The organism is Nocardia ignorata NBRC 108230, assembly GCF_001612905.1.
Lineage (GTDB): Bacteria > Actinomycetota > Actinomycetes > Mycobacteriales > Mycobacteriaceae > Nocardia > Nocardia ignorata.
This window is the reverse complement of record NZ_BDBI01000005.1, coordinates 57,672-114,447: the sequence shown is the minus strand read 5'-3', so window position 1 is coordinate 114,447 and position 56,776 is coordinate 57,672. Positions and strand designations below refer to the sequence as shown.

The following is a 56,776-nucleotide window of genomic DNA, read 5'->3' as shown; positions in this document are numbered from 1 at the left end:
CGGCGAACACCGCACCCAGCTGACCGGCCTGCTGCACCTGCTGGATGAACTGCTCCGGCGACATGCCGTAGCGCTGGGCCTGGAACAGGATGCGCTCGGTGAGCTCCTGCTGGCCCACCTGGGTGCCCTCGGCCTCGGCGATGGCATCCAGCAGCAGCTGGGTCTTCACCGACTTCTCGGCGGCTTCCTGAGTGTCCTTGTCGAACTCCTCGCGGGAGGAACCCTGCGCCTCGAGCGCCTCGGCCAGCTTGGCCTCGTCGTGGTCGAAGCCGTGCACGGCGTCGTGCAGCACCGCGTCGACCTCGGCCTTGACGACGGCCTCGGGCAGCGGCACCTCGACGGTCTCGAGCAGGGTGTCGAGCACCTTGTCGCGGATCTGACCGGCCTGCTCGATCTTCTTGGTGCGCTCGACGCGGCCCTTCAGGTCTTCCTTGAGCTCGTCGATGGTGTCGAATTCGCTGGCCAGCTGGGCGAATTCGTCGTCGGCCTCGGGCAGCTCGCGCTCCTTGACCGACTGCACGGTCACGGTGATCACGGCTTCCTTACCGGCGTGCTCGCCGGCGACCAGGGTGGAGGTGAACTCGGCGGACTCGCCGGCCTTCAGGCCGATGACGGCCTCGTCGAGGCCCTCGATGAGCTGACCCGAACCGACCTCGTGCGACAGGCCGGTGGTGGCGGCCTCGGGCACGTCCTCGCCGTCGACGGTGGCCGACAGGTCGATCGAGACGAAGTCGCCGTCCTGCACGGCCCGCTCGACACCGGTCAGGGTGCCGAAGCGCTGACGCAGCGAGGTGAGCTGCTGCTCGATGTCCTCGTCGCCGATGGTGAAGGAATCGACGGTGACCTCGATGCCCGAGTAGTCCGGCAGGGCGATCTCCGGGCGCACGTCGACCTCGGCGGTGAAGGCCAGCTCGTCGCCGTCCTCGATCTTGGTGATCTCGATCTCGGGCTGGCCGATGACCTTCACCTCGCCGGCCTGCACGGCCTCGGCGTACTTGTTCGGCAGCGCGTCGTTGACGACCTGCTCGAGCACGGCGCCACGGCCGACGCGGGTCTCGATCAGCTTGGCCGGGGCCTTGCCGGGACGGAAGCCGGGGATCTTCACCTGCTGGGCCAGCGCCTTGTACGCCTTGTCGAAGTCGGGCTTCAGCTCCTCGAAGGGCACCTCGACGTTGATCCGGACCCGGGTCGGGCTCAGCTGCTCGACGGTGCTCTTCACGGACATGCTCCTTGGTTCGTAGTTCATGGTGGTGGCCCCCGCATGGGGCGTCGCGCCCTGAGTCGGTGCGGACGCACGCATCCCGACCAGGGTAGTTGACCGCACGCGCGGTCGTGCAATCGGCGGTTGGTTGCGGTGGCGGCTAGCTGCCGACCTGCACCGCGTCGGTGACGAAGACCAGTGTCTCGTTGGGCGCGACGCCGTTGCCGCCTTCGCCGTAGCCGAGATCCGGCGGCACGATGAGCAGCCTGCGCGCACCCTGCTGCACACCGAGCAGGCCCTTGTCCCAGCCTTCGATGACCTGGCCCGCGCCGAGCGTCAGGTCGAAGGGCGCACCGCGCTTGAACGAGCTGTCGAGGGTCTGCTTGTCCGACCAGGTGACCAGCGCGTAGTTCATGGTGAGCGGCTGCATGGCCACCGCGCCGGGTCCGGTGCCGGGCACCAGGTCCTTGACGAGCAGCGACTTGGGCGGGGTGCAGTCGTCGGGAATGGTGATCTCCGGCGGGTCACCGAAGCCGCCCGCCACCTTGATGTCCTCGGCGATGCATTCGCGCGTCGGTGCCGCCTTGGATTCGGCCGATCCGCTGTCGGACCCGCATGCCGCGCTGACGAGGGCGACGAGGGCGACCAGTCCGGTCCCGATGATCCTGGGGAGAAAAGCCATGGCCCGCACAGTAGTGGAGCGCGGGTCCGGCGGTGCGAACCGGCACGACCGGTAGGCTCGGCACTGCGTTTCTCCACCGGCGCCGCCGGGTGTCCTCCGGCGCGCCGACCAGTCCGGCGGCGGGCGACGCCGCAGCCCAGGCGAGTACGAGGAGAGTCAGCGATGACCCGGCTCAGCAATAGCGAGGGCGATACCGCCGCCGACAACATCGGTGGCGGAGGCGAGGGCGAATCAATTGCGCCCCAACCCTATTCGCTCACCGAAACTCCTGGCCCGCTGACCAGCGACGAACTGGTCGCCGTCGACACGTGGTGGCGGGCCGCGAACTATCTCGCGGTCGGACAGATCTACCTGATGCGCAACCCGTTGCTGCGCGAGCCGCTGCGTTCCACCGACATCAAGCCGCGCCTGCTCGGCCATTTCGGCACGGTGCCCGGCCTGAATCTGGTGTGGGCGCACGCGAATCGGGTGATTCGCGCACGCGACCTGAACGCCGTCTTCGTCGCGGGCCCCGGCCACGGCGGGCCCGGTCCGAACGCCTGCGCCTGGCTCGAGGGCGCCTACGCCGAGCTCTACCGCGACATCCCCCGCGACGCCGACGGTATGCGCCGACTGTTCCATCAGTTCTCGTTTCCCGGCGGCGTCCCGAGCCATTGCGCCCCCGAGACCCCCGGCTCCTTCCACGAGGGCGGTGAGCTCGGATATTCGCTGCTGCACGCCTACGGCGCCGCGCTGGACAACCCCGATCTCACGGTGTTCTGCGTGATCGGCGACGGCGAGGCCGAGACCGGTCCGCTGGCGGGCAGCTGGCACGCGAACAAATTCCTCAACGCGGCCCGCGACGGCGCGGTGGTGCCGATCCTGGCACTCAACGAGTACAAGATCGCCAATCCGACCATCCTCGCGCGCATTCCCCGTGATGAGCTCATCGAACTGCTGCGCGGCTACGGCTACGAACCGCTGATCGTGTCGGGCAACGATCCGTCGCGGGTGCATCAGGAGATGGCCGCCGCCATGGACGCCTGCCTCGACCGGATCGCCGGGTTCCAGCGGGCCGCGCGCGAGGACGGTGACACCACCCGTCCGCGTTGGCCGATGATCGTGCTGCACACGCCGAAGGGCTGGACCTGTCCCCCGGTGGTCGACGGCGAGCGGGTCGAGGGCACCTTCCGCGCCCACCAGGTCCCGTTGCCCGCGGCGCGCACCGACCCGGAACACCGGCGAGTGCTCGAGGAATGGTTGCGGTCGTATCGGCCCGAGGAACTGTTCGACGAAGCGGGCAGGCCGGTGCCCGCCCTGCTCGACCGGATTCCCGATCGGCCGATGAGCCTCAATCCCGTGGCCAACGGCGGGCTGTTGGTCCGCGATCTCGACCTGCCCGACTGGCGTGACTACGGCGTGCCGGTGGAGCAGCCGGGGGCTAGCAGACACGAACCGACCAGGGTGCTCGGCGGCTGGCTGCGTGACGTCACCGCCCGCAATCCGCACAACTTCCTGACCTTCGCCCCCGACGAACTCGCCAGCAACCGGTTGCAGGACATCCTCGAGGTGACCGGCCGCGACTGGCAGGCCGAGGTCGGGCGCTGGGATGTGGCGCTGTCACCGACCGGGCGCGCGGTCGAAGTGCTGTCCGAACACATGTGCCAGGGGTTGCTCGAGGGCTATCTGCTCACCGGCCGCCACGGCGTGTTCACCTGCTACGAGGCGTTCATCCACATCGTCGACGCCATGTTCAACCAGCACGCCAAGTGGCTCGACGCCAGCCTCGCCGTGCCGTGGCGACGCCGCATCCCGAGCCTGAACTACCTGCTGAGTTCGCACGTGTGGCGCCAGGACCACAACGGCTTCACCCATCAGGACCCGGGCTTCCTCGATGTGGTGGTGAACAAGAGCCCCGAGATCGTCCGGGTGTACCTGCCGCCCGATGCCAACACCCTGCTGTCCACCTACGACCACTGCCTGCGTTCGCTGCACTACGCGAACGTGGTGGTCGCGGGCAAACAGCCCGGGCCGGATTGGCTTTCGGCGCCGGAAGCCGCTGTGCACTGCGCCCGCGGTGTCGGCATCTGGGAGTGGGCCGGGCACAACGACGACCAAGGCACCACCCCGGATGTGGTGCTTGCCTGCGCGGGTGACGTCCCCACGCTGGAAACGCTGGCCGCCGCCGCGATCCTGCGCGACCGCCTGCCCGACCTGCGGGTACGCGTCGTCAATGTCGTGGACCTGATGCGACTGCTGCCGGCCGAGGAGCACCCGCACGGCCTGTCCGACGCCCACTTCGACACCCTGTTCACCACCGACCGGCCGGTGATCTTCGCCTTCCACGGCTACCCGTGGCTGGTGCACCGGCTCACCTACCGCAGGCGCAATCACGCGGGCCTGCACGTGCGCGGATACAAGGAGAAGGGCACGACGACCACCCCGTTCGACATGGTGATGCTCAACGACCTCGACCGCTTCCACCTCGTGCTCGACGTGATCGACCGGGTGCCCGGCCTCCGCACGCGGGCAGCGGGTCTGCGCCAGGAGATGGTCGACGCCCGGCTCGCGGCGCGCAGCTGGACCAGGGAGCACGGCGAGGACATTCCGGCCGTCGCGAACTGGACCTGGCCGGACCCCTCGATCCCCACTGTGACGTAACGCGGTTGCGGCACGGGTCGCGGCTGGCCGACGATGGAGGCGATGACCGAGCAACGCCGTATCGACATACTCCCGCGTGACCGCCGCGACCTCCGCGGTCCCTTCGACGTGATCGGGGATGTGCACGGCTGCCGCGCCGAGCTCGAGGCACTGCTCGGGAAGCTGGGTTACGTCGTCGAGCGCGACGACAAGGGCAGGCCGGTCGCGGCCGCGCATCCCGAGCGTCGCACGGCGGTGTTCGTCGGTGATCTCGTCGACCGTGGCCCCGACACGCCCGGTGTGCTGCGGCTGGTGATGGGCATGGTCGCGGCCCGTACGGCGCTGTGCGTGGCGGGCAATCACGACTACAAACTGGTGCGCGCCCTCGACGGCCGCAATGTGCGCATCGCGCACGGGCTGGAGCATTCCCTGGCCCAGCTGGCCGACGAGGACGACGAATTCCGCGCCGCCGCACAGGCTTTCCTACGCGAGTTGCCCGGCCACTACCTGCTCGACCGGGGCAGGCTGGTCGTCGCCCACGCGGGACTACCGGAAAGCCTGCACGGCAGCACATCCGGGCGGGCTCGCTCGTTCGCGCTCTACGGTGCGCCCACCGGTGAGGTGGACGTGCACGGTCTGCCGATCCGCTACGACTGGGCGCAGGACTATCGGGGAGCGCCGGTGGTCGTCTACGGGCACACACCCGTCACGGCGTTGCAGTGGGTCAACAACACGCTGTGCCTGGACACCGGCGTGGTGTTCGGCGGCACGCTGTCGGCTCTGCGCTACCCCGAGCTGGACACCCCGTCGGTGCCCGCCGAACAGGTCTGGTGTGAACGAGCGGGTATCACACCGGTGCCCGAATAGCGCCTACCATCAGCAGCGGACGACCCGACTCATCGACGAGGAGAGGTTCATGCGCCGTAGTTTGCTCGCACTGTCCGTTCTGGCTCCACTGATGATCGCCGGTGTGGCGAGCGCCGATCCGGCGCCGCCGGGAACCGGGACACTCACCGTTCGCGCGATCACCGGTTCCGAACCGATGCCGGTCAACCGGGCCGATATCGAGGTCCGCGCCTGCGGCGCCGACGACGTCGTCACCACGCTGGTGAGCGGCGCCGACGGCAGCGCGAGCGTCGCGCTGCCGGACGGCTGCTACGAGGCGCGGGTGGCGACGGTGCCGGGCGGCTGCGGCCTCGCCGACACCGAACCGGTGCGGCTCACGGTCACCGCAGGCACCGAGACACGTGCGGACTTCCGTTTCCGCTGCGCGTGAGCGTCAGTCCTTGGGACCGCCTGCCACATAGATGACCTGACCGGACACGAAGCCCGCGCCTTCGCTCACCAGGAACGAGGCGGTGTGGGCGATGTCGTCGGGCGTACCCACCCGGTTCACCGGAATCTGTGCCGCCGCAGCCTGTTTGAAGGCCTCGAAGTCGACGCCGACGCGGGCTGCGGTGGCCGCGGTCATCTCGGTCTCGATGAAACCGGGGGCGATCGCGTTGGCGGTGACACCGAATTTGCCGAGCTCGAACGCGAGGGTCTTGGTGAAGCCCTGCATGCCCGCTTTGGCGGCGGAGTAGTTGGCCTGGCCACGGTTGCCGAGCGCCGAGGTGCTCGACAGGTTGACCACGCGCCCGAACTTCGCCTCCACCATGTACTTCTGCACGGCGCGCGTCATCAGGAAGGCGCCGCGCAGGTGCACGTTCATGACGATGTCCCAGTCCTGCACCGACATCTTGAACAGCAGGTTGTCGCGCAGCACGCCCGCGTTGTTCACCAGCACGGTCGGCGCGCCCAGTTCGCCGGCGATCCGTTCGACGGCTGCGGCGACGGCGTCTTCGTCGGACACATCGGCACCGACGGCCAGCGCGGTTCCCCCGGCGGCTTCGATGGCCGACACAGTGTCGGCGCAGGCGGCTTCGTCGAGGTCGAGAACGGCGACGGCGTGACCGTCGGCGGCGAGCTTCTTCGCGACGGCGGCACCGATTCCGCGTGCGGCACCGGTGACGATCGCGACCCGTGAGGTAGTGGACATGCGCGCCACCCTATCGGGGCGCGTTCGTCGTGATGGTCGGGGTGACAGGATTTGAACCTGCGACCCTCCGCTCCCAAAGCGGATGCGCTACCAAGCTGCGCTACACCCCGATACCCCGGGGCGGTTCACGCCGTCGAGGGAAGTCATGTTTGAGCGGGTGACGGGAATCGAACCCGCACCATCAGCTTGGAAGGCTGAGGTTCTACCATTGAACTACACCCGCAGGCATACGACATCGATGGGATCGCCACGATGTCGTGTGCGCCACGACTGTACCGAATCCCGCGCGCCGAACGCCAATCCGGCCCCGCGAAACGTCTCGACGCTGCGGTGAGTCCCGCTCTTTCCACGCCCGATTAGGGCCCTTAGGCCCTATTGCGGGACCACGGGTACCGGACACGATGGTGGTTGCGTCTCAGGGGACCGACGCCTGCTCCACCCGGGGGAATATAAAGGAGAATTTTCCTCGAAAACCTGGCACGGGGGCGGCGGGTAGGCCACCATAAAAGAGCGCGCGGCGGCCCTACCGGTCGGCGCGACACCTTTGCCAGGAGGGACCATGGCGACAACACGCCCACCGCCCGAAATCGGGCAACACGCTGCACGTTTCGGTGTTTCCAAAGTTTTTTCGCGAAGTGTGTAACGCCCGGGCGGCTGTAGCGATGTCATAGCCGATCGCCATTCGCGAGAGACTGCAACGCGTTCCAGAACGCGGCTTTTGTGTCTCGAGTGGCTTGCTAGGATCCTTTTTGCCGGACGGGGGTATCTGGAAAGGGGGCGGTGAGCGTGTGCCGAACTCGGCGGACCCAACCGCGTAGCAGTGCGAACGATCGAGGTGGCAAGACCGTCGCCACCTTCCACCGGTGATGTCGATGTCCGCACACATCGAGCCACCGGTCGCCGCGATGGCCCGCGCCTGGGCTCGCGCGGTGTGTGCCGAACCGGGATCGTCCGTGGCACCGCATCAGCTGGAGCCTGTGCTCATCGAGATCGTCGAGCGCCTGCTGCACCTGGCGAGGACAGAACCGTTCCCGGTACCGCAGGCGCGCAAGCTCGGCGCACGGCTGGCCGAGGCGCCGTTCGAACGGACGAGAATGCTGGCCCATGCCACCCGCTGGTTGCTCGGCTTCCCCTCGGGGGTGCCGGGTTCCCTGGTGGCGACCCGCTGGCCACTGGTGGCCAGCCAGGCCATCGACAGCTACGCCCAGGCACTACAGGAGCGCGCACTGGCGCAACAGGAACAGAACATCTCGGCGAAGGTGTCGCTGCGCGTGCAGGAGATCGCCGCGCTGCAGCACCGCCTGCGCCACGAGGCCACCCACGACGCCCTGACCGACCTGGCGAACCGCACACTCCTGCAGGAACGGGTGCGCGCCTTCGCCGCCGACCCGACCCGTGGGGTCGGGGTGCTTGTGGTGGACCTGGACCGCTTCAAACAGATCAACGACGGCTACGGACATGCGATCGGTGACGAGGTGCTCGTCGAGCTGGCCAACCGGCTGCGCGAGGTGTGCCCGCCCGACACCGTGATCTGCCGGTACGGTGGCGACGAGTTCGTCGTGGCGGCCAATCCGCGCCGCGACACCCTGAGCGAGCTGGCGCACCGTGTGGTCGCCGCCCTGCGCGACCCGGTGTGGTCGAGCGCGGGCCCGGTGCCGGTGTCGGCCAGCGTGGGCACCGCGTTCTGCCCACCGGGAAAAACGTGCGATTTCACCGACCTGCTGCGTCGCGCCGACCGCGCGATGTATTCGGCGAAATCGGCGGGCGGGCGGCGTTTCGCCCTCGCCGAATCGGGCGACCCCGAACTGGGAACGGCGGTCGCCGGCTGAGTCCGGATCGCGAAGCCTGCACTTCGCGGCCCGGACTCGGTCGAACTTCTCTGCGCACCTCGGCCACGGTTTCGACCGTGGCCGAGGTGTTTTCGTCAGCGGGGCTGACAGACGTTGCACCAGAACAGGTTTCGGGCTTCCATCGTGCCGTGGGAGACGGGGGTGCCACAGACGCGGCACGGCTCTCCCTGGCGGCGATAGACGTAGGTGCGTGGGCGATCCTTGGCGTAGGACGGTGCGCCGGCGTCGTGTTCGGGGCGCACCACATGCATGCGGCCGGTTTCCACGCCGGTCGGCATGAGTTCGACGAGATCGGCCCACAGCGCGTCCCATTCGGCCGCGCTGATCGACGTCCCCGGCCGGAACGGTGAAATGCCGTGCCGAAACAGCACTTCGGCGCGGTAGACGTTGCCCACGCCGGCGATCACCGACTGGTCCATCAGGAGCGCCCCGATCGCCCTGCGGGAGCGACGGACTCGTTCCCCCGCACGCTCGTGGTCGGCGTCCGGGCGCAGCGGATCGGCCCCCAGGCGGGCGGTGAGCACCTCCACTTCCGGCGGGTGCAGCACCTCGCACGCGGTCGGCCCGCGCAGGTCGGTACCGAATCCCGTCGCGGCACCGACCATCCGCATCCGCACCTGCCCCACCGGCGCGGGCATCGGCAACTCGACTTCACTGAAGGTGCCGTACAACCCGAGATGCACATGCACCGTCAGCCCGGACGCATAGTGATGCAGCAGATGCTTCCCGTAGGCCTCGGCCCGCTCCAGCACCTGCCCGTCCACCAGCGCGGCTCCATCGGCGAATCGGCCTTGCGGGCTCGAAACCCGCACCGCCGCACCAGCAAACCGCTCCTGATGCAGCCGCGCAATGCGATGAAGGGTGTGGCCTTCAGGCACTCTCTCAGTAAGCGGGGACTGCGGGGGCCTCGCCGGACTTCTCGTAGTCGGCGAGGATGTCGATGCGGCGCTGGTGGCGGGGTTCTTCCGACCAGGGCTGGGCGATGAACGCGTCGACGATGGCGAGGGCTTCCTCGGTGGTGTGCATGCGGCCGCCGATGCCGATGAGCTGGGCGTTGTTGTGTTCGCGGGCCAGCTTGGCGGTCTCGACGCTCCAGGCGAGGGCGCAGCGGGCACCGGGGACCTTGTTGGCGGCGATCTGCTCGCCGTTGCCGCTGCCACCGAAGACCAGGCCGAGCGAGCCCGGGTCGGCGACGGTGCGCCGCGCCGCTTCGATGCAGAAGGCGGGGTAGTCGTCGAGAGCGTCGTATTCGAGGGCGCCGCAGTCGACGACCTCGTGTCCGGCCTCGAGCAGATGGGCCTTGACGTGATTCTTCAGTTCGAAACCGGCATGGTCGGCACCCAGGTAAACGCGCATGGCTGCGATTGTCGCAGGCGCGCTTAGAGTCGTTTCATGCACCCGCACGAACCGCATTCACCGCATTCGGCAGGTCCCCCACCGGAGCGTTCCGGCCAACCCGCCGACCGGCCGAGCGACGCCACCCCCGCCGACCAGCCCGCACCGCGGCCGGGCGAATATCCGCCGCCCCCGTGGCCGCAGGGGCAGCCGGGGTTCGCCGGGTCGTCGCCGTGGCAGCAGCCCAGCCCACCGACCGGCGCGTTTCCCGCGCCGCCCACGGGTGCGTATCCGTCTGCGCCGCAAGGCTTCTACCCGCCGGGCGGCCCGCCGGGGGCCACGCAGCCGATGCCGCGTGGACTGTCGCCGTTCGGGATGCCCGCGCGGCATCCGTGGGAGATCCCGCTGCTCGTGGTGGTCATCATGATCACCGGCGTGGCCTATCTGCTGGCGATCCTGATGTTGCTTGTGGAGCTGGTCGCCGAGCCCGTGGTCGACGCGCAGGGACAACCCGAGGCCCAGGGTTCGCTGCTGACCAGCCCGTACGTGCTGATTCTGTTGTTCGCGCCGGTGCTGCTGTGGGCCGGACGTGGCATGAATTTCGCGCGTATGCGGATCAACGGGGTGAAGATGTCACCCACCCAGTTCCCCGAGGGGTACCGGATGGTGCAGGAGGCGGCCGCGCGGTTCGGGATGTCGAAGGCGCCCGACGCGTACGTGATCCTCGGCAACGGCCAGATCAACGCCTTCGCCTCCGGCCACGGGTTCCGCCGGTTCGTCGTGGTCTACAGCGACCTGTTCGAGATCGGTGGCGCCGCACGCGAGCCCGACGCGCTCGCCTTCATCATCGGCCACGAGGTGGGCCATATCGCCGCTGGTCACGTGTCGTATTGGCGCCAGCTCGGCATGTTCGTCGCGCCGTACCTGCCGATTCTCGGGTCGTCGCTGATCCGCGCGCAGGAGTACACCGCCGACAATCACGGCTTCTGCAACCGCCACCAGGGCGCGGCCGGTGCCATGGCCACCCTCGCGGCGGGCAAGTACCTCAATACGGAGGTCGGTTTCGACGAGATGGCAGACCGGGCCGCCACCGAGAAGGGCGGCTTCGTCCTGCTGGTGAACGCCATGTCCAGCCACCCGGTCCTCACCTGGCGAATGTGGGCGCTGCGCGACCGCAGCAAACCGGGCCCCATGTTCTGGCACCCGAGCCCACCACACCCAGGAATGGTCCCACCCCCAGGCGGCTACCCCCTGCAAACAGCGCCCCCAACCCAGCCCCCGAAACCAGTCTGAGCCCTATCCGCAACCACCACGGGTTTTCGGCCGCCTCGGATCCGAGGGGCGAGACGTAACGGCGAAGCCGCAGTATCGCCCCTCGGATTCGAGGCGCTAATCAAACACAGGCTCTTCGGTGCGGGTGCGCTTGAGCTCGAAGAAGTGGGGGTAGGAGGCGAGGGCGACGACGCCGTCCCACACCCGTCCCGCGTCCTCGCCGCGCGGGATGCGCGAGAGCACCGGTCCGAAGAACGCGACCCCGTTGACGTGGATGGTCGGTGTGCCCACATCGGGTCCGACCTTGTCCATGCCCGCGTGGTGGCTCACCCGCAGCGCCTCGTCGTAGTCGGTGCTGTCGGCGGCCTCGGCGAGTTCGGCGGGGAGGTCGAGTTCGGCGAGGGCGTCGGCGATCACGGCGGTCAGGGTTTCCTGCGTGGTCGCGCCTTCGAACTCGGCCTTGCGGTCGTGGATGCGGGTGCCGAGGGCGGTGTAGAGCGGGGCCAGGATCTCCTCGCCGTGCTTCTGGGCGGCGGCGATGGCGACGCGCACCGGGCCCCAGCCCGCGGCCATCAGTTCGACGTACTGCGGCGGCAGGTCCCTGCCTTCGTTGAGCACGGCCAGGCTCATCACGTGGAAACGGACCTCGATATCGCGTACCTGCTGGACTTCCAGGATCCAGCGCGAGGTGATCCAGCACCACGGGCACAGCGGGTCGAACCAGAATTCGGCGAGATCCTTGGTGGCCTGATCGCTCACGGGTCTTCCTCTCGGTCAGCTGCGTGCGGACAGGGCGGCCCGCTGGTTGGTGCAACCGTGCCGGCGCCGGATTCGTTCCCCTCATCGCCGCCCGCGGCTAGGCTCGACGGCGAGGGAAACCGGAACGTCCGTGAGAAGGAGTCCGTGTATGAGCTCGAATCAGCATTTCGTGATCGTCGGTGGTGGGCTGGCAAGCGCCAAACTGGCCGAAGCCTTGCGCGCCAACGATTTCGACGGCCAGGTGACGTTGCTGGCGGCCGAGGACGATCTACCGTACGAGCGCCCGCCGCTGTCGAAACAGCACCTGGCCGGTGATCAGCAGCTGCCGGATTTCACGGTGGATTCGCCGGCCTGGTACCGCGATCACCACATCGACCTGCGCTTGGGTACCACGGTCGAGGCGTTCGATCCGGCCGCGAGAACGGTGTCGTTGCCGGACGGTTCCACCCTGTCCTACGACAAGCTCGCGCTCGCCACCGGGTCGCGTCCGCGCACCCTCGACGTTCCCGGCGCCGACGCGAGCAATGTGTACACCCTGCGCACCATCGGTGACTCCGATCGGCTGCTCGAGGTGCTGCGTTCGAAGCATCGGCTGGTGATCATCGGCGCGGGCTGGATCGGGCTAGAGGTCGCCGCGCAGGCGCGGGCGCGGCAGCTGGAGGTGACGGTACTCGAGGCGGCGGAGCTGCCGCTGGTGTCGGTGCTCGGTCCGCAGATGGGCACCGTGTTCGCCGAATTGCATCGCGGCAACGGTGTGGACCTGCGTACCGGTGTCGTCGTCGACATGATCCTCACCGAGGACGGCGTGGCCACGGGCGTGCAGCTCGACGACGGCCAGGTGGTGCCCGCCGACGCGGTGCTGGTCGCGGTGGGCGCGCAGCCGAATATCGAGATCGCCGAAGCCGCCGGGCTGGCCACCGGCACCGGCATCCTGGTCGACGAGTCCCTGCGCACCAGCGACCCGGATGTTGTCGCTGTCGGCGATATCGCCGAGGAGCTGCATCCGCTGCTCGACAAGCGGGTACGCGTGGAGCACTGGGCCAATGCCCTGAATCAGCCTGCGGTGGCCGCGCTGACGATGCTCGGCAAGCCCGCCACCTACGACCGCCTCCCCTATTTCTTCACCGACCAGTACAACCTCGGCATGGAGTACACCGGCTATGTCGGTCGCGACGACGACGTGCGGGTGGTCGTCCGCGGCAACGTGGCGAAACCGGAATTCGTCGCCTTCTGGCTGGACCGGGACAACCGCGTGCGCGCGGGCATGAACGTCAATGTCTGGGATGTCACCGATCGCATCAAGGAACTGGTGACCTCGGGCGAACCGGTCGACCCGGAGCGTCTGGCGGACCCGAACACCGAATTGTGAGCGTGCGGCTCATGTCGCCGACTCGAGGTTCGCGATCATGCGTTCGAGAGTCCTTGTGCAGGCGGTGAATTCGTCCGCGTCGATGCCGTCGGCCATGCGGCGCCGGATGGTCCCCACCGAATCGGTCGCCGACTCGTAGGCGCGACGACCTGCCGACGTGAGTTCCCGACGGCCCGTCGATGCACCGGTGATCCAGCCGCGCTCGGTCAAGCCCTGGATCACCGCATCGACGGATTCGCCGTTGAGCTCCCAGAACGGGCGAAGCGCCCGCACCAATTCCGCACGATCGGGGTGGTCACGCTCAATCGTCGAGAGTGTCTGCCACTCGCGGCGTGTCATGCCGACGGCCTCCACGGCACGGTCGAAAGCGGCCTCGATGAGTTGGTCCAGCCGCTTGACCTGGTACCCGATGAGCCGACGCTCAGCCATGAGAAACCTCCCAACGCATGTACATGTCAAAGGACATGTACATGCAAAAGGCTATCATGATGGCGTGAACGAGGTCGAGCACATCGAACGAGCGATGATCGGGATCCGGCGCCGCCAAACCAGACGGGCGCTGTCGCCGGACACGCCGACCGGGCAGGTGTTCGACGTACTCGACGTCATCGAGGCACACCAGGACCCCACCGTCTCCACCGTCGCCGCTGCCCTCGCCGTCGACCAACCGCGCGCGAGCAAGCTGGTGGCCGCCGCCGTGGCCGACGGCTCGGTGCGCCGCGTGGCCGATCAGACCGACGGCAGACGGTCACTCCTGGAGCTCACCGACCGGGGCACCGACATCCTCGCCGCGGCCCATCGACGCCGCCAGAGCGCTTTCGACCGCGCCATGTCCGGCTGGACCCCCACCGAGCGCACCGAATTCGCCCGTCTGCTCACCCGTTTCGTCGACGCCCTCGACTGACCCGCCACCGCGTTTCCCGCACCTGGCAGACTCGACGGCGTGGATGTCTACAGCGCGGGTGTACTGGTGTTCCGGCGTGGCGAGGCCGGGATCGAGGTGTTGATCGGGCACATGGGCGGACCGTTGTTCGCGAAGAAGGACGAGTCGGCGTGGTCGATCCCCAAGGGCGAGTACGAGATCGGGGTCGAATCCGCGGAGGTGGCCGCCGCACGTGAGTTCACCGAGGAGCTCGGGTTGCCGGTGCCGGACGGGCCGTGGATCGCACTCGGTGACGTGCAGTACGGCAGCGGATCGCGCCGCAAGACGGTCACGGTGTGGGCCGTGGAGGGCGACCTCGATCCGGACGCGGTCGTCCCGGGCACCTTCACCATGGAGTGGCCGCCGCGCTCGGGCCGCCTCGGCGAGTTCCCCGAGATCGACCGGGTCGGCTGGTTCGCCCCGGCGATCGCCGAACCCAAGCTGGTCAAGGGTCAGCGTCCGCTGTTGCAGCGCCTGGCCGAGCACCTCGCGGGTACCGCACCGACGCCGTGACTCACGCCCGCGCGAGGGCAGGCTGACGCAGAGTGGAGCGGAATTCCGAAGGGCTCTGTCCGCGAAGACGTTTGAAGGCGGCACTGAACCCGAACGCATCGGAGTAGCCGACGGTGGTCGCCACCTGGGCGACGCTGCGATTCGGGTCGGCGAGCAGTTCCTCGGCCTCGGCCATCCGCCATTCGGTGAGATAGGCCAGCGGAGTCTCGCCCATCACCTCACTGAACCGGCGCGCGAACAGGGCCCGCGACACCGCCGCCTCGGCCGCGAGATCGGCCACCGTCCAGCGCCGGAACGGATCGTTGTGGATGGCCTCGAGCGCGGGCCCGACGACCGGGTCGGCCATGCCGCGATACCAGGCGGGCGCGCAATGCTGCTGTGCCGCAAGCCAGGTGCGCAGCGTGCACACCAACGCCCAGTCCAGGAGCCGGTCCATCAATGCCTGTGAGCCCGCGCTGAGCCGGACCGCGTCGGCGGCGGACTGCTCCAGCCACGCGCAGACCTCGGGGTCGTCGCTGACGACCATCACCGGCGGCAGGGCGCGCAGCAGCCGTTCGTGCCGCCGCCCGGACGCCCGATAGGCGCCGACGATGAGGGAGGTCTCCTCGGGCGCGCCGGTCGCGGTCTCGACGAGTTCCGGTGTGGCACAGGCGAGATCGGCCGGGCCGAAACCACGGGGCACGAAACACGACAGCTCGTAGCCCATGTGCGGGCGGTCGAGCGCCGCCCGGGTATCGGCCAGATGGAACGGCTCGCAGGCCTGGACGACGGCGGTGTCACCGGCCACCAGCCGGGTCGACGACCCGTCGGCGAGCACCAGAGTGCCGCCGCCGCGCAGGACGGTGACCATGACCAGGGGCGCACGGTCGGCGAAGCGGATGGTCCACGGCGACCGCAGCACGGCGTGGGTGACGACCGATCCTTCGGCACGAATGCCGCTCAACAGCGAACTCAACGGATCCACGCCACCAGCGTAGACGAATTCCTATCGACTGGAGATGATCACCCATAGATCGTCCACGCGATTCACGGTTGACTCGAAGCACAGGGCACACCGCCCGCACCACCGACGACCAGGGAGTCACCATGTCGCAGCCCTCCGCCACACCCGAATCCGCTCGCACCGCAACGCCTCCCGCGCCCACCGGCCTCGATCGCGCCGCGAGCGCGGGCGAATCGGCGGTCGACCGGCGGGCCCTGGTGGTCCTGTCGCATCACCGCGCCGATTCGCTGTCGGCTCATGTCGCCGACCGCGCGGTCGCCCGGCTCATCGCCGCCGGGTACGCGATCGACTTCCTCGACCTGCACCGCGAGAACTTCGACCCCCGGATGACCGTGGCCGACCAGCCCGAATGGGGCAATCGCGACAAGGTGTACTCGGCGACCACCGAGGCGCACATGCGCCGGGTCCAGGCCGCCGACGTGATCGTCGTCGTGTTCCCTGTGTACTGGCAGAGCGTTCCCGCCATGCTCAAGGGCTGGATCGACAGCGTCTGGAACTACGGTTTCGCCTACGGCCGCAGCAAGCCGAAGCTGGCGGGCAAACGCATCCTGTGGCTGGGTCTGGCGGGCGCCACCGCGGGCGACGCGATCGTTCCCGGCATGCAGCAGCTACTCGAGGCCCAGCTCAACGAGGGCCTGGCGTACTACAGCGGTTTCGCCGATTCCCGCGTCGGCCTGCTGCCCGATGCCGAGGACCAGCCCCAATCCATCGACGCCGAAGGCAATCTGGTGATCGGTGATGCCATCGCGGGTGACGCGCGGGCCGCGCACTACGCCGCGTTCGACGCGCGGGCCGAGGGCTTCGTCGACGAACTCCTCGCAGCCGAGTTGGTGAACGCCTGACCCCGCCCCCTGTTGCCGGGCACACAGCGCGGTCCGATCGCGGATCTTTCGCACGATCGGACCGCGTACTCGGGCTCAGATGCCGGGCACCGTCTTCAGGAGCACCTGAAGCAACTCCGAAGGCGTACCCGCCTCGTCCGCGGCGGTGTTGATGGTGGTGAGCGCGCCCGCGGTGAAGTCGGCGCTCTGCTCGGGAACGTAGCTCGCCGGGTCGTCGATGCCGGGTGCGTACTGAGCGAACATCCCGGCCATCGCCTGCAGGAAGGGGCCCATCAGGGTGGCCAGGTGGGCGGCCGAACCACCGGTGGTGCGCACCATCTTCCCGCCCTGCTGGAAGCCGGCGAACATCGAGTACATACCGCCGAGGATCGCCAGGTCGTACATGGCCGCGGCACCGTAGTCCGTACCGACCCATTCGGCGCGCCCGAACAGATCGAGGACGTGCCGGAACCGGTCGAACGCGGCGGTGCTACCGCTGTAGAGCAGGAAGGCCGCGGGCCCGCCGATCATCGACGGCACCGCCATGATGCCGCCGTCGATGAGCTCCACGCCGTTCGCCTCGGCCCAGCGGCCGAGCGAGCGCCCCTGTTCCGGGGTGGTGGTCGTCAGGTTCACCAGCACGCGGCCGCGCAACTGCTCGGCGGCGGGCTCCACGTGCTCACGCACCGCCGCGTCGTCGAGGACGCACAGGATCACCAGGTCCCCGGCCGCCATCGCCTCGGCCGAAGTGGTCGCCACCGTCGCGCCTTCGGCGACCAGCGGTTCGGCCCGCGCGGCGGTGCGATTCCACACCGTCACCTCGTGACCACCCGCCAGCAGCGCCTTCGCGAGCGCGGCACCCATCGCGCCGAGGCCGATCACCGAAACACGCTGTACCGCAATCGAGTTGCTCATTGCTCCCCTAGTCCGAAAGGTTGTCGCCGTCGCTCGGCGATGCACTCCCAGATTCGCCCGTTGCGCTAGACTTCACAAGTACCGACTGTGAAGTGCAATACCTACAAAAAAGTAAGTAAGGCGGAGATGAAGCAGCGACAGCATCCGTATTCGTGCGGCATCGATGCCGCCCTCGACGTGGTGGGCGGCAAATGGAAGGCCCTGATCCTGTGGGCCCTGTCCACCGGCACCCAGCGCTTCGGCGACCTGAAACGCCTCGTCCCCGGTGTCACCGAGAAGATGCTGATCCAGCAGCTGCGCGAGCTGGAGCACGACGGCATCATCAGCCGTGAGATCTACGCGCAGGTCCCACCGAAAGTGGAGTACTCCCTCACCGAGCGCGGGGTGTCGCTCAACGCCGCGCTGGTGACCCTCGGCGAATGGGGAAACGAGCAGATGGACCACATCTGCGCGGTGAAAGGTGTTGCCGCACCCGTGCACTGACGCGCGCGGCGACGACTATCCCCGGGTACCCGTCCAGCTCTCGCCGGTGATGCGCTCGTAGGCCTCTTCGTACTTGCGCCGCGTCGCCTCGACCACGTCGGCGGGGATCTCCGGACCGGGGTATTCCTTGTTCCAGCCGGTGGAGGTGGACCAGTCGCGGACGAACTGCTTGTCGAAGGAGCGCTGGGGGCGACCGGGCTCCCATTCGTCCGCGGGCCAGAAACGCGAGGAGTCCGAGGTGAGCACCTCGTCACCGAGCGTGAGAACCTCACCGTCCCAGCCGAATTCGACCTTCGTGTCGGCGACGATCACCCCCGCCTTCGCCGCGTGCTCGGCACCGCGCGTGTAGATCTCGAGGGTCAGGTCCCGCAGCTTCTCGGCGACCTCGCGGCCCTCCTGGTTCACCACGTCGGCGAAGCTGATCGCCTCGTCGTGCCCCTCGGCGGCCTTGGTGGAGGGGGTGAAGATGGGCTCGGGCAGTTTGTCGCCGTCACGCAGGCCGGCGGGCAGCGCGATACCGGAGACGGTGCCCGACTGCTGGTACTCCTTGAGCCCCGACCCGGTCAGGTACCCGCGCGCGATGCACTCGACCTGCAGCATCTTCAGCGGCTTCACCCGGATACCGCGACCGGCGAACTCGGCGGGCACATCGGTGGCCGACACCACGTGGTTGGGAATGTCGGTGAAGTACTCGAACCACCAGTTCGACAGCTGGGTCAGCAGTGCGCCCTTGCCGGGGATCGGCGTCGGCAGCACCACGTCGTAGACCGAGACACGATCCGACGCGACGAGCAGCAGGGTGTCGCCGTCCTCGTAGAGGTCACGGACTTTCCCGGCGTGCACATGCTTCAACGTCGAGCCTCCTGGTAGGTGCGAACTTTTCCGTAGGCACTGTACCGAGGGGGCCGAAACTCGTGAGCGGGTGTCGGCGGCAAGTGGCATTGTGGACGCTGATGTGCGCGCGGCCGAGGCCGCAGCGCGCGAGGCGTGCTGTGTTCGTCGACGACGAAGGAGATCAATGTCTGCCCCGAATCTCACCCGCGACCAGGCGGTCGAACGCGCGGCCGTGGTGGCCGTGGACAACTACCGGATCGAGCTCGACCTCACCGATCAGCCGCGCGGGGCGGATTCGGCGGTGTCGGACACCTTCGGTTCGACGACGACCGTCACCTTCACCGCGAAGCCGGGGGCGAGCACCTTCATCGATCTGGTCGCGGCGCGGGTGCGCTCGGCGGTGCTCAACGGTCGGGAGCTCGATGTGAGTTCCTACGCCGAGGAGACCGGTATCGCCCTGTCGGACCTGGCCGAGAACAACGAGCTGGTGGTGGTGGCCGACTGCGAGTACTCGCACACCGGTGAGGGCCTGCACCGCTTCGTCGACCCGGCCGACGGCAAGGTCTACCTGTACTCGCAGTTCGAGACCGCCGACGCCAAGCGGATGTTCGCCTGCTTCGACCAGCCCGACCTCAAGGCCACCTTCGACGTCGTCGCGACGGCGCCGAGCGACTGGGTTGTCGTCTCCAACGGTGCCGATATCGACCGGCACGAGATCGGCGCGGTCGTGCGCCACACGTTCGCGACCACGCCGCGGATGAGCACCTACCTGGTCGCCATGATCGCCGGTCCCTACGCCACCTGGACCGACACCTATTCCGACACCCACGGCGAGATCCCCCTCGGCCTGTTCTGCCGGGCCTCGCTGGCCGAACACATGGATTACGAGCGGCTGTTCACCGAGACCAAGCAGGGTTTCGACTTCTACCACAAGAACTTCGGTGTGCCGTACGCCTTCGGCAAGTACGACCAGCTGTTCGTGCCGGAGTTCAACGCGGGCGCGATGGAGAACGCGGGCGCGGTCACCTTCCTCGAGGACTACGTGTTCCGGTCCAAGGTGACCCGCGCGTCGTATGAGCGCCGCGCGGAGACGGTGCTGCACGAGATGGCGCACATGTGGTTCGGCGACCTGGTCACCATGAAGTGGTGGGACGACCTGTGGCTCAACGAGTCGTTCGCGACGTTCGCGTCGGTGCTGTGCCAGGCCGAGGCGACCGAATACACCAGTGCCTGGACCACTTTCGCGAATGTGGAGAAGTCCTGGGCCTACCGCCAGGACCAGCTGCCCTCGACCCACCCGATCGCGGCCGACATCCCCGACCTGCACGCGGTGGAGGTGAACTTCGACGGCATCACCTACGCCAAGGGCGCCTCGGTGCTCAAGCAGCTGGTCGCCTATGTCGGGTTGCAGCCGTTCCTGGCCGGTCTGCGCGACTACTTCGCCGAACACGCCTACGGCAACGCCACTTTCGACGATCTGCTGTCGGCGCTGGAGAAGGCGTCAGGGCGTGACCTGTCGGACTGGGGTGCCCAGTGGCTCAAGACCACCGGCCTCAATATCCTGCGGCCCGATTTCACTGTCGCGGCAGACGGCACTTTCTCGAGTTTCGCGGTGGTGCAGGAGGGCGCCGCACCGGGTGCGGGCGAGTACCGCGTGCACCGGATCGCGATCGGTGTCTACGACGATGTCGACGGAAAGCTGGTGCGTGCCAAGCGCGTCGAGCTCGACCTTGACGCCGCCGCGCGGACCGAGGTGCCGGAGCTGGTCGGGGTGCCGCGCGGGGCCCTGGTGCTGGTCAACGACGACGACCTCACCTACTGCTCGCTGCGCCTGGACCCCGAGTCGCTCGCGGTGGTCGTCGACCGCGTCGGTGACATCGCCGAATCCCTGCCGCGCACACTGGCCTGGTCGGCGGCCTGGGAGATGACCCGGCAAGCCGAGATGAAGGCCCGCGATTTCGTCGCGCTCGTGCAGCGCGGGATCGGTGCCGAGTCCGAGATCGGGGTGGTGCAGCGGTTGCTCATGCAGGCCGCGACCGCCATCTCGAGCTACGCGGAGCCCGGGTGGGCCGAGCAGGAGGGCTGGCCCGGTTTCGCCGATCGGCTGCTGGAACTGGCTCGCGGCGCCGAGGCGGGTTCGGATCATCAGCTGGCGTTCGTCAACGCGCTCACCGGGGCCGAGCTGGACACCCGGCACACCGATGTGCTCGCCCGGCTGCTCGACGGCGATCCGGCGGAGGTCGGCCTGGGCGGGCTCACGGTCGACACCGACCTGCGCTGGCGCGTCGTCACCGCACTTGCCGCCGCGGGCCGCATCGACGCCGACGGGCTCGAGTCCCCGGTGATCGACGCCGAACTGGACCGCGACCCGACCGCGGCGGGCAAGCGCCAGGCCGCCGCCGCCCGCGCGGCCCGCCCGCTGGCGGCGGTGAAGGAACAGGCCTGGAACACGGTGATGGGCGACGACACGGTCCCCAACATCACCGCCCGCGCCATCGTCGGCGGTTTCGCCCCCGCGGGCCAGGGCGAACTGCTCGCCCCGTATGTCGACCGCTACTTCGCCGAGGTTCCCGCCGTCTGGGAACGCCGCTCGAGCGAGGTGGCCCAGACCGTCGTCGTCGGCCTGTACCCGCACTGGGCGATCACCGAGGAAGCGATGGCCAAGGCCGACGAGTTCCTCGCGGGTGACCACCCGCCCGCCCTGTACCGCTTGGTCTCGGAAGGCCGCGCCGGGATCGAACGCTCGCTGCGCGCAAGGGAATTCGACGCCAAATAGCGCACGGACCCGATGGCCCCGATCTCGCCGGATCGGGGCCATCGGCCGTTTCCGGCACTGGCTAGCTCGACGCATTTCGCCCCGGTGGAACTACTACCGAGGGTCGAGAGTCGGCGAGGTGAAAGCCCCGTTCGCCGCCGACGCGATCACCCGGCTCACCACACCGATCGCCGCGATGGTCTTCGGGAACATCCTGGATGCGTGTGCGAGAGATCTCGGAGCCTCCGCCACCCGCTGAACACCTTGCTGTCATCGCGGTACTCGTGGGGCGCCCCCGCCGTACGCCGGTGTCGCCGTGTTCGCTGCTGTGAGCAGATCTGCTGGGGGCAGCATCGGCGGCGAATCGTGGTGTGCGCGAGGCACCGTTGACTCATGGCACACGACGACAAAGCACCGATGTTCAGTTGGCGGATGCGTGAGCAGTTGTTCGGGCGGCGGATTCTCGTGCTCGACGGTGCGCTCGACGACGACAACGGGACCCTGCTCATCACCCAGATGCTCACCCTCGCCGCCCAGGCACCCGAAGCGGGAATCTCGCTGTGGATCCACTCCCCCGGCGGCTCGGTGCCGTCGATGCTCGCCATCCGCGACGTGATGCGGCTGGTGCCGTGCGAGGTGTCCACCCTCGCGCTCGGATTGGCTTGCAGCGCAGGGCAATTCCTGCTGTCCTCCGGGACGCCGGGTAAGCGGTACGCGATGCCGCACGCCCGCATCCTCATGCACCAGGGTTCGGCGGGTATCGGCGGCAGCGCCGTCGAGGTGGAGGTACAGGCCGACGACCTGCGCTACACCGTCGACACCGTGCTCGGCCTCATCGCCGAGGACACCGGCCAACCGTTCGACCGCGTCTACGAGGACTCCCTGCACGACCGCTGGTTCACCGCCACCCAGGCCCTCGAGTACGGCTTCATCGACCACGTGGTGGAGTCCTTCGACCAGGTCGTCCCCAATCGCCGCCGCATCGGCATCACGGCCTAGGAGCTGCCATGACCAGTTACACCATTCCGAATGTGGTTTCCCAGCATCGCGGTGGGGAACGCATCACCGACATCTACTCGCATCTGCTCAGCGAACGCATCGTCTACCTGGGCACACCCATCGACTCGGGTGTCGCCAACGCGCTCATCGCACAGCTGCTGCACCTGGAATCCGACAGCCCCGGTCAGGCGATCAGCCTGTACATCAACTGCGAGGGTGGCGACCTGTCGGCCATGCTCGCCGTGTACGACACCATGCGCTTCATCAAGGCGCCCGTGCACACCACCTGTGTCGGTCAGGCCATCGCGGTCGGTGCGGTGCTGCTCGCGGGTGGCGAGGCGGGACACCGGGCGATGCTCCCACACACCCGAATCGTGTTGCACCAGCCCGCGACTCGCGGCCAGGGCACGATTCCCGATCTGATCCTGCAAGCCGACGAGATCGTACGCATGCGGGCGGCGATCGAGGCGATCCTGTCCAAGCACACCGGTCAGAGCCCGGAGACCTTGCGTCGCGATACCGATCGCGACCGGGTGTTCACCGCCGAGACCGCCCTGGAGTACGGGCTGGTCGACCAGGTTCTGCACGAACGGCAGTGAACCGTGCGCTACTGCTTCTCGATGCGATCGAGGTAGACCCGGCGCACGTCGTCGTCGACCCGGTTGATCGCGGCGTCGTCGTGAGCGGCCCTGCGCACCAACCGGATCAGCGATTCCGGCAGCAGCGTCGCGGCGTTCGCGGCGACACCGACATACGACGGGACCGACGTCTCGGCGGCCCGGGTCTTCACCGTGCGGACCACGGCGGCGGCGATGTCTTCGGGCTCGACCGTCGGCAGGATGCCCACGTCGATGCCGGAGCTGAGTTCGGTGCGCACGGCCGAGGGCAGGACGGTGCTCACGCTCACTCCGGTGCCGTCCATCTCGAGCCGGGTCGCCGCGCTGAGCCCGACCACCGCGAACTTGCTCGCGTTGTACACCGCCAGCCCCTTGAGCGGGAACTTGCCCGCCAGCGATGCCACGTTCACCACGTGGCCGTAGCCGCGTTCCACCATGGCGGGTAGCGCCAGCCGCATGCCGTGGATGACACCGTAGACGTTGACGTCCATGGTGAGCCGGTCGATGCGATCGGACTGTTCGAGGAACGGCGCGTTGGGCATGACGCCCGCGTTGTTGACCAGCACGTCGAGCGGGCGACCGTGCCAGTCGACGGCGGCATCGAGAAACCGTGCGTAGGAATCCTTGTCGGTGACATCGAGCGCGTACCCCATGGCCCGGTCGCCGAATTCGGCCGCGGCCTGCACGACCAGCGCCTCGTCGAGATCGCCGAGCGCCACCCGCGCACCCGCCGCCACGAAGGCGCGCGCGGTGGCCAGGCCGATGCCACGCGCCGCGCCGGTGATGGCGACGAGCGCGCCGTCGAGTTCGATCTTCGGATAGCTCATGACAGCACCTTGCTCTCGGTGACGGTGAAATCGGAGGGATCGAACGAACTGACCCGCTTCGTCAGTGCCCCGGTGGACCACGGCCAGCTGAAGCTGTTGCGCCCGTTCATATCCAGGTAGTAGCTGCGGCAGCCACCGGAGTTGTAGACGGTGCCCGGCAGCGCGGCCTGCACCTCGTCGACATACCGGGCCTGCACCGCCGGGCGCACGTCCAGCACGGGCCAGCCCTCGCGGCGGGCACGGGTGACCGCCGAGACGAGGAAGGTGATCTGGGCTTCGAGAACGGCGAACGCCGAGGAGTGTCCGGTGCCGAGACTCGGCCCGAGGACGGAGAACATGTTGGGGAAGCCGGTGGTGACGGTGCCGAGGTAGGCCTCGGGTGAACCCTTCCAGTGGTCGGCCAGGGAGCGGCCGTCGGCGTCGCGGACGATCTCGCCCAGTGGTGAGTCCAGGATGTGGAAGCCGGTGCCGAGGATGATCGCGTCCACCTCGGCGCTGCTGCCGTCGGCGCCGATCACCGTATTGCCCCGGATCTCGGTGACCGCAGTGGCGTGCACGTCGACATTGGGTTTGGTGAGCGACTGGAGGTAGTTGTTGGAGAACAGGATCCGCTTGCAGCCGAGCAGGTAGTCGGGAGTGAGTTTGGCCCGCAGCACCGGATCACGAACCACCGCACGCAGATACGCCGATCCGATCCCCTGCACCGCCTGCATCAGGGGGCGCGGATGTCGGAAGGCCACACCGAGGCCCTCCATCATGGCGTACTCGATGCCACGTAAAGCCTTGTGCGCGAACGGCACTCGCCGCATCACCTGCTTCTCGATGCCCGGCACCGGATGGTCCGGCTTCGGCAGCACCCACTGCGCGGTGCGCTGGAACAGGTGCAGTGCGGCCACCTCGGGCTGGATCTGCGGCACGAACTGCACCGCCGACGCACCGGTTCCGATCACCGCCACCCGCTTCCCGCGCAGGTCGTAGTCGTGATTCCAGCGCGCCGAATGGAAGACCTCGCCATCGAACTCGTCCAGACCGGTGATGTCGGGGAAACGCGGTTCGTTCCACGGACCCGCCGCCGAGACGACGAAACGCGCCGTGAATTCGCCGGAAGTGGTGTCCAGGCGCCACAATTCGGCTGCCGCGTCCCACTGGGCGCCGGTCATCGTCACCCCGAAACGGGTGCGCTCGGCGAGGCCGTGCTCGCGTGCCACCCGGTCGACATAGGCGAGGATCTCCGGCTGCGTCGCGAACAGCCGCGACCACTCCGGGTTCGGCGCGAACGAGAACGAGTACAACCCCGACGGCACATCACACGCGCACCCCGGATAGGTATTGGCCCGCCACGTCCCCCCGAACGTCTCGGCCTTCTCGACGATGACCACATCGTCGATCCCCGCCTCCCGCAACTTGATGGCGGCGCCGACACCCGACACCCCCGCCCCGATCACGATCACCTCATGGTGTTGAGTCATCCGGCTCTCCTTCTTCACAGAATCTCGGGTCGCTGTGCGCTCGTCGTGCGTATGGGCTCATGGGCCGGGTGCCGCACGCCGGTGGCCGCGACCCGCAGACGACCGGGCGCCTTCCGGCGGCCGGGGCCTGCCACGCACCGAGTGCGCGCTCTGATCTGCGAGTTCATCGCGCGAGACTCGCGGTGCGCAGTGCTTCGTGCACGCGGGCGTGGGCATTGGCGCGGGCGGCGGCGAGGGTCGCCGGGCGGCGGCGGGAATCCATGAAGTTGGGACCCATCGCGGCCAATTCGGCGGGGCCCGGTTCGACGCGGATCACGCGAACGCCGTTGTCGCGCAGGAGCTTCACCTCGCGATCCAGGCCGCGAGTCATCTGGGCGCGCAGGAGGCGTTCGATGCGGTCGAAGCCGGTGGCCGGGGCACCGCCCGCGGAGGTCATCGGGGCGATCACCACCACCTCGTCGAGGTCGAGTGGGAGCAGCAGGTCGGCCGAGACCGAGGAGACCGCGCCGCCGTCGACGTAGTCCCGGCCGCCGATCCGTACCGGCGGGAACCAGCCGGGGATCGCCCAGGATGCGGCGATCGCGTCGCCGAGGTCGACGGGTGAGCCATCCGTGGACCGATGCGGCGAATCGGCATCGAACCTGTTGGCCCCGAAGGTGATCCGTTGCCCGGTCGCGGCGTCGGCGGCCACCAACCAGGTCGCGGGGTGATCCACCCAGCCGTCGGCATCGGCGAGTGACCGGCCGAACGAGCGGAGCCAGCTCGCGTCACCGCGTCCGCGTGGCAGCAGCCCGGCCAGGGCGCTGTAGGCCGAGCCCGCGCGGAGACCGGCACCGATCAGGCCGAGGTTCGACAGGCCGATACCGGGTAGCGGCGGGAACTTGCCGGGGTCCACGGCGATGTGCGCCGCGAGTACCGGGTCGGCGCCGGGCTCGGCGTCGAGGGCGGCCAGGAGATCGGCGGGTGTGCGACCGGAACCGAGGGCGGCCACGATCTCCGCGCCGGCCGACGTCCCGATCAGCACGTCGGCCGATCGGACATCCCAGTCCAGTGCGCGTTCGACCGCGTCGAGGGCCACGGCGGTCCAGGCGAACCCGAGGACACCACCGCAACCGATGGCAAGGCCACGTCGAGTGCTCATAATCCAGATACTAACGGTATTCGAATTCCACCGGTACCCCTTTTTGCTAAACTGCCGCATATGACCAGGCTGACGCGCAAAGAGTCCCACGCACGGACGCGCGAAAGTCTCGTCGAGACCGCCAAACGCTTGTTCCTGGCCGACGGCTACAACGTGACCTCCCTGGAGAAGGTCGCCGCCGAGGCCGGCTACTCCAAGGGCGCGGTCTACTCGAATTTCGCCACCAAACACGAACTCGGCCTCGCCGTGCTCGACGTGGTGCACGTGGAGCGGGCCGAATCGCTGTCGGCCGCGATTCTCGGACCCGACACCATGGCCGAACGGATCGAGGGCTTCGCCCGCTGGGCCGACGAGAACATCGGCGATGTCGGCTGGACAGCCCTGGAGGTCGAGTTCGCCACCAGCACCCGCCACCTCCCCGATATCCGCACCGAACTGGCAGAACGCCGCCGCTCCCTCACCGCCGTCCTGGCCTCCCTCATCGAAATCCAGGCCGCCGAACTCGGCATCGCCCTCCCCCTCCCCGCCGACGAAGCGGCCCTCCGCATGCTCGCCCTCGGCATCGGCCTCGGCGTCCAGCGCGCCATCGACCCCGACATGCCCGTAACCGCCCTCGTCGACATGCTCCGCGAACTGACCGTCGTCCGAGCCACCTGAACCGCTCTACTACCGGGCATCGAGCTCGAGCGGCGCCACGTTGGTCCAGTGGGGCTGCGGTCAGCGAAAATCGGTGGACAGCGGTGTCGACTCGAAGGATCATCAACGGCGACCCCGAGGACTCAGCCGTGCCTGCCGCACATCAGTCCGATTGCGGGAGAACAGGATCAGGAAGATCGCACCATGATCAGCTACGAGCAGGCCCGCGAGATCGTCCTCGCCCGTTACCAGCACGGCCGCCACGACGGCTTCGGCACACGCTGCCTGGATGACCGAGAGATCGTGGAGAGCGACGAGTTCTTCGCCTTCTCCGTCGGCTACCGGGAGTATCTGGTGGACGGTGACTTCTCCTATGCCATCGCCGGTGGCGTGCCGGTCGTCTACAAGGCGGATGGGCGATTTGGCTCGCTTCCGTCCCCCGAGGTTGCGATGGATGACACTATTCGCATCCGACCGAATCCACAGCCGCTCCTGAAGGTCTAGTCGGCACGGTTTTTGGCTCGGATCGGGGGCAAGTGGTCTACGAATCTGCTCACCGAGTCGGGTGCTGCGACCAGTGTGGTGCGGAGGCGTTGAGCGTTGTCAGTGAAACTGTTCACGCTGGAACGTTCGGGTGGGCCATCGAAGGCTCTTGTAGCGAATGCGAACACATTCGGCATGCCAGCGGGGAAGGTATTTCGGCGGAGGTTCGCGCCGCGATCATCGCCGACAACGGTCCGAGCGGACTGCGGATTGTGGATCGGGATCCCTCGGTGGGCGCGATGATGCGGGTGATTCGCAGCCGGGAATCGTTGCCGCTCCATGAGCTGAGAGCTGCGGCCGAGGATCTGGTGGCGAACGGGCGTGCGGGGACACTCGCGGAGATGTCGCTGCTCCGAGAGCTATTGGAAGATCAGGGGGTCCGGGCCGAGGTCGTCTTCGCGACGCCGCGACGATCCGGACGCACGATCAGCCTGGTCAAGCGCGTCGTCTATCTCGTTCCGCCTAAACGGCTCAGCGATCCGGACACTCGGACGGCACTGGTTCCCCACCGCCTGGCCGAAGCAGAGGCCGAGCTTCTGGCCGGGTACCTGGAATCGGCGACCGTGCTGGCGATAGCCGCGAGCAGGGTTCCGGATCGATTGACCGGGCGCCTGCTGCTACCACTGGGCGTCATGACCGACGGGGAATGGGCGTGGAATCTCGACTGGGCGGACTATGTTCGGGCCTATCGCGTGGACCCGTCCCAGCAATTCCGTGACCATGCCCGCAGCCGCAATTACGCCCCGGTCGAGCTCGACGACGACCGCGTCCAGCAGATCGCACGCACCCTCGGCGTTCGGGGGTAACGCGAAACGCCCTGTCGATCAGGCGAGGACGCGGCGTGGTTGTGCCACCGTCAGCAACGCGTTCGGAGCGATGATCGTGACCGACCCGTCCCGACAGCCTGATAATCGTTTCAGCACAAGGGGTTGTCGGTGTGCAGGATTTGTTCGGCGAACCATTGAACTCGGGCCGAGGTGATTCCGGTTCGATGCTCGACGGCCAGGGGGTGATCGGTGGTCGCTGCGGTGAACAGCCCGTCACCAGTCGCGCCCGGCCAGCAGTTCCTCGGAGTCCGCATTCGGGAAGCCGTAGGCCGATGCGATCGCGCAGAAGTCATCGGCGATCACTTCGCGTGCGACCGTCTCGATTTCGCTGCCGGCCGCCTCGAACTCCGCCTCCAGGTCGTTGAACTCCGCTGTGGCGCCCCGGGTGAGGACGTATAGGGCCGCCAGATCCGACGGCCGTTCCGACTCGATGGTCTCGCACAGGCGGAGCAGGACCGCCTTGCACCGGTCGAGCACGACATCGGGATAGTACGGGTCTCCGTACATCTCTCGCAGGAACGGATGCCCGGCCATCTGACGGTTCGTGATCGGCATGCGTCGATCATGCACGGCACCACCGACAACCGCGCGGTCACCGATCATCGGTAGATGGACGAGCGCATCAGGATTGGTGTCAGGCCACCATCAGCAGTGCGTTGGGTGCGATCATCGTGGTGCGCGGCATAGCGGGGGCGGTGATGCGGCGGTCGCCGCCGACGACGACGGCTGTGCGGCGGCGCATCATTTCCGCCACCTGGCCGACGAGGTCGCCCACGCTGGTGCCCAGTGCACCGGCCAGGGCGGCGATCATTTCGCTGGAGGGTTCCTTGCGGCCGCGTTCCACCTCCGAGAGGTACTGCGGGGAGATGCCCGCGCGGCCCGCAATGTCGACCAGCGTCGAGCGCTGCTCTTGGCGCAGCGTGCGCAGGCGTTCGCCGAGGGCCTCGCGCCACAGCGGTTCGGGGCGTGCCCGTCGCTCCTCGCGCCCGCCCGGAATCACCCGCAAACCCTTGTGCTCGCCCATGGTCCGAGCGTAAAGACTGCCGGCGCGACACACCCGGTTCTTCTGCTGTGGGCGTAACTCAGCGGCAGTGCCGGGACAGCGCGGACGCCTTCAGCAAGGTGCAGCTCGCGTCGATGCGAGGGCGTACGCGTCAACGGGTGATGCCGAAGCGGGTGTCGACCCAGCCGAGGGCGTCGGTGAACGACGCGGAGATGATCTCACTGTGGTCGACGCCGTCGTATTTGCGGTAGTCCACCGATTGACCGCGCATCTGCTGTTGGGCCACCATCGCGTCGGTCGACTTCAGCGGAACGGTGTGATCGTCGCGGCCCTGGAGCACCAGCACCGGTTCGGTGAAGCTCAGCCCGCTCGGGTCGTTGTCGTCGAGGACGCGTAGGAGCCCGGACAGGTCACCATCGCGCTCGAGAACGTCCTTGACCGACAGCCCACCCCATTTGCCCGATTCACTCAGTGCCGCCGCGCAGTCGGTGTCGGCGAGCGGCAGCATCGACACCGCACGCTCGGTGAGGAACCGGGCCGGGTCCAGCTCGGTGACGGTCTGCGCGCCGCGAACCAGCATCGGCAGGTACACCGCCAGCCCGCCGGTCCCGACCGAGCCGAGCGGATTCGACACCGCCCACTTGGCCATCCGCACCTGCTCCGCCAGATGGGACGCGGGTGCGAGCGCCACCGCACCGAGCAGATCGACCGCGGGAGCCCAACCGCCCGACGCGCTCGCGGCGAACAGGGCCGCGTGCCCACCCTGGGAGTGACCCATCGCCACCCAGCGCGCACCGATATCGCGGTTGAATTCCCTTGCCGCGACGACGATGTCGGCGACGGCGCGCTGCTCGGTCTCCCCGATGAGGTAGCCGTGGCCGCCGGGTGTGCCGAGCCCCTGGTAGTCGGTGCGGGCCACCGCGTACCCGGCGGCGACCCAGCGGGCCAGCTCGTCCCTCGTCGGTGACGCACCGTCGGCCCGCGAGGGCGCGCACACGTCGGCGACGCCGTTGGTGCCCGGCGCGAACGAGATCAGCGGCCAGCCGCCCACGGGCGGCGTCCCCGGCGGCACCGATACCGTTCCCGAGACGGCGACCGTCGCCCCGTGCGCGTCGATCGAGCGGTAGAGGATCAGCTCGGTGCGGGCACCCCGTACGGCGTCGGGCAGTGACCGGGTGCGGATCACCGAACCCCGTGCGCCCGGGAGGGTTTCACCGTCGACGGTGTAGAAGTCCGAGGTCGGCGCACCGGCGGCGGGTTCGGTGTCGCGGAACGAGTCGTCGGCGCAACCGACGGCCGACAAGCAGGTCACCGCTACCGCGGCGACGATCCGAGCCAGTGCTGTGCGCATGATCCCCCTTCACCGGCGACCGGCCGTGCCGGCCGCGAAAGCCGCCGCTCAGGGTACTCGATCACGCGCGAACGGCCGGGCGGGTGCCCGGCCGTCCGCAGGTGGCTCAGCGCAGGACCCGGCCGAGGAAATCACGGATCAGCGCGGCGATCTCGGGGCCGTGCGTCTCGAGCGCGAAGTGCCCCGCGTCGAGCAGGTGCAGTTCGGCGTCGGGCAGATCGCGCAGGTAGGCGCGGGCGCCGTCGGCTCCGAAGATCTCGTCGTGCTCGCCCCAGGCGATGAGCGTCGGGGGACGGTGCTCGGCGAAGTACTTCTGGAATTCGGGGTAGCCGTCGAGGTTGTTCTTGTAGTCGGCGAACAGGTCGAGCTGGATCTCCTTGTTGCCTGGACGGTCCAGGTAGGCCTGGTCGAGAGTCCAGGTGTCCGGGCTGACCAGCGACAACCGGTCGGCCGGAACGCCATGGGTGTACTGCCATTTCGTCGCGTCGGCCGCAAGCAGCTTGCGCACCTCCGGTTCGTGGGCGGCGCGGTCGTTCGCGTGTGCGAACAGCGGCTCCCAGAACGGTGTGAAGCCCTCCAGATAGGCGTTGCCACTCTGGGTGATGAGGGCGCTGACGCGCTGCGGGTTGCGTGCGGCGATACGCAAGCCGATGGGGGCGCCGTAGTCCTGGATGTAGAGCGCGAACCGGTCGATGCCGAGGGTGTCGAGCAGTGCGAGGGTGAGGGCGGTGAGGTTGTCGAAGGTGTAGTCGAACTCGTCGGCCTTCGGCATCCCGGACTGCCCGAAGCCCAGATGGTCGGGCGCGATCACGTGATAGTCGGCGGCGAGGGCCGGGATCAGGTTCCGGAACATCGCCGAGCTCGTCGGGAATCCGTGCAGGAGAACAACAGTCGGTGCCGACGGGTCACCCGCCTCGCGGTAGAAGATGGACTGGCCCTGGATCTGCACGGTGTTGTGACGGACCTGGCTCATGATGGATCTCTCTTTCTCGATGGGTTTTGCGGAGGTTCAGACGGTGACCGGTTCGCGACGGCGAACCGGTGCGACGAGGACAGCGGCGGCCACGGTGAACAACACCGTGAGCGCGAAATAGCCGCGGTAGCTGTCGGTGAAGGTGTGGATCAGGGCGGCGACACCCAGCCCGGCGGCGGCCGACAGCTGATGAATCACCCAGGCGGGAGCCAGGGTTCGGCCCATCCGCGCCGGATCGAGTCCACGCGACACGATGGCCATGGTGAGCGGGATGACCGGGAAGGAGGCGATACCGAACAGCACCGCGACCAGCACCAGCGACCCCGGCACGAACACCGCGAGCAGCAGTGCGGACAGGCGCACCACGAACAGGATTCGCAGCAGACCTTCGGGCCGGTGACGGCGCAACAGCGGGACCAGCGCGGCGGAGGTCAGCCCGGCCGCCAGCGCCGCCAAGGCGACCAGCCTGCCCGCACCGGTGACCGACCACCCCAGTTCCACCGCGTGCTTGGGCAACATCAGCACAACCACATAGAGGGTCGCGGAGTGTAACCCGAACGCCACCAGCACCTTCCACCGGTCGGCCAGCGACTCCCCCGCACCTGCCACACCGGTGGCCCGCCGATCGTTGGGCAGCAGCAGCCACAACACGGCCGTGACGGCCAGGCCGACCGCACCGAGCAGGGCGAAGGTGGCGCGCACACCGATCGGCTCGAACAACGCGGTCGCCGCCCACGGAGTGACGAGCTGACCCAGATTGATGCCGATCGCCGCCCGCGCCATCGCGGGTCCCGCCTGCGCGCCGTGCGCCCGCCCGAGCAGCGTGGTGACGGTGAGCGTGGATGCCGAGGCGAACCCGAGCCCGCCGAGCACCATGTAGGCGGCGACGAACTGCCAGGTCTGGGTGACCGTGGCGAGCACGAGATAACTGCCCGAGATCAGGCTGAGCCCACCGGTCAGCACCATCTTGGGCCCGAAGCGATCGAGCAGTCGCCCGATCCCCTGCTGCGCCACCCCGGTCACCGCCGTCCCCAGCGCGGCGGCCACGGCAAGCGCCGTCGACGACACCCCGTACGACGCGGCGGTCGGCGCGAAGAACACCCCCATGGTGAAGTTCAGCCCGAACGACACGGTCATCGCCGCCAGTCCCGCCCAGGCAAGATTCTCTCGCCGCATGCTCGCCACTCCCTAACCAGTCAAAGTCGTTTCACTGGTTAGAAGTCGACAGTCGTCGGGTTGATTCCCGATGCGCGGAAATTTTTCGCACCGAAACACGAACGGCGCGTTCACCTCTGCGGGTGAACGCGCCGGTGCGCGGCGAAAGGGGGCTAGCGGCCGATAGCGGCGGCCATCACCCGGACAGCCGAGATCAGTCCGTCGATCAGGTTGCCCTGACGGAAGGAGGCCAGGGCGGCGGTGACGCCGAGCTGGCAGATGCGGTCGTTGGCGCGCTCGGCCACCGCGGCACCCGAGCGGACCTCGACGGCACCCTGGTTGGGCGAGACCGCGATGAGCACCGAGTCGGCGGACTCGGGGGTGTTCGGCAGCAGCGCGTCGGCACCGGCGGCCGGGTCGGCACCCAGGTCGCCGAGGTAGATGTTGAAGCGCACCTTCGTGGCGCGGGTGGCGTCGGTGAGCGCGTTGTCGAGGGCGACCCGCTCACGATCGGTGAACGGCACCTCGTCGAAGACCGTGCCGGGCTCGTGCACACCGGAGACGCGGCCACTGCTGGTCAGCGCGTACCCGTGCGGCAGGTCGGCTTCGACAACCGCGGGCCAATTAGAACTTGCCACTTGCCCGGCCTCCGATCAGCTCCGCGTGCGCGGGTTCGAGAACCGCATGGCTGCCATGCGGTTCGGCGTGGTGGTGACCGGACGCAGCGGTCACCTCGTCGGTAGCGCTCCACAGCACCGGCGGGTGGGTCCACTTCTGCCCGAGCTCGAAGTGGGCCGGCTTCTCACCGGGCAGTGGCTTACCGAGATAGGACAAACCCGCGATCGCGAAGTAGATCGCGGCCGGGATGCCGACGAAGATCAGCACTGTCTCGAGAATGCTCACGAGTGAAACGTTAGACGATGCTCTGTAGTAGTTCATCCTCCGGCCGTCGGAAATGCGCGTGTCAGACCAACCAGGCCGCCGCGTTCGCGGGCAGGCGGTCGTCGGCGACCGGAGCGCTGGACAGCAGCAACTCCCCCGGCGGCAGCTGAATCGGCCCGTCGGAGGCGTTGAGCACACACACCAGCCCACCCGGCCGGCGGAACGCCAGACATCCGGCCGGACTGCCGTACCAGTCGATCCGGTCGCCCGCGAATTCCGAACGGGTACCGCGCAGATCGATCGCCAGGCGGTACAGCGACAACGTCGAGTGCAGGGTTTCCAGCTGGGCTTCGACGGTGCGGTCGGCCCACTCGGCGGGCATCGGCAGCCACGGCGTGCCCGTGGTGAAACCGAACGGCGGCGTACTGCCCTCCCACGGAATCGGCACCCGGCACCCGTCGCGACCACGCTCGGTGTGACCGGAGCGTTCCCACACCGGATCCCGCAGCGCCTCCTCGGGCAGATCGTCGAAATTGGGCAGCCCGAGCTCTGCGCCGTTGTAGACGAAAACCGCACCCGGCAGCGCCAATTCGACCATCATCATCGCCCGCGCCCGCGCCACCCCGGTCTTGCCGCCGCCGTAGCGGGTGACCTCGCGTTCGATGTCGTGGTTGGACAGGGTCCAGGTGGGTGGGGCGCCGACCGCGCTCACCGCCTCGAGCGAATGGGTGATGGCGGTGCGCACATCCTCGGCGGTGAAGGCCGCCTCGGCCAGCCGGAAGTTGAACGCCAGATGCAGTTCGTCGGGGCGCACGTACTCGCCGAAGCGCACGTTGTCGTCGACCCACACCTCACCGATGGACACCGCGTGCGGATAGTCGTCGAGCACGGTGCGGATGCGGCGGTGGATGGCGTGCACACCGGGGTTGTTGAAGCGGGGATCGTCGTCGTCGTGCACCAGCATCTTGGTGTCGACGCGCGCCATGTCGGGCAGGCCCTCCGGTTTGGCCATGCCGTGGGCCACATCGAGACGGAAACCGTCGACCCCGCGGTCGAGCCAGAACCGCAGCGTCTTCTCGAAATCCGCGGCGACGTCGGGATTGTCCCAGTTCAGGTCGGGTTGTTCGCGGGCGAAGACGTGCAGGTACCACTGGCCCGGCGTGCCGTCGGGCTCGGTGATCCTGGTCCAGGCCGGGCCGCCGAAGATGCTCGGCCAGTTGTTGGGCGGCTCGGCGCCGTCTTCGCCGCGACCGTCGCGGAAGATGTAGCGCGCCCGTTCGGGACTGCCCGGTGCGGCTTCGAGCGCGGCCGCGAACCACGGGTGCTCGGTGCTGGTGTGGTTGGGCACCAGATCCATGGTGACCTTGATCTCACGATCGTGTGCCTCGGCGATGAGTTCGTCGAGAGCCTCGAGGCCACCGAAGAGCGGGTCGATGTCGCGGGGGTCGGACACGTCGTAGCCGCCGTCGGCCTGCGGTGAGCGCATCACCGGACAGATCCACAGCGCGTCGACACCCAATAGCTCGAGGTAGCCCATCTTCTCGCGCACACCGCCGAGGTCGCCGACTCCGTCACCATCGGAGTCGGCGAACGAACGCGGATAGACCTGATAGAACACGGCGGTTTTCCACCACGGAGCGGTGCTGTTGTCCCCCGGCACCGGCGAGGCAGGTGTCTGTGTCACAACCGCAATATTGCCAAAGTGGGCCGACAATATTCACGCGGCGCGAGACTTTCTTCGAATCCGGCAAATCGCCAGCGTTCGCCACGCCGGACGGAAACATCGCGGTAAACCGGGGCGCAGGTCCGAAATCGGGTCGCTACCTGGACGTCATCAGCGAACCCCGAGCGTCCCGAGCTCAGTGCGGGGCGTTCTGCAACGAGGCCGCTGCCATCTGGAAATAGTCCAGCATCGCCTTGCGGTGTTCGGCGTCCAGGATCGACGGCTCGATCTCGTCGACGGCGATCCGCATGCAACGCAACCACGCGTCCCGCTCGAGCGCTCCGATGACGAACGGATGATGACGCATGCGCAGCCGGGGGTGGCCGCGCTCGTCGGAGTAGGTACGTGGCCCACCCCAGTACTGTTCGAGGAACATCCGCAACCTGCGCTCGGCCGGCCCCAGATCCTCCTCCGGATACAGCGGGCGCAGGATCTCGTCGGCAGCGACCTCGCGATAGAACACCGACACGATGCGGCGGAAGGTCTCCGCGCCACCCACCGCGTCGTAGAACGAGGTCGTTGTCTGCTCACCTGAAGTCACGCGCTCCATTGTGCCCCGAGCGCGCGCCGGGCCTTCAATCACAGTTCACCCGAAAGTTTGAAAAATAACCGTGCAATACGGGCTCAACCGTGGTCAACTGGGGACAGTATCGACCCCAGATACCACATGATCCTGCCAATCATGAAATTGAGGTCACAATGAAGCAGCGGCCAAGCGCCCGGTCACACGAGGCGCGCGCGCACCGACAACTCCAGCCCGCCGACGTCCACAATCGTGGCTCGGGGGCTATTCCGCTGCACATCTTGTCCGATCACCATCCGGGCGCACACGGTCTGCACGACCTGCCGCATCGCCCCGCGCCACTGCATCTCGCCGGCGATCACGACGCCGCCGCCTGGCGTAAACGCCGGGTGCTGCTTCTCAACGCCACCTACGAACCACTCACCGCACTGTCCGCTCGCCGCGCTGTCGTTCTGCTGATCTGCGCGAAGGCCGACGCGGTCCACGACGATCCCGCCGCCCCGGTCCTGCATTCGGCGGGCGCGACGGTGGCCATTCCCTCCGTTATCCGGCTGCGCACCTATGTGCGGGTCCCCTACCGCGCCCGGGTGCCGATGACCCGGGCGGCACTCATGCACCGCGACCGCTACCGCTGCGGGTACTGCGGCGGCAAAGCCGAAACCATCGACCACGTCATCCCGCGCAGTCGCGGCGGGGAGCACTCGTGGGAGAACTGCGTGGCCAGCTGCGCGCCGTGCAACCACCGCAAAGCCGACAAAATGCTGACCGAACTGGGCTGGACGCTGCGTCACCCGCTGGTCTCGCCCAAGGGCCCGCACTGGCGGCTGCTGTCGACCACCGCCGACCTCGACCCGCTCTGGTTGCAGTACCTGGGCGAAGGGGCCGCCTGATCAGGCGCTCTCGATGACCATCGTGGCCCACGTGCCCGGTTCGAGAGCCTCGAAGACGTGCGGCAGATCACCCAGGTAGCGGATGTAGTCACCTGGGCGCATCTCCACGGGCTCGTCGGCGGGACCGACGATGGCATGACCCGCCGCGAGGACCACATGCTCGACTACACCGGGCGTGTGCGGTTCCGAGCGACGAATCTGACCGGGTTCGGCCGCGATCCGGTACACATCGCAGCGCGTGTGCGACTGGCCTGCCGCGAGCAGGGTGACGCGATAATCCGCGTCGGCCGAGGGCACCTGCGAACCCTCGTCGGCGCGGATCACCTGCACGTTCGGGCGCGGCGGATCGAGCAGTCGCGAGAACGGCATCTCCAGGGCGACGCACAGCGCCCACAGGGTTTCCAGGCTGGGATTACCGGTGCCCGATTCCAATTGCGACAGTGTGGACTTCGCCACACCCGCGCGGCTGGCGACTTCGGTGAGCGACAGGCCGGCGCGGGCGCGTTCTCGTCGTAGGGCCGCCGCGATCACCGCTTGGGGTGGTCCGGCGACCGGGTCCTGCCGGTCCATCAACGCCTCCTGGGAGCTGTTTCCGCGTTGACTTTACCGACCCGCAGCGTTCACTATGAAAAACATGCGTTCGATCTGGCGAACACTCGATCGGCGGACCGCCGCCGCCGTGGCCGCGGCCTGCCTGGCCGTCGGCCTCTTCGGCGTCTCCTACGGCGCCTCGACCATCGCTGCCGGATTCCCGGTGTGGATGCCGATCGTCGCCGCGGTGACGGTGCTGGCCGGCGGCTCGGAACTGCTGTTCTTCGGGATCGTCGCGGCCGGTGGGAGCCCGCTCGCCGCCGTGGTCGCCGGGTTGCTGCTCAACGCGAGGCACCTGCCGTACGGGCTGGCCGCCCCCGATGTGTTCGGGCACGGCTGGCGTCGGCTGTTCGGGATCCACGTCCTCAACGACGAGTCGGTGGCCTTCGCGACCGCGCCCGGTGCCCGGGAACGCAAGCGTGCGGCGTATTGGGCCTGTGGGATCGGAGTCGCCCTGTGCTGGCCGCTCGGTGCGACCCTCGGCGCCGCCCTCGGTTCCCTCGTCCCCGACACCTCCGCACTCGGCCTGGACGCGGTGTTCCCGGTCATCCTGCTGACGCTGCTGCTACCCGCACTGCGTGATCGCGCGACGCTGCGCCCGGTACTGGCCGGGGCCGGGCTGGCAGTCGCGATTGCGCCATTCGTGCCTGCCGGGTTGCCGGTATTGATCGCGCTGATCGGGTTGGTGCTGGCGTCCCGGCCTGCGAAGCCGACGGATTCCGCAGCGGCACAGCCGGAGAGTGTCGGCGGAGTCGGCCACGCGGAAGTCGACGCGGCGGGTGCCGGCGTGCGGCCGGGCGGGTGGGTCGCCGCCGACTCGGATTGCTGCCCACCTGCGGCATTCTCGCGCGGGGGTGCGTCGTGAACGCGCCCTACCTGGTGCCCGCGATGATGGCGCTGGCGGTCGGCACCTATGCGCTGCGGTGGGCGGGGCCGGCGTTGCGGGATCGAATCCGGTTGTCCGCGCGTACTATTGCGCTGCTCGACACCGGGGCGTTGATTCTGCTGGCCGCGCTGGTGGCGACCGCGACGTTGCCGACGGGCACCGGGGAACTCGGGGTCGCCTTGCCCGCCGGCGTCGCGGTCGGCGGTGTGCTTGCCTGGCGGCGGGCGCCCTTGCTCGTCACCGTGATCGCCGCCGCCGCCACGACCGCACTGCTTCGACTCGTCGGCGTGCACTGACCCCGCTTGTCGCGCTCGGCAGGTCGGCATAGCGCCGCCGATGGCATACGACCAGTCGGCATGAAGCCCCCTGCCGTGAGTTCAACTGGGCGACAGCGGGATTCCACCACCCAATCGGCGGGCAACGGAACCGTAGCGGGCGTCGAGGCGTAGCCAGGTGCGGGTGGTGCGGACGCGAACCAGTTCGGTCGGCTGGATGCGCCGGGATTCGGCCTTCTCCCCCGCGTGCGGGATGAAGTCCATGGCGGTGAGGGCAAAGACGACGCGCATCGGGACCTCGACCGCGAGATCACCCGCGCCGGTCACCGTGAGCACCGACTGGTCGAGCAGGGACGCAGGCGGCCCGTGGGCGCCACCGTGCTCACGCGCCAGATCCGCTCCGCGCTCGGCCAATTCGACGAGCGCGCGGGCAGGCACATCGTCGATGTGGGCGAAGCCGTCGGTCGGCGGGAGCGCACCGCGCCAAGCCGAGTCCATCGAATAGCCGAGGTCGATCGGATGCCCGGTGCCGAGCCCGGCCAGCACCATGTCGGCGCCGACGGTGACATCGTCGACACCGAGTTCGGCCGTGATCGTGCGCACCGCCAGCGTCTCGAAACCCGTTGCCACCCAGGCGGAGACGAGACTCGAGCCGCGGCGGCGCAACCGCACCACCGCCGCCTGGTCCAAGCGCAATGCCCGCGACAGGAAGGTGGCCAGGTTCTCGCGTTCGGCCGGGTCGGGCGTATGCAGCACGCGCTGTTCGGAACTCACGAAATCAGGCCCGCCACAACGCCAGGTAGTCGCGTTCGGTGTCGGTGAGCCTGCGCAACCGCTGGGTGTCGATGTCGAACGCCGCGAGCTGGGTGGTCGCGGTGACCGCGGGCGGCGAATCCGGTGCGGCGCCACTGGCCCGCACCTCGTAGCCGACGGTGAAATCGACGGCGCGCAACTGCTTGATCCACATGGCGATGTCGAGCGGGGTGTCCTCGTGGCGCAGTTGTCCCCGGTACTTCACGTGCAGATCGACGAGCACACAACCCTGCCTGCCCATCGACGCGGTCGGTTTGTCGTCGTCGAACAGCCAGGGGATTCTGGCCTCCTCCAGCAACGTCACCATGCGGGCATGGTTGACGTGCTGGAACACGTCCATATCCGACCAGCGGATCTCGACCTTCGCGTGGAAACGCTGCGGCAGAACCAGCTGCGCTTCGGGCGCGGCGGTGCTGCCGTTCGGCGAACTCGTCACCGTGGTACCTCCGATTGGGCGCCCACCCCGCTCACCATGCTCCGCACCTGTCGCGCGGCGACCGACAGTGTGGCGAGGTCGTGGGTCCCGGACTCGAACAGTTCCGACAGGGCAGCGCGCGCACGACCCAGCCGGGACTGGTTCTTCGACTCCCAGTATGCAATTTTCTCGTCGGGCGTCTCCTCCGGGTCGCCCGCCGACAGCACATCGAGGGTCAGCGAGCGCAGCGAACCGTACATGTCGTCGCGCAGCGCAAGCCTGGCCAGTGCGTGCCAGCGGTCGCCGCGTTCGAGGTGGCTCACCGCCTCGAGCAGCCAATCGATCTTGAGGTGCTCGTTGAGCGCGTAGTACAGCGCACCCACTTCAGCGCCGTCGCGGTCGGTGATGTCGGCGATGTCGACCACATCGAGCAGCGGGAAGAGACCGAGCAGTCCGAATACTTCGGTGGCCAGTTCGGTCGGTGCGCCACGGGCGATGAGTTCGGCCGCGCCCTGGGTGAGCGAGGTGACGTGGTGACCGCGCAACCAGCCGGGCACCTGCGGCGCCAGCTCCTGCACCCGCCGGTGGTAGCGGTTGATCTCCGCGCCGACGGCGACGGGCTGCGGTCGGTTGCTCAGCAGCCAGCGCGAGGCCCGGTCCAGGGTGCGCTTGGATTCCAGTTCGAGCAGGTCGCAGACCGAGGCCGGGGCGTCGGCGCTGCGGATGCGCGACCACACATCGTGCAGCTGGAAGATCGCGGTGGCCGCGGCGAACGCGCGAACCGTGTCCGAGGTGGTCGCGCCGACCTCTTCGTTGAGCCGGTGGGCGTAGGTGATGCCGCCGTAGTCGACCACCTCGTTGACGAGCATCGTGGTGACGATCTCGCGGCGCAGCCGGTGCTTCTTGATCTCGGCACCGAACCGTTCGCGCAGTGGGGTGGGGAAATACAGCGGCAGCCTGCCCGCGAACGCGGCGCTGTCGGGCAGGTCCGTGTCGAGCAGGTCGGCCTTGAGACCGAGCTTCACGTGGGCGAGCAGGTTCGCCAGCTCCGGCGAGGTGAGACCGACGCCCTCCGCCTCCCGCTGCTGCAACTCGGTTTCCGACGGCAGCGCCTCGAGCTCACGATCCAGACCACGCCGCTGTTCGAGATCGGAGATCACCCGCGCGTGCACGCTGGCCATCTGCGGCGCGTCGGTGCGAGCGATACCGATCAGGAAGTTCTGATCCACGTTGTCCTGCAACACCATTCGCGCGACCTCGTCGGTCATCGAGGCGAGCAGCGGGTTGCGGTCCTGCGGTGCGAGCGCACCCGCGCTCACCACACCGTCGAGCAGCACCTTGATATTGACCTCGTGGTCGGAGCAGTCGACGCCCGCCGAGTTGTCCAGGGCATCGGTGTTCATCTTGCCGCCCGCGCGGCAGAACTCGATGCGCCCGAGCGCGGTGGCGCCGAGGTTACCGCCCTCGCCGATCACCTTGACGCGCAGCTGGTCTCCGTTCACCCGGACCGCGTCGTTGGACTTGTCGCCCACCTCGGCATTGGTCTCGGTGCTGGCCTTCACATACGTGCCGATACCGCCGTTCCACAGCAACTGCACGGGCGCGAGCAGGATGGCGCGCACCAGTTCCGGCGGCGACAGCGCCTGCACCGCGTCGGGCAGGCCGAGCGCCGCCCTGGCCTGCGGCGAGATCGGCACCGACTTCACGGTCCGTTCGAACACGCCGCCACCCGCGCTGATGAGGCTGCGGTCGTAGTCGGCCCACGACGAACGCGGCAGCGCGAACAGCCGCTCCCGCTCGGCGTAGGACGTGGCCGCGTCGGGGTTCGGGTCGAGGAAGATGTGGCGGTGGTCGAAGGCCGCGACCAGCCGGATGTGCCGCGAGAGCAGCATGCCGTTGCCGAACACGTCGCCGCTCATGTCACCGACGCCGACCACGGTGAAGTCCTGGCTCTGGGTGTCGATGCCCATCTCCCGGAAGTGGCGTTTCACCGACTCCCACGCGCCCTTGGCGGTGATGCCCATGGCCTTGTGGTCGTAGCCTGCCGACCCGCCGGAGGCGAAGGCGTCGCCGAGCCAGAAGCCGTAGCGCTCGGCGACATCGTTGGCGATGTCGGAGAAGCTCGCCGTGCCCTTGTCGGCTGCCACCACGAGGTAGGTGTCGTCGCCGTCGCGGCGGACCACCCGCTCGGGCGGCAGCACCGCACCCGTGGCCAGGTCGACATTGTCGGTGACGTCGAGCAGGCCGGAGATGAAGGTGCGGTAGCAGTCGATGCCCTCGGCGATACTCGCCTGACGGTCGGCGGCCGGGTCGCCGGTGGCGGCGGGCGGCCGCTTCACCACGAACCCGCCCTTGGCACCGACCGGGACGATCACCGCGTTCTTGACCGCCTGAGCCTTCACCAGGCCCAGGATCTCGGTGCGGAAGTCCTCGAGCCGGTCCGACCAGCGCAGACCGCCACGCGCCACCGAACCGAAGCGCAGGTGCACACCCTCGACCCGGGGCGAGTACACGAAGATCTCGAACTGCGGCCGCGGCTTGGGCAGTTCGGCGATTTCTCGCGGCTCCACCTTCAGCGACAGGTAGCCGCGCGGTGCGCCGTCGGCATCGACGACGTAGTTGTTGGTGCGCAAGGTCGCCTTGATGAGACCGAGAATGGCGCGCAGGATGCGGTCGGCATCCATACTGACCACCTCGTCGATGCCTGCGCGCACGCGCGTTTCCAGTTCGGCGGCGTGCTCGGCCGAGACGGTGTCGGGATCGAATCGCGCGGCGAACAGGGCGACGAAGTCGCGCGCCACCTCCGGATGCGCGAGCAGGACGCGGGCGATATTGACCTGGCTGTAGGGAAAACCGGCCTGCTGCAGGTACTTCGCGTAGGCGCGCAGGATGGCGACCGAGCGCCAGGGCAGGCCTGCCCGCAGCACGAGTTCGTTGAGACCATCGGCTTCGGCACGGTCGTACCAGACCGCCTCGAACGCCTCGGTGAAGCGGGCGCGCAGGCCGTCGGCCTGGCCGGGGTGTTCGAGCAGCTCCGCGTCGAGATCGCCGTCGAGGGCGTTGCGCAGCAGTTCGGGACGGGCCTGCAAGCCGAAATCGTAGATCCAGCGCTCGGTTCCGCCGTCGAGTTCGAGCTGGTAGGGCCGCTCGTCGACGACCTCCACGCCGAGACTCTGCAGCACCGGAAGCACCTGGCTCAACGACACACCACGCCCGGCGATGTAGAGACTGAACCGCCACGAACCGGGCGCGGCCTCGGGCCGGCGGTACAGGTGCTGGTCGATGCCACCTTCGGACAGCTGCTCGAGGCGCGCGATGTCGGCCAGGGCGCGGGCGGGTGCGAAGTCTTCCTTGTAGCTCTCCGGCAGCGCCTTCGAATAGCGCGAGACCACGGCGGGGTCGAGCACGGTCGACGACGCGACCTCGTCACCGATCCGGTCGTCCCAGGAGTGGCTTGCCGCGTTCAGCAGCGACTGGAGGCGGCGCCGGTTCTCCTCGGAGGTGTCGGGGCCGTCCTGACCGGCGGCCTCCGCCGGCAGCATCACGGTGAAATACACACTGGCGAGCTCGCTTTCGCTCACCCGGGCCGAGTAGTCGATGTCGACGCCGCCGAGTTCGCGCACCAGGATGGACTGCATTTCCAGCCGCACCGCGGTGGTGTAGCGGTCGCGCGGCAGGTACACCATGCAGGCCACGAACCGGCCGTAGGTGTCGCAGCGCAGGAACAGCCGCACCTGCCTGCGCAAACCGACGCCGAGGACCGCGACAGCGGTACGGCGCATGGTGGCGGTGTCGGCGGAGAACAGCTCGGTGCGCGGGAACGACTCGATCACCTCGAGCATCGCTTGCCCGGAGAACGAGTCCTTGTCGAAGCCCGCGGCCTCGATGGCCGTGCGCACGCGGCGATTGATGACGGGAATGTCGAGGACGTTCTCGTGCACGGCGCTCACGGTGAACACACCGATGAACAGATGCACACCGACCACCGCACCCGCGTCGTCGACATCGGCGACCCCGATGAAGTACGGGTACACCGAGCGGTGCACGGTCGCGCGGACCAAGCCCTGCGTGAGCATCAGCAGCGGGCGGTCACCACCATTGATCGGCACCTGGAAGTCGGTGCCGATATCGGGGCGGAGCACACCGAGGCTGGTGCCCGGAACCCGCGTGGAGACGGTGTGGCCGTTCTCGGTGGCGCGCTGGTAGCGCGTGTAGCCGAGCAGGGTGAAGTTGCCGGCCGCCAGCCAGCGCAGGAGCTGGGCGCAGTCGGCGAGATCGATCGACGGGAAGGGCGCGGTGCCCGCCGCGGCGGTCCGGTCGAGATGATCGGCGAGCGAACTCTGCGCCGCGACCATCGCCTCGGTGTCGTCGATCACCTGACGCACGTCGGCGAGCACCTCGGGCAGGGTGCGTTCGATCTCGTCGAGCTGGGCCTGCTCGGTCGACGGGTGCAACTGCAGATGCATCCACGACTCGGCCAGCCCCTCGGCGCCGTTGCCGTCCACCTCGTGCGGTGCCGCGCCGACGAGTGTGCCGTCGGCGTCGCGAGTGACCTCGAAGATCGGGTGGATCAGTTCGCTCACGCTCACCTGCATGCGGCCCAGCGCCGCCGTGATCGACTCGACCAGCAGCGGCATGTCGTCGGTCACCACCTGCACGGCGGCTCCCATGCCCGACCCGTCGTCGGGATGGTGCACCTCGACCAGGGCCTTCCCCGGTTGACGGCGGGCGGCGAGTTCCATGTGGTGGCGGAAGATCTGGGTGATCCCGGTGATCGGAAAATCCACGTCCCCCGCGTCGACGTGTCGGAAATACGCCTCCTCGAGTGTCGCGAGATCGTCGCGCAAACTCGGTGGCATTTCCGCCGCCCAGCCCGCACTCGACATTTCCGACGAGACCGTCATCTTTCGCCTGCTCCCATGTTTCGGTTGGCTTCGATTCCGTAAAGTCCGGTGACGCGATTCCGAGACTAACGCCGCCGCGCGAGCCGTGCCGTCGGAAATCCGGCTTCCCCGCCGGTAACTTGTGAAACGCCGACGGCCCGGCCGTTCGATCGACAAATCGATCGTCAGGCCGGGCCGTCGATGCGGTCCGCGCGGATATCAGTCGCGAGTGAGCTTACGGTGCGTAACCCGGTGCGGGCGAGCGGCTTCCGCCCCCATACGCTCCACCTTGTTCGCCTCGTAGGCCTCGAAGTTGCCCTCGAACCAGAACCACTTGGCTTCGTTGTCGTTGTCGCCTTCCCACGCCAGGATGTGGGTGCAGGTGCGGTCGAGGAACCACCGGTCGTGGGAGATCACGACGGCGCAGCCCGGGAACTGCTCGAGCGCGTTCTCGAGCGAGCTCAGGGTCTCGACGTCGAGGTCGTTGGTCGGCTCGTCGAGCAGGATCAGGTTGCCACCCTGCTTGAGGGTGAGCGCCAGGTTCAGGCGGTTGCGCTCACCACCGGAGAGCACCCCGGCCGGCTTCTGCTGGTCCGGGCCCTTGAAACCGAACGCGCTGACGTAGGCACGCGAGGGCATCTCCTGGTTACCGACCTCGATGAAGTCGAGCCCGTCGGAGACGACCTGCCAGACGTTCTTGTTGGGGTCGATGCCCGCACGGTTCTGGTCGACGTAGCTGAGCTTGACCGTCTCGCCGACCTTCACCTCGCCGCTGTCGGGCTCCTCGAGGCCGACGATGGTCTTGAACAGCGTGGTCTTACCGACACCGTTGGGGCCGATCACACCGACGATGCCGTTGCGCGGCAACGTGAACGACAGATCCTTGATCAGCTGACGATCGCCGAAGCCCTTGTCCAGGTGCGACACGTTGACCACGATGTCGCCCAGGCGCGGACCCGCGGGGATCTGGATCTCCTCGAAGTCCAACTTGCGGTGCCGCTCGGCCTCGGCCGCCATCTCTTCGTAGCGACCGAGACGGGCCTTGTTCTTGGCCTGACGGGCCTTGGCGCCGGAACGAACCCAGGCCAGCTCCTCCTTGAGGCGCTTCTGCAGCTTCTGGTCCTTCTTGCCCTGCACCTCGAGACGCTGGGCCTTCTTCTCCAGGTAGGTGGAGTAGTTGCCCTCGTAGCCGATGGCCCGACCGCGGTCGAGTTCGAGGATCCACTGCGCGACGTTGTCGAGGAAGTACCGGTCGTGGGTGACGGCGAGCACGGCGCCCGGGTAGGAGGCGAGGTGCTGTTCGAGCCACAGCACGCTCTCGGCGTCCAGGTGGTTGGTCGGTTCGTCGAGCAGCAGCAGATCGGGCTTGCTCAGCAGCAGCTTGCACAGCGCGACGCGGCGACGCTCACCACCGGAGAGGTTGGTGACCGGCTCGTCCGGCGGCGGGCAGCGCAGCGCGTCCATGGCCTGCTCGAGCTGGGAGTCGACATCCCACGCGTCGGCGTGGTCGAGGAACTCCTGCAGCTTGCCCATCTCGTCCATGAGCTCGTCGGAGTACTCGGTGGCCATCAGCTCGGCGATCTCGTTGAAGCGATCCAGCTTCACCTTGACCTCGCCGAGGCCCTCCTCCACGTTGCCGCGGACCGTCTTCTCCTCGTTGAGGTCGGGTTCCTGCATGAGGATGCCGACCGAAGCGCCGGGCGCGAGGAACGCTTCACCGTTGTTCGGCCGGTCCACCCCCGCCATGATCTTCAGCACGCTGGACTTACCCGCGCCGTTCGGGCCGACCACGCCGATCTTGGCGCCGGGCAGGAAGTTCAACGAAACGTCGTCGAGAATGACCTTGTCGCCGTGCGCCTTGCGAACTTTGATCATCGAATAAATGAACTCAGCCATATATGGAAGCCTATCGGTGCGGGTAACGGGGGTGCGATGCGGAGCGGGGGCCGGTGCCGCGGACCTGCCCTCAGGCGTCGACCTGCGCGGGAATGCCTTCGATCGGCATCTCGTCCGGCGATCGCGCCGGGAGGGAATCCGCCGCGGACGTAGAGGCTACGGCAGTACGGTCGTCGGGCGCATACTCACCCTCCGCCCCCGGCGGTGCGGCAGCCGACACTACAGCGCCCTGATCGCCCGGAATATTCCGTACCACGTGCGGGGTGAACCGCGCCGCCTCCGATCGTCGCTGGATCGTGGCGCTGCAACGGCCGAGGTCGGGTCCCACCGCGACGGCGCGCATCTCCAGATCACGACGTTCGCCGCCGTCCTTGCCCCGGTATTCGTGCGAGCGCAGCTGACCGTAGGCGATCACCGGGTCGCCCCGGCGCAGTGATCGATCGACTCCGGCCACCAATCGGCGCCAGCAGCTGACGGTGAGATAGAGCGTGCCCGCATCGACCCATTCACCCGCGCTCGGATCGAACCGGCGTGCCGTGCTCGCCATCCGGAACGACACCACCTGCTCCCCATTGGCCAGATCCCGCCGCACGGGATGGTTGACCACCGTGCCGATCACCGTCGCATTCGCCTCGTACATCGAAACCGCCCCCGCTCAGACCTTCGGTGTTGTTGCTCTGACCATCCAAGAATGGCGCAGGCGAGCACCGCCGATCCGGCACCGCCGACATCTGGGGACAACTTCTCGGGTTGTGGATATCCGCCGTGTCAGAGCACGGGAAGTTCGGTGTTCGCCCCGCACAGCACCACGATCGGCCGCACGCCCGGCTCCGGTTTGTAGGCCCCGCTCTGCACCGCAGCCAGCGCGGACGCGCCCTCGAGCTCGACGACCACCCGGAACTCGCGCCACAGGTATTCGCGCGCACGGGTCACCGCGTCGTCGGCCACGCCCAAGGCCCGCATCTGCTGTCTGCTGGCGATGTCGTAGGCGATATCGCCGACCCGGGTCGCGCACATCGGTTCGTCGCCCGGGGACGGCGCGGCGACGTCGACCGGCCTGCCCGCCGCGAGCGCGGCCGACAGCGCGGGCGTGTGCTCGGATTCCACCCCGACGATCTGACGTCGCCTGCCGAGCGCGGCCCCGAGCCCGGCGATCAGCCCGCCACATCCCACGGCCGCCAGCACCGGCGGCCGCCCACGCACCTGCTCCTCCAACTCCAGACCGATGATGCCCGCACCCGCCACCACCGCGGGGATGTCGTCGGCGCGCAGGTGTCCGGCGCCGCGTTCGGTCGCCAGGGTCACCGCGTGGCGCTCGGCCTCGGCGAAGGTCGCACCGTGCCAGAGCACCTCGGCACCGTGCGCCCACCTGGCCGCGACCTTCGTGTGCGGTGCGGATTCGGGCACGACGACCGTGCATTCCTTGCCGAGCTGCGCCGCTGCCAGCGCGAACGCGATCCCGGCGTTGCCACCCGAGGCGACGACAACATGCCCGGCCGACTCCTCGGCCAGCAGCGCGTTGAACGCGCCGCGCACCTTGAAGGTGCCGCCGTGCTGCAGGAACTCCATCTTCAACGACACCGGAACCGGTCCGTCGGGCCCGTCGACGCTGGTGTGGAACACCGGTGTCTTACGCACCCGCCCCGATAATCGGCGCCGAGCCGTCCGCACATCGGTCCGCAGCACACGCGGGGTCCCGACCGGTCGGCTCGTCTGGCTCGCCGGTATACCGCATTCGGTCACGGACGCACCTCGCGGTCGCGACGCGCGAGTTCGGCGTACATCGCGTTGTAGGCGTTGAGCTCGGCGTCGTTGTCGCGGTCGGCCGCGCGGTCGGTGCGCTTGGCGAGCCGCTGATCGCTGCGTGACCACTGGATCAGCAGCGCGAGCATCACCACGACCAGCGGCACCTCGCCGCTCGCCCAGGCGAAGCTGCCACCGTTGCGCTGATCGGCGAGCAGGTCGATATTCCAGCCCAGATCGAGGGTGCGGTAGAACCAGCCACCGAGGACGGTCGTCATGCTCATCAGAGCGATACCGAAGAAGGCGTGGAACGGCAGGGTGCCGAACACCATGGCCAGCTTGGTCAACGGCGCCACCTCACGCGGTTTGGGATCGATGCCGATCACCACCCAGTAGAACAGATAACCGCTGATGAGGAAGTGCGCGTTCATCATCAGATGCGCCGCGTGCGAATCGACGGTGGCGTCGAAGATCCCACCGAGGTAGAGCGCGTAGAACCCGGCCACGAAGATCACCGAGGCGACCACCGGCTGAGTGAGGAACCGCGAAACCGGGTTGTGCACGGCCGCGAGGATCCATTCGCGCGGACCGGGAATCCCGCCGCGACCGGCGGGTGTCAGCGCGCGCAGGGCGAGAGTCACCGCACCGCCGAGGGCGAGCAGGATCGGCGCGAGCATCGACAGCGCCATGTGCGCGCCCATGTGCACGCTGAACATGGCAGGCGCGTACCGGCCGACCCCCGAGGAGGTGGCGAGCAGCAGCACGAGGCAACCGCTGACCCAGGCGATGGTCCGGCCGAGCGGCCAGGCGTCGCCGCGGGCGCGCAGCCGGTGCACGCCGAGCAGGTACAGGGCGGCGAGCACGATGGCGAGGGTGCCGAAGATCAGGTCGAACCGCCAGTCGAACAGCAGCCTGCCGACGGTCGGCGGGCCGTCGACGGTGTAGCCCAGTTCCACTTCCGTCGGCGTGGGGATGGACGTCGGTGGCGGAGGTGGGGTGCGCCCGAGTCCGACGGCGAGGCCGATCGTGGCGGCGAAGATCAGCATCTCCACGCCGGCGAACCGGATCAGTGCCGCGCGGTCGCGCGCGTCCGCGGCCAGCGCGGGCAGTGCGGCCCGTCGCTGCAGGAAGCCGAGGCCCGCGAGCAGCACGAGTGCCGCCGTTTTGGCGAGCACGAGCCTGCCGTATGTGGTGGTGAACAGATCGACGGCAGGCACCCGAACCCAAGCGTTGATCACACCGCTGAGCGCGATGACGACGATCGCGACGGTCGCGGCCAGCGAGAAACGCCGGGCGGCGACATCGGTATCGGCACCGCCGCGCATCGCGTGGGCGAGCACCGCGACCAGCCCACCGACCCACACCGCGGCCGAGATCATGTGCAGGATGAGCGAGTTGGTGGCCACGTCGTGCGAACCGCCCGAGGACGAGTGCCCGGTCAAAGCCAACGGCATCATGGTGCCGATCGCGAGCGCGAGCAGGATCGGCGTCCAGCTCCAGCGCAAGGCCAGCCGGCACCCGATCGCGAGGACGAGGGCGAGCACGGTCGTCGTTCGCCACGCACCCGCCACCTCGACCTGGGCGATCACCGGCCACAGCACCTCGGGCCGCCAGATCGAACCCACCGGCTGGCCCGTCGTATCCGACACCGTCAGCGGCACGAGCAACGCCGCGCACACCGCCCAGACGATCGCCGCGTCCGAGGCCCGTCGCACCGCCCGGTACCCGCCCGCCTCGAGCAAACCGCTGTCTTTCGGCGGCAGCAGGAACGCCGCGAACAGCAGGGAGCCGACCGTCACGGCGGCGGACAGGTCGGCGAGGGCCCGCAACGCGGGCAACCCGTACGTGGTGAGCGCGCCGGGGTCGGGGATTCCCAGCAGACTCAGCGCCTGCGCCGCCGACAACGCGACGACGATCGCCGCGACCGCCGCGGCCATCGCCCCGGCGATCGCGCCGAGCGCGCCGAACGCCCGCCCACCCGCCGAGGAACTGCTGCCCGTCGCGGCCGCCCGATCCGTCTCCGCCGGTCCAGCGCCGTCGCCGACGGTTCCTGCGGAGCGGTCTTGCGATAACGACATGTCAACGAGGGTAGTTCGACCTGCTCCCCCACGTGCCCATGGGGCGTCGCTCCCGACCCCGCCCACCACCCGGTCGGTCGCTATACTTTTCGCGCTGGACACCGACGCCGACATCGACAAAGGTGAATGCGTCTGCCTCCGTAGCTCAGTTGGATAGAGCAAGGGCCTTCTAATCCCTAGGTCGCAGGTTCGATTCCTGCCGGGGGCGCATCATTGCGCAGTTCAGGGGCGTTTCTGGGGAGTATGTTCTCCAGAACGTTCCCGGAACCGCCTGCGATGACAGGCGCCGTGAGTTGCGCCACGAACACCGAACTCCCCGGTACCCGCAGCCCGGGTCGTGACGAACCGGCCTGCTCGAGACGCTCACCGCAGGCGACAGATGGCTCCCGTCAAGCGGTGTCGCAGCACCTGCGTGTCCTGAAAGAGGGCGGTCTGGTCGTGGCGACCCCCGACGGCACCAAACGCATATACCGCATCAATCCCGACGGCCTCGCCGCGATCCAGGCCTACTTCCAGAACATCTGGGACCAGGCTTTGACCGCTTTTCAGAAGGCCGCCGACGCGGCCGCCACCGATCTCGAACAAGAGAATCGACCATGACCACTGGACAACGGCGTGTCCTGGAAGGCAAAGCCACCGTCGCGATGAGCCCGGAGCGGGCGTTCGCGTTCTTCACCGAGTCATTCGGCAGCTGGTGGCCCGCGGCATACCACATCGGCAAAACCGCGATGGCCGATGCGATCCTGGAGCCCGGCGAGGGCGGACGCTGGTACGAACGCGGCGTCGAGGGCACCGAATGCGGCTGGGGCCAATACGGGTCTGGGAATCACCGCACCGGCTCGTGGTGACCTGGCAGATCAACGGCCACTGGGAATTCGACCCCGACCCGTCCCATGCCAGTGAGATCGAAGTCCGCTTCACCGCTGTAGGACCCGAGCAAACCGCTGTCACCCTCGAACACCGCCACCTCGACCGCCTCGTCGACGGCAAAGCTATCCAGGACACGACCGTCGAACGCGGCGGCGGATGGAGCACCCTGCTCGAACTGTTCGCCGAGACCGCGCAATCCTCCTGACACGCAACCCCTGACGTGACCACGGTCAACGCCTGCTCGAAGGCGTCGATGCCATGGCGGTGATCACGCGCGGGCCGAGCCGACGTTGCCTGAGCGATCTCGCGCCTCGGCCCACAGGCGAAACGTGCAATCAGGTTGCGCGCGTTGAGTTTTTACGGCATTCTGACAGGCAGGTGAGCCGGGAAGTCTGGTCGGCATTCCGAATTCGTGCGAATTCGGGATTCGTTCGACGTGGGGAGAATTCCGTGCACACCGTCTGGTCTGTTTTTCATCGATACGGCGACTCTCACGTGGCGGAAATGCCCATGACGACCTCGCCGCCGCGTGGGTGAGTTCTTCACCGCGATCCTGACCTTTCCGACTGCGCTGTTCACGTTCGCGCTGCTCGTCGTCATCGCCTTCTGGCTGCTCGTGCTCGTCGGCGGCACCGAGACCGAACTTCTCGACGGATCCGAGTCCTCTTTTGCGACAACGGGTTTTGATTCGCTCCGGTTGGGAGGGGTTCCGGTAACGGTCGCCGTGACAGGTCTGGTGACGCTGTCGTGGTTCACCAGCCTCGTCGCGATGGTCGGGGTCGGAGCGGTCGGCCTGTCCGGGACGGCCGCGGTGCTCGCCGGATTCCCGGTGCTGATCGTCGCGGTCGTCACCGCGATCGCGGGCACCCGGCTCGTGGTGATTCCGTTGCGGCGCTTCTTCCGCGACAGCGCGCAGCCGACCCGGCAGGACTTCATCGGCCGGGTCTGCGTGGTGCGCACCGGTCACGTCGATACCGGCTTCGGTCAGGCCGAACTCACATCCGCCGACGGTTCGTCGGCGATCATCCAGGTCCGCCAGAGCGCTGTGCATGCGCGGACCGCTCCCCTGTCCCAGGGGGATTCCGCTGTCGTCTTCGAATACGACCCGGCCACAGACACGTTCTGGGTGGCCGCACTGGAGGGGAACTGATGTCTACCATCGCTATCGGATTCGGCGTGCTGATCGCCGTCCTGCTGCTCGTCGCGCTCGCTGTGTTGTTCCTGGTGAGCCGGTTGTTCAAGAAGGTGAGTCAGGGTCGGGCGCTGATCATCTCGAAGATGCGCAAGGTCGATGTCACCTTCACGGGTGCGGTCGTCCTGCCGGTACTGCACAAGGCCGAGATCATGGATATCTCGGTGAAGACCATCGAAATCGCGCGGGTGGGCCGGGACGGGCTGATCTGCCGGGACAATATTCGCGCCGACATCCGCATCACATTCTTCGTGCGGGTCAACAAGACGGTCGAGGATGTCATCAAGGTCGCTCAGGCCATCGGCACGGCGCGGGCCAGCGACCAGGCGACGCTGCAGGAATTGTTCAGCGCCAAGTTCTCCGAGGCGCTCAAGACCGTCGGCAAACACCTGGACTTCACCGACCTCTACACCCAGCGCAACGAGTTCCGCGACCGGATCATGGCCGTGATCGGCACCGATCTCAACGGGTACAGCCTCGAGGACGCCGCGATCGACTACCTCGAGCAGACACCGCTGATCCAGCTCGACAGCCAGAACATCCTCGACGCTCAGGGCATCCGCAAGATCACCGAGCTCACCGCGATCGAGCATGTGCGCACCAACGAGTTCCGCAGGCACGAGGAGAAGGAGATCACCCGCCAGAACGTGGAAGCGCGGGAAGCCGTGCTCGAGCTGGAGCGGCAGCAGGCCGATGCCGAGAACAAGCAGCGGCGTGAGGTCGAAACGCTCAGGGCGCGTGAGGAAGCCGAGATTCTGCGGGTGCAGGCCGAGGAGCGGCTCAAGGCGCATGCCGCGGCGATGCGTACCGACGAGGCGCTCGGGATCCAGGCCCAGAACAAGGATCGTGAGATCGCGGTCGCGGAGAAGAACCGGGAACGGGTGATCGCGATCGAGTCCGAGCGCATCGAGAAGGACCGCCAGCTGGAGGTGGCCGACCGCGACCGGGCGGTCTCGCTGGCTCAGATCGCCAACGAGCGGGAGCTCGAGACCGAGCGGCGCACTGTCGCCGAGGTGGTGCGGGAGCGCGTCGCGGTCGACCGGACCGTCGCCGAGCAGGAAGAGAAGATCAAGGGGCTGCGTGCGGTGGAAGCCGCAGAACGGGAACGGCAGTCGATCATCATTCGCGCCGAGGCCGAGGCGCAGGAGCACCTGGTCAAGGACATCAAGGCCGCCGAAGCCGCCGAAGCCGCGGCGAAGTTCCGGGCCAAGGAGTCGATGACGCTGGCCGAAGCGGAGGTCGCGGCGGCGGAACTGCAGGCCAAGGCAAAAATCCGGCTCGCCGAAGCGACACAGGCCGAAACCGCGGCACCCGGCTTGGGCCAGGCACTCGTCCGGGAACGCGAAGCGGACGCCATCGAGAAGGTCGGCCGCGCCGAGGCCGCCGTGCTGCGGGAACGCAACACCGTGGAAGCCGAGGGCCTGCGCGACAAGCTCAAGGGCGAAGCGGAGGGCCTGCACGAGAAGGCCGCCGCGATGGCGGTTCTCGACGACGCGACCCGCGAGCACGAAGAGTTCCGGTTGCGGCTCGAACTGCAGAAGGAAGTGGAGCTGGCGACCGTGCAGGCGCATCGGGACGTGGCACAGGCACAGGCCGATGTGCTGTCCACCGGTTTGCAGAACGCCAAGATCGATATCGTCGGCGGGGAGTCGATGTTCCTCGACCGCCTCGTCGGGTCGATCGGGCTCGGCAAGGGCATGGACCGGTTGCTGCACTCCGACACCGGTGCCGCGGCCTCGGCCGTAGTCGGGTCGCTGCTCGCGCGCAACGGTTCCGAACCGGACAAGGACGCCGCCGCTCTCGACCTCCTGCTGGACAAGTGAGCGCGCCGCAGACGCGGCACCGGGATACCACGGTCGGGACCGATATCACGGTCCCGGCCACGGGTGCCGCCCTCGACGGCGGCACCTACGAGGTGCTGCGTACCCGACTGCGCGAGCAGGCGGCCGAATTGGCCGCACGCTGTGAAGAACTCAACAACCGCAGGATCGAGAACTTCGGCGGCATCGAGCTGGCACTGATCGGTACCGAACACATCCGCACCGAACACAACTGCGTTCCCCGCGACATCGTCGCCGTGGGCGACGGCCGAATGCTGTTCGGCTACAACGTCTTCCTCGGGCTGAAGCCACAGACCGAAGTCGACGACGTCTTCGCCGCGCACCGCTTCCACCACGGCGGTACCGAATTCGCTTTCAGCACAGCCGAATCGACGGGCTTGCTCGACGACCCACGGTTTCGGCGCGACTTCGCCGAACTGTACCGGTACTACACCCAGACCCGGCTGCTGCAATTGCGCCGGATCGACGGGCGGATACTCGCGGTCTTCCAGACCGGGCAACGCACCGACGACATCAAGGTGCTGCGTTGGCGCGTCGCGGCTACCGGCGAAGTCGGCTATCTCGACAATCGCGGCGAGCGCGACCATGTGTTCCCGCCCCCGCACGAGTTCACCTGGGTCGAGACAACCCGCGACGATCAGGTGCCCGGTCGTCACCCGCACCTGTCCGTCCTCGGCAAGGTGTTCGTCGAGACGCTCGGCGGCACACTCACCGTCAAGGTGGAGAACAACACCGAGACCGGCACCGGGATCTACTCCGAGCCGGTCGACGAGCCCCTGCAGAGCCTCGCCGACGCTGACGTGCACTACGCCGAGGTCGGTGCGCTGATCCTGCTTCGCATCCGGCCCTACAACGAAACAGTGTGGCGTCACCTGGTTTTCAATACGCGCAACCGCACCGTAGTTCGCCTCGACGGCATCGGACTGTCGTGTCGCCTACTGCCCGAGGACCAGGGCATCGTCTTCCCCGGCGGCTATTACCTGGAAACCGGCGTCCACAAGGTCTTCGACACCGCCGTCACCGACCTCGAATACGAACGCACCGTCCGCGCCGTCAACGGTGAGGATGTGCTCTACGTCTTCCACGCACGCTCGGAGGGTCGCTCACTCCTGCTGCCCTACAACCTGATCCGCAAACAGGTCACCACACCGATCACCTGCCACGGATACTCTCTGTTCGACGACGGCACCATGGTGGTCTTCCGGGCGATCTCGGAAGAACCGACGCGCGTGCACACGATGCAGATCTGGCAGACACCGTTCGTCGCCGATACCCATGTCACCCAAGCACCGACCGGCGACACGGCCTTGGCCCGGATCGGGAACGCCGAACTGGTGCGCGGGATTTCGGACTGCCTGTCGGTGACCAGGATGGTCGCCGACATGGCGGCGACGACCGACGTGTTCGAGGCCGTCATCGCCGCCTGCGTCCGCACTGCGGACCACCACCATTGGCTCACCGATCCGGAGTTCGGCGGACTGGCCGAGTCGCTGTCCGCCGTCCGGGCCACCGCCGACCAGGTCGTCGAGGAATTCGCGAAGGTCGAAGCCAGGACCGCACAGGCCGCGGCGGCGGTGCACGAGGCGGGCGAACAGGTCGCCACCCTGGTCCGCACCGGCGGTGGGCACAGCACCGCGCGGGGCTGGGTCGAGGAGCTCACGGCCCTGCGTCGCGCGGCGGGACAGGTCGAGACATTGCGCGAGCTGCGCTATGTGGACCCCGACCGTGTAGACGCGCTGGCCGCGACGGTCGCGGCCGCGCTCGACGACGCCAGTCTTCGTTGTGTCGAATTCCTCAGCACCGCTGATGCTTTCGACGATTACACGACATCCATCGCGCAGGTCACCCAGCAGGCCGCCGAGATCGGCACCGTGGCCGAAGCCGCCCCGATCCAGGAGTGGCTGGCCGAGCAGACCGATGGTCTGCAGACCGTCATCGAGGTCGTCACCGGCCTGGAGATCGGTGACGCGACCCTGCGGACCGGGATTCTCGAGCGCGTCGCCACGACACTGGCCTCGGCCAACCGGGCCCGCGCCACCGTGACGGCGCGACGCTCGGAGCTGGCCGCGTCCGAGGGACGCGCCGAGTTCGCCGCCGAGTACGCGCTACTCGGACAGGCGGTCAGCGGCGCGCTCGCCGCGACCGACAGTCCGGAGGCCTGCGACCACCAGGTGTCGACGCTGCTGTCGCGGATCGAAGGACTGGAAACGCGCTTCGGAGCGATCGACGATTTCGCCGAACGGATCGCGAGCAGTCGTGACGACATCTACGAAGCCTTCGCCGCCCGCAAACAGCACCTTCTCGACGACCGAGCGCAGCGCGCCCGTCGACTCCTCGACTCCGCGCGGCGGATGCTGTCGACC

54 protein-coding genes, 3 tRNA genes and 1 pseudogene (2 of these 58 only partly in view) are annotated in these 56,776 nt (G+C 68.1%); 26 read left to right on the top strand and 32 right to left on the bottom strand.

The annotated features are described in order from the left end of the window. Positions 1-1,219, bottom strand: the 5' portion of a protein-coding gene (gene tig, locus NI2_RS04285) for a trigger factor (protein ID WP_067486974.1). Its footprint begins 146 nt before the window's first position; only the first 1,219 of its 1,365 coding nucleotides appear in the window; its start codon is at positions 1,217-1,219; the stop codon falls past the left edge of the window. Between the two features lie 142 nt (positions 1,220-1,361). Continuing rightward, positions 1,362-1,883: an FKBP-type peptidyl-prolyl cis-trans isomerase gene (locus tag NI2_RS04280; RefSeq protein WP_067486210.1), complete on the bottom strand. Its 522-nt coding sequence runs from the start codon at positions 1,881-1,883 to the stop codon at positions 1,362-1,364. A gap of 162 nt (positions 1,884-2,045) precedes the next feature. Here NI2_RS04280 and NI2_RS04275 point away from each other — a divergent pair, with 162 nt between their 5' ends. The 3 genes and pseudogenes from NI2_RS04275 to NI2_RS04265 all read left to right on the top strand — a co-directional run bounded on the left by NI2_RS04275 (position 2,046) and on the right by NI2_RS04265 (position 5,778). Then, positions 2,046-4,523: a phosphoketolase family protein gene (locus NI2_RS04275; protein WP_084475891.1), complete on the top strand. Its 2,478-nt coding sequence runs from the start codon at positions 2,046-2,048 to the stop codon at positions 4,521-4,523. 78 nt (positions 4,524-4,601) lie between these two features. Further along, a pseudogene (locus NI2_RS04270) lies at positions 4,602-5,339 on the top strand (metallophosphoesterase); the annotation flags it as partial. 79 nt (positions 5,340-5,418) lie between these two features. Next, the gene (locus NI2_RS04265) at positions 5,419-5,778 is read left to right on the top strand and encodes a hypothetical protein (protein WP_133734014.1); all 360 of its coding nucleotides are present in this window, start codon (positions 5,419-5,421) and stop codon (positions 5,776-5,778) included. A gap of 3 nt (positions 5,779-5,781) precedes the next feature. Here NI2_RS04265 and fabG read toward each other — a convergent pair whose 3' ends face one another. From fabG to NI2_RS04250, 3 genes are all read right to left on the bottom strand, one after another. Further along, positions 5,782-6,540 (bottom strand): 3-oxoacyl-ACP reductase FabG, encoded by a 759-nt coding sequence (gene fabG, locus NI2_RS04260; protein WP_067486204.1) that lies wholly within the window; start codon positions 6,538-6,540, stop codon positions 5,782-5,784. 33 nt (positions 6,541-6,573) lie between these two features. Next, a tRNA-Pro gene (locus NI2_RS04255) sits at positions 6,574-6,650 on the bottom strand. A 42-nt stretch (positions 6,651-6,692) separates the two neighbouring features. Continuing rightward, a tRNA-Gly gene (locus NI2_RS04250) sits at positions 6,693-6,763 on the bottom strand. Positions 6,764-7,412: 649 nt separating this feature from the next. Between NI2_RS04250 and NI2_RS04245 the strand changes: the two genes are divergently transcribed. Next, complete coding sequence (locus NI2_RS04245) at positions 7,413-8,369, top strand: GGDEF domain-containing protein (protein ID WP_067486965.1); 957 nt, start codon at positions 7,413-7,415, stop codon at positions 8,367-8,369. A 95-nt stretch (positions 8,370-8,464) separates the two neighbouring features. On the opposite strand, the gene NI2_RS04240 is transcribed toward NI2_RS04245, so the two are convergent. Continuing rightward, positions 8,465-9,268, bottom strand: coding sequence for an Fpg/Nei family DNA glycosylase (locus NI2_RS04240; RefSeq protein WP_067486202.1), 804 nt, complete (start codon positions 9,266-9,268; stop codon positions 8,465-8,467). A gap of 4 nt (positions 9,269-9,272) precedes the next feature. Next, the gene (locus NI2_RS04235) at positions 9,273-9,746 is read right to left on the bottom strand and encodes a ribose-5-phosphate isomerase (RefSeq protein WP_067486200.1); all 474 of its coding nucleotides are present in this window, start codon (positions 9,744-9,746) and stop codon (positions 9,273-9,275) included. 36 nt (positions 9,747-9,782) lie between these two features. Between NI2_RS04235 and NI2_RS04230 the strand changes: the two genes are divergently transcribed. Next, positions 9,783-11,018 (top strand): M48 family metallopeptidase, encoded by a 1,236-nt coding sequence (locus tag NI2_RS04230; RefSeq protein WP_371851935.1) that lies wholly within the window; start codon positions 9,783-9,785, stop codon positions 11,016-11,018. Between the two features lie 96 nt (positions 11,019-11,114). Here the strand turns inward: NI2_RS04230 and NI2_RS04225 are convergent, their stop codons facing one another. Next, positions 11,115-11,756, bottom strand: a complete 642-nt coding sequence (locus NI2_RS04225; RefSeq protein WP_067486195.1) for a mycothiol-dependent nitroreductase Rv2466c family protein — start codon at positions 11,754-11,756, stop codon at positions 11,115-11,117. A gap of 148 nt (positions 11,757-11,904) precedes the next feature. On the opposite strand from NI2_RS04225, the gene NI2_RS04220 reads away from it, so the two are divergent. Next, positions 11,905-13,125 (top strand): NAD(P)/FAD-dependent oxidoreductase, encoded by a 1,221-nt coding sequence (locus tag NI2_RS04220; RefSeq protein ID WP_067486193.1) that lies wholly within the window; start codon positions 11,905-11,907, stop codon positions 13,123-13,125. Between the two features lie 9 nt (positions 13,126-13,134). On the opposite strand, the gene NI2_RS04215 is transcribed toward NI2_RS04220, so the two are convergent. Then, complete coding sequence (locus NI2_RS04215; RefSeq protein ID WP_067486191.1) at positions 13,135-13,554, bottom strand: MarR family winged helix-turn-helix transcriptional regulator; 420 nt, start codon at positions 13,552-13,554, stop codon at positions 13,135-13,137. Between the two features lie 64 nt (positions 13,555-13,618). On the opposite strand from NI2_RS04215, the gene NI2_RS04210 reads away from it, so the two are divergent. Together NI2_RS04210 and NI2_RS04205 are read left to right on the top strand one after the other, a co-directional pair. Then, on the top strand, positions 13,619-14,029 hold the full coding sequence (locus NI2_RS04210; RefSeq protein ID WP_084475889.1) for a MarR family winged helix-turn-helix transcriptional regulator: 411 nt from the start codon (positions 13,619-13,621) through the stop codon (positions 14,027-14,029). A 39-nt stretch (positions 14,030-14,068) separates the two neighbouring features. Beyond that, complete coding sequence (locus NI2_RS04205; RefSeq protein WP_067486188.1) at positions 14,069-14,560, top strand: NUDIX hydrolase; 492 nt, start codon at positions 14,069-14,071, stop codon at positions 14,558-14,560. A gap of 1 nt (position 14,561) precedes the next feature. Here the strand turns inward: NI2_RS04205 and NI2_RS04200 are convergent, their stop codons facing one another. After that, on the bottom strand, positions 14,562-15,524 hold the full coding sequence (locus NI2_RS04200) for an AraC family transcriptional regulator (protein ID WP_067486187.1): 963 nt from the start codon (positions 15,522-15,524) through the stop codon (positions 14,562-14,564). A 122-nt stretch (positions 15,525-15,646) separates the two neighbouring features. On the opposite strand from NI2_RS04200, the gene NI2_RS04195 reads away from it, so the two are divergent. Next, complete coding sequence (locus NI2_RS04195; RefSeq protein ID WP_084475967.1) at positions 15,647-16,405, top strand: NAD(P)H oxidoreductase; 759 nt, start codon at positions 15,647-15,649, stop codon at positions 16,403-16,405. Positions 16,406-16,480: 75 nt separating this feature from the next. On the opposite strand, the gene NI2_RS04190 is transcribed toward NI2_RS04195, so the two are convergent. Then, positions 16,481-17,299: an NAD(P)-dependent oxidoreductase gene (locus NI2_RS04190; RefSeq protein ID WP_067486186.1), complete on the bottom strand. Its 819-nt coding sequence runs from the start codon at positions 17,297-17,299 to the stop codon at positions 16,481-16,483. A gap of 126 nt (positions 17,300-17,425) precedes the next feature. Here NI2_RS04190 and NI2_RS04185 point away from each other — a divergent pair, with 126 nt between their 5' ends. Next, a complete protein-coding gene (locus NI2_RS04185) occupies positions 17,426-17,782 on the top strand; it encodes a winged helix-turn-helix transcriptional regulator (protein ID WP_067486184.1) in 357 nt (118 codons plus the stop codon). A 15-nt stretch (positions 17,783-17,797) separates the two neighbouring features. Here the strand turns inward: NI2_RS04185 and NI2_RS04180 are convergent, their stop codons facing one another. Beyond that, positions 17,798-18,634 carry a phosphoribosylaminoimidazolesuccinocarboxamide synthase gene (locus tag NI2_RS04180; protein ID WP_067486182.1) on the bottom strand — a complete coding sequence of 279 codons (837 nt, stop codon included), beginning with the start codon at positions 18,632-18,634 and terminating at the stop codon, positions 17,798-17,800. Positions 18,635-18,800: 166 nt separating this feature from the next. Between NI2_RS04180 and pepN the strand changes: the two genes are divergently transcribed. The 3 genes from pepN to NI2_RS04165 all read left to right on the top strand — a co-directional run bounded on the left by pepN (position 18,801) and on the right by NI2_RS04165 (position 22,969). Beyond that, positions 18,801-21,392 (top strand): aminopeptidase N, encoded by a 2,592-nt coding sequence (gene pepN, locus NI2_RS04175; RefSeq protein ID WP_067486180.1) that lies wholly within the window; start codon positions 18,801-18,803, stop codon positions 21,390-21,392. Positions 21,393-21,764: 372 nt separating this feature from the next. Further along, positions 21,765-22,370 carry a ClpP family protease gene (locus NI2_RS04170; protein ID WP_067486178.1) on the top strand — a complete coding sequence of 202 codons (606 nt, stop codon included), beginning with the start codon at positions 21,765-21,767 and terminating at the stop codon, positions 22,368-22,370. Between the two features lie 8 nt (positions 22,371-22,378). Further along, positions 22,379-22,969, top strand: coding sequence for a ClpP family protease (locus tag NI2_RS04165; protein WP_067486173.1), 591 nt, complete (start codon positions 22,379-22,381; stop codon positions 22,967-22,969). An 8-nt stretch (positions 22,970-22,977) separates the two neighbouring features. On the opposite strand, the gene NI2_RS04160 is transcribed toward NI2_RS04165, so the two are convergent. The 3 genes from NI2_RS04160 to NI2_RS04150 all read right to left on the bottom strand — a co-directional run bounded on the left by NI2_RS04160 (position 22,978) and on the right by NI2_RS04150 (position 26,424). Then, positions 22,978-23,814 carry an SDR family oxidoreductase gene (locus NI2_RS04160; RefSeq protein ID WP_067486171.1) on the bottom strand — a complete coding sequence of 279 codons (837 nt, stop codon included), beginning with the start codon at positions 23,812-23,814 and terminating at the stop codon, positions 22,978-22,980. Beyond that, the gene (locus NI2_RS04155; protein ID WP_067486169.1) at positions 23,811-25,283 is read right to left on the bottom strand and encodes a flavin-containing monooxygenase; all 1,473 of its coding nucleotides are present in this window, start codon (positions 25,281-25,283) and stop codon (positions 23,811-23,813) included. Before NI2_RS04155 ends, NI2_RS04160 begins: the two co-directional genes overlap by 4 nt. A 163-nt stretch (positions 25,284-25,446) precedes the next feature. Then, positions 25,447-26,424: a patatin-like phospholipase family protein gene (locus tag NI2_RS04150; RefSeq protein ID WP_067486165.1), complete on the bottom strand. Its 978-nt coding sequence runs from the start codon at positions 26,422-26,424 to the stop codon at positions 25,447-25,449. A 60-nt stretch (positions 26,425-26,484) separates the two neighbouring features. Here NI2_RS04150 and NI2_RS04145 point away from each other — a divergent pair, with 60 nt between their 5' ends. The 3 genes from NI2_RS04145 (at position 26,485) to NI2_RS04135 (ending at position 28,409) form a co-directional block, all read left to right on the top strand. Further along, positions 26,485-27,081: a TetR/AcrR family transcriptional regulator gene (locus tag NI2_RS04145; protein WP_067486164.1), complete on the top strand. Its 597-nt coding sequence runs from the start codon at positions 26,485-26,487 to the stop codon at positions 27,079-27,081. Positions 27,082-27,264: 183 nt separating this feature from the next. Next, entirely contained in the window at positions 27,265-27,564 is a 300-nt protein-coding gene (locus NI2_RS04140) for a hypothetical protein (RefSeq protein WP_067486162.1), read from the top strand. Positions 27,565-27,833: 269 nt separating this feature from the next. Continuing rightward, entirely contained in the window at positions 27,834-28,409 is a 576-nt protein-coding gene (locus NI2_RS04135) for a hypothetical protein (protein ID WP_157104646.1), read from the top strand. Between the two features lie 234 nt (positions 28,410-28,643). Here the strand turns inward: NI2_RS04135 and NI2_RS04130 are convergent, their stop codons facing one another. From NI2_RS04130 to NI2_RS04090, 9 genes are all read right to left on the bottom strand, one after another. Next, positions 28,644-28,985, bottom strand: coding sequence for a DUF5713 family protein (locus NI2_RS04130; protein ID WP_067486960.1), 342 nt, complete (start codon positions 28,983-28,985; stop codon positions 28,644-28,646). A gap of 79 nt (positions 28,986-29,064) precedes the next feature. Continuing rightward, positions 29,065-29,454, bottom strand: coding sequence for a helix-turn-helix domain-containing protein (locus NI2_RS04125; RefSeq protein WP_067486158.1), 390 nt, complete (start codon positions 29,452-29,454; stop codon positions 29,065-29,067). Between the two features lie 130 nt (positions 29,455-29,584). Beyond that, the gene (locus NI2_RS04120) at positions 29,585-30,784 is read right to left on the bottom strand and encodes an alpha/beta hydrolase family protein (protein ID WP_067486156.1); all 1,200 of its coding nucleotides are present in this window, start codon (positions 30,782-30,784) and stop codon (positions 29,585-29,587) included. A 106-nt stretch (positions 30,785-30,890) separates the two neighbouring features. After that, positions 30,891-31,757, bottom strand: coding sequence for an alpha/beta fold hydrolase (locus NI2_RS04115; protein ID WP_067486154.1), 867 nt, complete (start codon positions 31,755-31,757; stop codon positions 30,891-30,893). Positions 31,758-31,793: 36 nt separating this feature from the next. Then, positions 31,794-32,933 carry an MFS transporter gene (locus NI2_RS04110; protein ID WP_133734012.1) on the bottom strand — a complete coding sequence of 380 codons (1,140 nt, stop codon included), beginning with the start codon at positions 32,931-32,933 and terminating at the stop codon, positions 31,794-31,796. 152 nt (positions 32,934-33,085) lie between these two features. Beyond that, entirely contained in the window at positions 33,086-33,550 is a 465-nt protein-coding gene (locus NI2_RS04105) for a DUF5130 domain-containing protein (protein WP_067486151.1), read from the bottom strand. After that, positions 33,537-33,815, bottom strand: coding sequence for an aa3-type cytochrome oxidase subunit CtaJ (gene ctaJ / locus NI2_RS04100; RefSeq protein WP_067486150.1), 279 nt, complete (start codon positions 33,813-33,815; stop codon positions 33,537-33,539). Before ctaJ ends, NI2_RS04105 begins: the two co-directional genes overlap by 14 nt. A gap of 61 nt (positions 33,816-33,876) precedes the next feature. Further along, positions 33,877-35,478, bottom strand: a complete 1,602-nt coding sequence (locus NI2_RS04095; protein WP_243749888.1) for a glycoside hydrolase family 13 protein — start codon at positions 35,476-35,478, stop codon at positions 33,877-33,879. A gap of 175 nt (positions 35,479-35,653) precedes the next feature. Then, the gene (locus NI2_RS04090; protein WP_067486149.1) at positions 35,654-36,067 is read right to left on the bottom strand and encodes a globin; all 414 of its coding nucleotides are present in this window, start codon (positions 36,065-36,067) and stop codon (positions 35,654-35,656) included. Between the two features lie 149 nt (positions 36,068-36,216). Between NI2_RS04090 and NI2_RS04085 the strand changes: the two genes are divergently transcribed. Next, complete coding sequence (locus tag NI2_RS04085; RefSeq protein ID WP_225280980.1) at positions 36,217-36,930, top strand: HNH endonuclease; 714 nt, start codon at positions 36,217-36,219, stop codon at positions 36,928-36,930. On the opposite strand, the gene NI2_RS04080 is transcribed toward NI2_RS04085, so the two are convergent. Then, positions 36,931-37,500, bottom strand: coding sequence for a helix-turn-helix domain-containing protein (locus tag NI2_RS04080; RefSeq protein WP_067486951.1), 570 nt, complete (start codon positions 37,498-37,500; stop codon positions 36,931-36,933). Between the two features lie 64 nt (positions 37,501-37,564). Here NI2_RS04080 and NI2_RS04075 point away from each other — a divergent pair, with 64 nt between their 5' ends. Both NI2_RS04075 and NI2_RS04070 read left to right on the top strand, forming a co-directional pair. Continuing rightward, positions 37,565-38,386, top strand: a complete 822-nt coding sequence (locus NI2_RS04075; RefSeq protein ID WP_084475965.1) for an AzlC family ABC transporter permease — start codon at positions 37,565-37,567, stop codon at positions 38,384-38,386. Next, complete coding sequence (locus NI2_RS04070) at positions 38,383-38,703, top strand: AzlD domain-containing protein (RefSeq protein ID WP_067486144.1); 321 nt, start codon at positions 38,383-38,385, stop codon at positions 38,701-38,703. The genes NI2_RS04075 and NI2_RS04070 overlap by 4 nt, the downstream gene beginning before the upstream one ends. Positions 38,704-38,784: 81 nt before the next feature. On the opposite strand, the gene NI2_RS04065 is transcribed toward NI2_RS04070, so the two are convergent. The 7 genes from NI2_RS04065 to NI2_RS04035 form a co-directional block, all read right to left on the bottom strand. After that, a complete protein-coding gene (locus tag NI2_RS04065; RefSeq protein ID WP_067486142.1) occupies positions 38,785-39,456 on the bottom strand; it encodes a DUF8185 domain-containing protein in 672 nt (223 codons plus the stop codon). Positions 39,457-39,460: 4 nt separating this feature from the next. Beyond that, positions 39,461-39,886 (bottom strand): thioesterase family protein, encoded by a 426-nt coding sequence (locus NI2_RS04060; protein WP_067486948.1) that lies wholly within the window; start codon positions 39,884-39,886, stop codon positions 39,461-39,463. 41 nt (positions 39,887-39,927) lie between these two features. Next, a complete protein-coding gene (locus NI2_RS04055; RefSeq protein ID WP_067486140.1) occupies positions 39,928-44,814 on the bottom strand; it encodes an NAD-glutamate dehydrogenase in 4,887 nt (1,628 codons plus the stop codon). Positions 44,815-45,012: 198 nt separating this feature from the next. Further along, on the bottom strand, positions 45,013-46,689 hold the full coding sequence (ettA, locus tag NI2_RS04050; protein ID WP_067486138.1) for an energy-dependent translational throttle protein EttA: 1,677 nt from the start codon (positions 46,687-46,689) through the stop codon (positions 45,013-45,015). 70 nt (positions 46,690-46,759) lie between these two features. Beyond that, a complete protein-coding gene (locus NI2_RS32735; protein ID WP_084475887.1) occupies positions 46,760-47,329 on the bottom strand; it encodes a single-stranded DNA-binding protein in 570 nt (189 codons plus the stop codon). A 128-nt stretch (positions 47,330-47,457) separates the two neighbouring features. Beyond that, entirely contained in the window at positions 47,458-48,360 is a 903-nt protein-coding gene (locus NI2_RS04040; RefSeq protein ID WP_255283999.1) for a serine/threonine dehydratase, read from the bottom strand. 68 nt (positions 48,361-48,428) lie between these two features. After that, on the bottom strand, positions 48,429-50,510 hold the full coding sequence (locus tag NI2_RS04035) for a bifunctional copper resistance protein CopD/cytochrome c oxidase assembly protein (RefSeq protein ID WP_067486136.1): 2,082 nt from the start codon (positions 50,508-50,510) through the stop codon (positions 48,429-48,431). Between the two features lie 134 nt (positions 50,511-50,644). Here NI2_RS04035 and NI2_RS04030 point away from each other — a divergent pair. The 7 genes from NI2_RS04030 to NI2_RS04005 form a co-directional block, all read left to right on the top strand. After that, positions 50,645-50,718 (top strand) — tRNA-Arg (locus NI2_RS04030). Positions 50,719-50,906: 188 nt separating this feature from the next. Next, entirely contained in the window at positions 50,907-51,110 is a 204-nt protein-coding gene (locus NI2_RS04025) for an ArsR/SmtB family transcription factor (protein WP_174552183.1), read from the top strand. Further along, the gene (locus NI2_RS34705) at positions 51,107-51,358 is read left to right on the top strand and encodes an SRPBCC family protein (protein ID WP_208115348.1); all 252 of its coding nucleotides are present in this window, start codon (positions 51,107-51,109) and stop codon (positions 51,356-51,358) included. The genes NI2_RS04025 and NI2_RS34705 overlap by 4 nt, the downstream gene beginning before the upstream one ends. Further along, complete coding sequence (locus NI2_RS34700) at positions 51,355-51,585, top strand: SRPBCC domain-containing protein (RefSeq protein WP_371851934.1); 231 nt, start codon at positions 51,355-51,357, stop codon at positions 51,583-51,585. The genes NI2_RS34705 and NI2_RS34700 overlap by 4 nt, the downstream gene beginning before the upstream one ends. A gap of 324 nt (positions 51,586-51,909) precedes the next feature. Beyond that, positions 51,910-52,530: a hypothetical protein gene (locus NI2_RS04015; RefSeq protein ID WP_067486134.1), complete on the top strand. Its 621-nt coding sequence runs from the start codon at positions 51,910-51,912 to the stop codon at positions 52,528-52,530. Continuing rightward, entirely contained in the window at positions 52,530-54,395 is a 1,866-nt protein-coding gene (locus NI2_RS04010; protein WP_084475882.1) for an SPFH domain-containing protein, read from the top strand. Before NI2_RS04015 ends, NI2_RS04010 begins: the two co-directional genes overlap by 1 nt. Beyond that, positions 54,392-56,776 carry the beginning of a DNA repair ATPase gene (locus NI2_RS04005; RefSeq protein WP_243749886.1) on the top strand. It continues 2,628 nt past the right edge of the window, so only the first 2,385 of its 5,013 coding nucleotides appear in the window; the start codon lies at positions 54,392-54,394; the stop codon falls past the right edge of the window. Before NI2_RS04010 ends, NI2_RS04005 begins: the two co-directional genes overlap by 4 nt.

Excerpts from the sequence above, each read along its gene's own strand:
- NI2_RS04275 (WP_084475891.1), top strand. The coding sequence starts at position 2,046 with ATGACCCGGCTCAGCAATAGCGAGGGCGATACCGCCGCCGACAACATC.
- NI2_RS04130 (WP_067486960.1), bottom strand. The coding sequence starts at position 28,985 with ATGCCGATCACGAACCGTCAGATGGCCGGGCATCCGTTCCTGCGAGAG.
- ettA (WP_067486138.1), bottom strand. The coding sequence starts at position 46,689 with ATGGCTGAGTTCATTTATTCGATGATCAAAGTTCGCAAGGCGCACGGC.
- NI2_RS04055 (WP_067486140.1), bottom strand. The coding sequence starts at position 44,814 with ATGACGGTCTCGTCGGAAATGTCGAGTGCGGGCTGGGCGGCGGAAATG.
- NI2_RS04245 (WP_067486965.1), top strand. The coding sequence starts at position 7,413 with ATGTCCGCACACATCGAGCCACCGGTCGCCGCGATGGCCCGCGCCTGG.
- NI2_RS04170 (WP_067486178.1), top strand. The coding sequence starts at position 21,765 with ATGGCACACGACGACAAAGCACCGATGTTCAGTTGGCGGATGCGTGAG.
- NI2_RS34705 (WP_208115348.1), top strand. The coding sequence starts at position 51,107 with ATGACCACTGGACAACGGCGTGTCCTGGAAGGCAAAGCCACCGTCGCG.
- NI2_RS04080 (WP_067486951.1), bottom strand. The coding sequence starts at position 37,500 with ATGGACCGGCAGGACCCGGTCGCCGGACCACCCCAAGCGGTGATCGCG.
- NI2_RS04185 (WP_067486184.1), top strand. The coding sequence starts at position 17,426 with ATGAAGCAGCGACAGCATCCGTATTCGTGCGGCATCGATGCCGCCCTC.
- NI2_RS04280 (WP_067486210.1), bottom strand. The coding sequence starts at position 1,883 with ATGGCTTTTCTCCCCAGGATCATCGGGACCGGACTGGTCGCCCTCGTC.
- NI2_RS04145 (WP_067486164.1), top strand. The coding sequence starts at position 26,485 with ATGACCAGGCTGACGCGCAAAGAGTCCCACGCACGGACGCGCGAAAGT.
- pepN (WP_067486180.1), top strand. The coding sequence starts at position 18,801 with ATGTCTGCCCCGAATCTCACCCGCGACCAGGCGGTCGAACGCGCGGCC.
- NI2_RS04195 (WP_084475967.1), top strand. The coding sequence starts at position 15,647 with ATGTCGCAGCCCTCCGCCACACCCGAATCCGCTCGCACCGCAACGCCT.
- fabG (WP_067486204.1), bottom strand. The coding sequence starts at position 6,540 with ATGTCCACTACCTCACGGGTCGCGATCGTCACCGGTGCCGCACGCGGA.
- NI2_RS04150 (WP_067486165.1), bottom strand. The coding sequence starts at position 26,424 with ATGAGCACTCGACGTGGCCTTGCCATCGGTTGCGGTGGTGTCCTCGGG.
- NI2_RS04215 (WP_067486191.1), bottom strand. The coding sequence starts at position 13,554 with ATGGCTGAGCGTCGGCTCATCGGGTACCAGGTCAAGCGGCTGGACCAA.
- NI2_RS04230 (WP_371851935.1), top strand. The coding sequence starts at position 9,783 with ATGCACCCGCACGAACCGCATTCACCGCATTCGGCAGGTCCCCCACCG.
- NI2_RS04125 (WP_067486158.1), bottom strand. The coding sequence starts at position 29,454 with ATGGGCGAGCACAAGGGTTTGCGGGTGATTCCGGGCGGGCGCGAGGAG.
- NI2_RS04115 (WP_067486154.1), bottom strand. The coding sequence starts at position 31,757 with ATGAGCCAGGTCCGTCACAACACCGTGCAGATCCAGGGCCAGTCCATC.
- NI2_RS04085 (WP_225280980.1), top strand. The coding sequence starts at position 36,217 with ATGAAGCAGCGGCCAAGCGCCCGGTCACACGAGGCGCGCGCGCACCGA.
- NI2_RS04120 (WP_067486156.1), bottom strand. The coding sequence starts at position 30,784 with ATGCGCACAGCACTGGCTCGGATCGTCGCCGCGGTAGCGGTGACCTGC.
- NI2_RS04265 (WP_133734014.1), top strand. The coding sequence starts at position 5,419 with ATGCGCCGTAGTTTGCTCGCACTGTCCGTTCTGGCTCCACTGATGATC.
- NI2_RS04010 (WP_084475882.1), top strand. The coding sequence starts at position 52,530 with ATGTCTACCATCGCTATCGGATTCGGCGTGCTGATCGCCGTCCTGCTG.
- NI2_RS04035 (WP_067486136.1), bottom strand. The coding sequence starts at position 50,510 with ATGTCGTTATCGCAAGACCGCTCCGCAGGAACCGTCGGCGACGGCGCT.
- NI2_RS04075 (WP_084475965.1), top strand. The coding sequence starts at position 37,565 with ATGCGTTCGATCTGGCGAACACTCGATCGGCGGACCGCCGCCGCCGTG.
- NI2_RS04190 (WP_067486186.1), bottom strand. The coding sequence starts at position 17,299 with ATGAGCAACTCGATTGCGGTACAGCGTGTTTCGGTGATCGGCCTCGGC.
- NI2_RS04235 (WP_067486200.1), bottom strand. The coding sequence starts at position 9,746 with ATGCGCGTTTACCTGGGTGCCGACCATGCCGGTTTCGAACTGAAGAAT.
- NI2_RS04110 (WP_133734012.1), bottom strand. The coding sequence starts at position 32,933 with ATGCGGCGAGAGAATCTTGCCTGGGCGGGACTGGCGGCGATGACCGTG.
- NI2_RS04220 (WP_067486193.1), top strand. The coding sequence starts at position 11,905 with ATGAGCTCGAATCAGCATTTCGTGATCGTCGGTGGTGGGCTGGCAAGC.
- NI2_RS04155 (WP_067486169.1), bottom strand. The coding sequence starts at position 25,283 with ATGACTCAACACCATGAGGTGATCGTGATCGGGGCGGGGGTGTCGGGT.
- NI2_RS04160 (WP_067486171.1), bottom strand. The coding sequence starts at position 23,814 with ATGAGCTATCCGAAGATCGAACTCGACGGCGCGCTCGTCGCCATCACC.
- NI2_RS04165 (WP_067486173.1), top strand. The coding sequence starts at position 22,379 with ATGACCAGTTACACCATTCCGAATGTGGTTTCCCAGCATCGCGGTGGG.
- NI2_RS04140 (WP_067486162.1), top strand. The coding sequence starts at position 27,265 with ATGATCAGCTACGAGCAGGCCCGCGAGATCGTCCTCGCCCGTTACCAG.
- NI2_RS04090 (WP_067486149.1), bottom strand. The coding sequence starts at position 36,067 with ATGGAGCGCGTGACTTCAGGTGAGCAGACAACGACCTCGTTCTACGAC.
- NI2_RS32735 (WP_084475887.1), bottom strand. The coding sequence starts at position 47,329 with ATGTACGAGGCGAATGCGACGGTGATCGGCACGGTGGTCAACCATCCC.